Annotated in this window: 51 protein-coding genes, 1 tRNA gene and 1 other RNA gene (2 of these 53 cut by a window edge); 31 read left to right on the top strand and 22 right to left on the bottom strand. The window is 58.0% G+C overall.

The features are described 5' to 3' along the window. A protein-coding gene (locus BMZ67_RS00495; RefSeq protein WP_092019971.1) for a sterol desaturase family protein crosses the window boundary here: on the top strand, positions 1-381 show its 3' end. Its footprint begins 648 nt before the window's first position; 381 of the gene's 1,029 nt are visible here — the last part of the coding sequence; its start codon lies beyond the left edge, outside the window; it ends in the stop codon at positions 379-381. 89 nt (positions 382-470) lie between these two features. Here the strand turns inward: BMZ67_RS00495 and BMZ67_RS00490 are convergent, their stop codons facing one another. After that, the gene (locus BMZ67_RS00490) at positions 471-818 is read right to left on the bottom strand and encodes a DUF805 domain-containing protein (RefSeq protein ID WP_092019970.1); all 348 of its coding nucleotides are present in this window, start codon (positions 816-818) and stop codon (positions 471-473) included. 353 nt (positions 819-1,171) lie between these two features. Between BMZ67_RS00490 and BMZ67_RS00485 the strand changes: the two genes are divergently transcribed. Further along, the gene (locus tag BMZ67_RS00485) at positions 1,172-1,480 is read left to right on the top strand and encodes a hypothetical protein (RefSeq protein WP_092019969.1); all 309 of its coding nucleotides are present in this window, start codon (positions 1,172-1,174) and stop codon (positions 1,478-1,480) included. A 15-nt stretch (positions 1,481-1,495) separates the two neighbouring features. On the opposite strand, the gene BMZ67_RS00480 is transcribed toward BMZ67_RS00485, so the two are convergent. The 5 genes from BMZ67_RS00480 to BMZ67_RS00460 all read right to left on the bottom strand — a co-directional run bounded on the left by BMZ67_RS00480 (position 1,496) and on the right by BMZ67_RS00460 (position 8,311). Then, on the bottom strand, positions 1,496-2,440 hold the full coding sequence (locus BMZ67_RS00480) for an endonuclease (protein ID WP_092019968.1): 945 nt from the start codon (positions 2,438-2,440) through the stop codon (positions 1,496-1,498). A gap of 136 nt (positions 2,441-2,576) precedes the next feature. Continuing rightward, positions 2,577-3,698 (bottom strand): ABC transporter permease, encoded by a 1,122-nt coding sequence (locus BMZ67_RS00475; protein ID WP_092019967.1) that lies wholly within the window; start codon positions 3,696-3,698, stop codon positions 2,577-2,579. 2 nt (positions 3,699-3,700) lie between these two features. After that, a complete protein-coding gene (gene rbbA, locus BMZ67_RS00470; RefSeq protein WP_092019966.1) occupies positions 3,701-6,436 on the bottom strand; it encodes a ribosome-associated ATPase/putative transporter RbbA in 2,736 nt (911 codons plus the stop codon). Beyond that, complete coding sequence (locus tag BMZ67_RS00465; protein WP_092019965.1) at positions 6,429-7,424, bottom strand: HlyD family secretion protein; 996 nt, start codon at positions 7,422-7,424, stop codon at positions 6,429-6,431. The genes rbbA and BMZ67_RS00465 overlap by 8 nt, the downstream gene beginning before the upstream one ends. Before the next feature lie 116 nt (positions 7,425-7,540). After that, positions 7,541-8,311 (bottom strand): DUF3750 domain-containing protein, encoded by a 771-nt coding sequence (locus BMZ67_RS00460; protein WP_092019964.1) that lies wholly within the window; start codon positions 8,309-8,311, stop codon positions 7,541-7,543. A 231-nt stretch (positions 8,312-8,542) separates the two neighbouring features. Here BMZ67_RS00460 and BMZ67_RS00455 point away from each other — a divergent pair, with 231 nt between their 5' ends. Next, entirely contained in the window at positions 8,543-9,196 is a 654-nt protein-coding gene (locus BMZ67_RS00455) for an alpha/beta hydrolase (protein WP_092019963.1), read from the top strand. Positions 9,197-9,290: 94 nt separating this feature from the next. On the opposite strand, the gene ssrA is transcribed toward BMZ67_RS00455, so the two are convergent. The 3 genes from ssrA to smpB form a co-directional block, all read right to left on the bottom strand. Next, positions 9,291-9,658, bottom strand: a transfer-messenger RNA (tmRNA) gene (gene ssrA / locus BMZ67_RS00450). An 82-nt stretch (positions 9,659-9,740) separates the two neighbouring features. Further along, positions 9,741-11,150: a WS/DGAT/MGAT family O-acyltransferase gene (locus BMZ67_RS00445; RefSeq protein WP_092019962.1), complete on the bottom strand. Its 1,410-nt coding sequence runs from the start codon at positions 11,148-11,150 to the stop codon at positions 9,741-9,743. Between the two features lie 156 nt (positions 11,151-11,306). Next, a complete protein-coding gene (gene smpB, locus BMZ67_RS00440; protein WP_092019961.1) occupies positions 11,307-11,792 on the bottom strand; it encodes an SsrA-binding protein SmpB in 486 nt (161 codons plus the stop codon). A 188-nt stretch (positions 11,793-11,980) separates the two neighbouring features. On the opposite strand from smpB, the gene BMZ67_RS00435 reads away from it, so the two are divergent. From BMZ67_RS00435 to BMZ67_RS00425, 3 genes are read left to right on the top strand one after another with little or no spacing between them, the layout of a single operon-like run. Next, positions 11,981-13,624, top strand: a complete 1,644-nt coding sequence (locus BMZ67_RS00435; protein ID WP_092020865.1) for a sodium-dependent transporter — start codon at positions 11,981-11,983, stop codon at positions 13,622-13,624. Positions 13,625-13,662: 38 nt separating this feature from the next. Further along, on the top strand, positions 13,663-14,109 hold the full coding sequence (locus tag BMZ67_RS00430; protein WP_092019960.1) for a type II toxin-antitoxin system RatA family toxin: 447 nt from the start codon (positions 13,663-13,665) through the stop codon (positions 14,107-14,109). Further along, positions 14,106-14,384 (top strand): RnfH family protein, encoded by a 279-nt coding sequence (locus BMZ67_RS00425; RefSeq protein ID WP_175481802.1) that lies wholly within the window; start codon positions 14,106-14,108, stop codon positions 14,382-14,384. The genes BMZ67_RS00430 and BMZ67_RS00425 overlap by 4 nt, the downstream gene beginning before the upstream one ends. A gap of 15 nt (positions 14,385-14,399) precedes the next feature. Here the strand turns inward: BMZ67_RS00425 and BMZ67_RS00420 are convergent, their stop codons facing one another. Next, positions 14,400-14,726, bottom strand: a complete 327-nt coding sequence (locus BMZ67_RS00420) for an outer membrane protein assembly factor BamE (RefSeq protein ID WP_092019959.1) — start codon at positions 14,724-14,726, stop codon at positions 14,400-14,402. Positions 14,727-14,843: 117 nt separating this feature from the next. On the opposite strand from BMZ67_RS00420, the gene fur reads away from it, so the two are divergent. Next, the gene (gene fur, locus BMZ67_RS00415; protein WP_092019958.1) at positions 14,844-15,254 is read left to right on the top strand and encodes a ferric iron uptake transcriptional regulator; all 411 of its coding nucleotides are present in this window, start codon (positions 14,844-14,846) and stop codon (positions 15,252-15,254) included. 158 nt (positions 15,255-15,412) lie between these two features. On the opposite strand, the gene recN is transcribed toward fur, so the two are convergent. Continuing rightward, positions 15,413-17,092: a DNA repair protein RecN gene (recN, locus tag BMZ67_RS00410; RefSeq protein ID WP_092019957.1), complete on the bottom strand. Its 1,680-nt coding sequence runs from the start codon at positions 17,090-17,092 to the stop codon at positions 15,413-15,415. A 240-nt stretch (positions 17,093-17,332) separates the two neighbouring features. Here recN and grpE point away from each other — a divergent pair, with 240 nt between their 5' ends. From grpE to greA, 7 genes are all read left to right on the top strand, one after another. Further along, positions 17,333-17,944 (top strand): nucleotide exchange factor GrpE, encoded by a 612-nt coding sequence (gene grpE, locus BMZ67_RS00405; protein WP_092019956.1) that lies wholly within the window; start codon positions 17,333-17,335, stop codon positions 17,942-17,944. A gap of 116 nt (positions 17,945-18,060) precedes the next feature. Next, entirely contained in the window at positions 18,061-19,992 is a 1,932-nt protein-coding gene (gene dnaK, locus BMZ67_RS00400) for a molecular chaperone DnaK (protein WP_092019955.1), read from the top strand. 165 nt (positions 19,993-20,157) lie between these two features. After that, a complete protein-coding gene (dnaJ, locus tag BMZ67_RS00395; protein WP_092019954.1) occupies positions 20,158-21,282 on the top strand; it encodes a molecular chaperone DnaJ in 1,125 nt (374 codons plus the stop codon). An 11-nt stretch (positions 21,283-21,293) separates the two neighbouring features. Beyond that, positions 21,294-22,094, top strand: coding sequence for a 4-hydroxy-tetrahydrodipicolinate reductase (dapB, locus tag BMZ67_RS00390; RefSeq protein ID WP_092019953.1), 801 nt, complete (start codon positions 21,294-21,296; stop codon positions 22,092-22,094). Between the two features lie 332 nt (positions 22,095-22,426). Next, a complete protein-coding gene (carA, locus tag BMZ67_RS00385; protein ID WP_092020863.1) occupies positions 22,427-23,557 on the top strand; it encodes a glutamine-hydrolyzing carbamoyl-phosphate synthase small subunit in 1,131 nt (376 codons plus the stop codon). A gap of 79 nt (positions 23,558-23,636) precedes the next feature. After that, positions 23,637-26,852 carry a carbamoyl-phosphate synthase large subunit gene (gene carB / locus BMZ67_RS00380; protein ID WP_092019952.1) on the top strand — a complete coding sequence of 1,072 codons (3,216 nt, stop codon included), beginning with the start codon at positions 23,637-23,639 and terminating at the stop codon, positions 26,850-26,852. A gap of 4 nt (positions 26,853-26,856) precedes the next feature. Then, the gene (greA, locus tag BMZ67_RS00375) at positions 26,857-27,336 is read left to right on the top strand and encodes a transcription elongation factor GreA (RefSeq protein WP_092019951.1); all 480 of its coding nucleotides are present in this window, start codon (positions 26,857-26,859) and stop codon (positions 27,334-27,336) included. Between the two features lie 90 nt (positions 27,337-27,426). Here the strand turns inward: greA and yhbY are convergent, their stop codons facing one another. Further along, positions 27,427-27,738 (bottom strand): ribosome assembly RNA-binding protein YhbY, encoded by a 312-nt coding sequence (gene yhbY / locus BMZ67_RS00370; RefSeq protein WP_092019950.1) that lies wholly within the window; start codon positions 27,736-27,738, stop codon positions 27,427-27,429. Between the two features lie 141 nt (positions 27,739-27,879). Between yhbY and rlmE the strand changes: the two genes are divergently transcribed. The 14 genes from rlmE to pnp all read left to right on the top strand — a co-directional run bounded on the left by rlmE (position 27,880) and on the right by pnp (position 43,398). Further along, positions 27,880-28,500 carry a 23S rRNA (uridine(2552)-2'-O)-methyltransferase RlmE gene (rlmE, locus tag BMZ67_RS00365; protein ID WP_092020862.1) on the top strand — a complete coding sequence of 207 codons (621 nt, stop codon included), beginning with the start codon at positions 27,880-27,882 and terminating at the stop codon, positions 28,498-28,500. 152 nt (positions 28,501-28,652) lie between these two features. Next, on the top strand, positions 28,653-30,587 hold the full coding sequence (ftsH, locus tag BMZ67_RS00360) for an ATP-dependent zinc metalloprotease FtsH (protein ID WP_217642436.1): 1,935 nt from the start codon (positions 28,653-28,655) through the stop codon (positions 30,585-30,587). A 90-nt stretch (positions 30,588-30,677) separates the two neighbouring features. Continuing rightward, positions 30,678-31,511 (top strand): dihydropteroate synthase, encoded by an 834-nt coding sequence (folP, locus tag BMZ67_RS00355; RefSeq protein ID WP_092019949.1) that lies wholly within the window; start codon positions 30,678-30,680, stop codon positions 31,509-31,511. After that, positions 31,508-32,851: a phosphoglucosamine mutase gene (gene glmM, locus BMZ67_RS00350; RefSeq protein ID WP_092019948.1), complete on the top strand. Its 1,344-nt coding sequence runs from the start codon at positions 31,508-31,510 to the stop codon at positions 32,849-32,851. The genes folP and glmM overlap by 4 nt, the downstream gene beginning before the upstream one ends. Before the next feature lie 91 nt (positions 32,852-32,942). After that, a complete protein-coding gene (tpiA, locus tag BMZ67_RS00345; protein WP_092019947.1) occupies positions 32,943-33,692 on the top strand; it encodes a triose-phosphate isomerase in 750 nt (249 codons plus the stop codon). Between the two features lie 48 nt (positions 33,693-33,740). Continuing rightward, on the top strand, positions 33,741-34,115 hold the full coding sequence (gene secG / locus BMZ67_RS00340; protein ID WP_092019946.1) for a preprotein translocase subunit SecG: 375 nt from the start codon (positions 33,741-33,743) through the stop codon (positions 34,113-34,115). A 7-nt stretch (positions 34,116-34,122) separates the two neighbouring features. Continuing rightward, positions 34,123-34,207: transfer RNA gene (locus BMZ67_RS00335), tRNA-Leu, on the top strand. Positions 34,208-34,569: 362 nt separating this feature from the next. Beyond that, positions 34,570-35,031: a ribosome maturation factor RimP gene (gene rimP / locus BMZ67_RS00330; protein WP_092019945.1), complete on the top strand. Its 462-nt coding sequence runs from the start codon at positions 34,570-34,572 to the stop codon at positions 35,029-35,031. Positions 35,032-35,075: 44 nt separating this feature from the next. Next, positions 35,076-36,569: a transcription termination factor NusA gene (gene nusA / locus BMZ67_RS00325; RefSeq protein WP_092019944.1), complete on the top strand. Its 1,494-nt coding sequence runs from the start codon at positions 35,076-35,078 to the stop codon at positions 36,567-36,569. 17 nt (positions 36,570-36,586) lie between these two features. After that, positions 36,587-39,136, top strand: a complete 2,550-nt coding sequence (gene infB, locus BMZ67_RS00320; RefSeq protein WP_092019943.1) for a translation initiation factor IF-2 — start codon at positions 36,587-36,589, stop codon at positions 39,134-39,136. A 75-nt stretch (positions 39,137-39,211) separates the two neighbouring features. Then, complete coding sequence (rbfA, locus tag BMZ67_RS00315) at positions 39,212-39,625, top strand: 30S ribosome-binding factor RbfA (protein WP_092019942.1); 414 nt, start codon at positions 39,212-39,214, stop codon at positions 39,623-39,625. After that, positions 39,622-40,542: a tRNA pseudouridine(55) synthase TruB gene (gene truB / locus BMZ67_RS00310; protein WP_092019941.1), complete on the top strand. Its 921-nt coding sequence runs from the start codon at positions 39,622-39,624 to the stop codon at positions 40,540-40,542. Before rbfA ends, truB begins: the two co-directional genes overlap by 4 nt. A 92-nt stretch (positions 40,543-40,634) precedes the next feature. Next, complete coding sequence (gene rpsO, locus BMZ67_RS00305) at positions 40,635-40,904, top strand: 30S ribosomal protein S15 (RefSeq protein ID WP_092019940.1); 270 nt, start codon at positions 40,635-40,637, stop codon at positions 40,902-40,904. A gap of 385 nt (positions 40,905-41,289) precedes the next feature. Next, positions 41,290-43,398 carry a polyribonucleotide nucleotidyltransferase gene (gene pnp, locus BMZ67_RS00300; protein ID WP_092019939.1) on the top strand — a complete coding sequence of 703 codons (2,109 nt, stop codon included), beginning with the start codon at positions 41,290-41,292 and terminating at the stop codon, positions 43,396-43,398. Between the two features lie 68 nt (positions 43,399-43,466). Here pnp and BMZ67_RS00295 read toward each other — a convergent pair whose 3' ends face one another. The 9 genes from BMZ67_RS00295 to BMZ67_RS00255 all read right to left on the bottom strand — a co-directional run bounded on the left by BMZ67_RS00295 (position 43,467) and on the right by BMZ67_RS00255 (position 52,989). Further along, positions 43,467-44,327: an alpha/beta hydrolase gene (locus tag BMZ67_RS00295; protein ID WP_092019938.1), complete on the bottom strand. Its 861-nt coding sequence runs from the start codon at positions 44,325-44,327 to the stop codon at positions 43,467-43,469. Beyond that, entirely contained in the window at positions 44,297-46,162 is a 1,866-nt protein-coding gene (locus BMZ67_RS00290; protein WP_092019937.1) for an Lnb N-terminal periplasmic domain-containing protein, read from the bottom strand. The genes BMZ67_RS00295 and BMZ67_RS00290 overlap by 31 nt, the downstream gene beginning before the upstream one ends. 81 nt (positions 46,163-46,243) lie before the next feature. Then, a complete protein-coding gene (locus tag BMZ67_RS00285; protein ID WP_092019936.1) occupies positions 46,244-46,708 on the bottom strand; it encodes a DUF3015 domain-containing protein in 465 nt (154 codons plus the stop codon). A 312-nt stretch (positions 46,709-47,020) separates the two neighbouring features. After that, positions 47,021-47,722, bottom strand: a complete 702-nt coding sequence (locus BMZ67_RS00280) for an ABC transporter ATP-binding protein (RefSeq protein WP_092019935.1) — start codon at positions 47,720-47,722, stop codon at positions 47,021-47,023. Between the two features lie 9 nt (positions 47,723-47,731). Then, on the bottom strand, positions 47,732-48,487 hold the full coding sequence (gene livG, locus BMZ67_RS00275; protein ID WP_092019934.1) for a high-affinity branched-chain amino acid ABC transporter ATP-binding protein LivG: 756 nt from the start codon (positions 48,485-48,487) through the stop codon (positions 47,732-47,734). Between the two features lie 6 nt (positions 48,488-48,493). Then, entirely contained in the window at positions 48,494-49,765 is a 1,272-nt protein-coding gene (locus BMZ67_RS00270; protein WP_092019933.1) for a high-affinity branched-chain amino acid ABC transporter permease LivM, read from the bottom strand. Then, a complete protein-coding gene (gene livH / locus BMZ67_RS00265; RefSeq protein WP_092019932.1) occupies positions 49,765-50,688 on the bottom strand; it encodes a high-affinity branched-chain amino acid ABC transporter permease LivH in 924 nt (307 codons plus the stop codon). Before livH ends, BMZ67_RS00270 begins: the two co-directional genes overlap by 1 nt. 165 nt (positions 50,689-50,853) lie before the next feature. Beyond that, the gene (locus BMZ67_RS00260; RefSeq protein WP_092019931.1) at positions 50,854-51,966 is read right to left on the bottom strand and encodes a branched-chain amino acid ABC transporter substrate-binding protein; all 1,113 of its coding nucleotides are present in this window, start codon (positions 51,964-51,966) and stop codon (positions 50,854-50,856) included. Positions 51,967-52,032: 66 nt separating this feature from the next. Next, the gene (locus BMZ67_RS00255) at positions 52,033-52,989 is read right to left on the bottom strand and encodes a tetratricopeptide repeat protein (protein ID WP_139214304.1); all 957 of its coding nucleotides are present in this window, start codon (positions 52,987-52,989) and stop codon (positions 52,033-52,035) included. 188 nt (positions 52,990-53,177) lie between these two features. Here BMZ67_RS00255 and BMZ67_RS00250 point away from each other — a divergent pair, with 188 nt between their 5' ends. Further along, on the top strand, positions 53,178-53,678 hold the full coding sequence (locus tag BMZ67_RS00250) for a MarR family winged helix-turn-helix transcriptional regulator (RefSeq protein ID WP_092019930.1): 501 nt from the start codon (positions 53,178-53,180) through the stop codon (positions 53,676-53,678). Between the two features lie 256 nt (positions 53,679-53,934). Here BMZ67_RS00250 and lon read toward each other — a convergent pair whose 3' ends face one another. Then, positions 53,935-56,373 carry an endopeptidase La gene (lon, locus tag BMZ67_RS00245; protein ID WP_092019929.1) on the bottom strand — a complete coding sequence of 813 codons (2,439 nt, stop codon included), beginning with the start codon at positions 56,371-56,373 and terminating at the stop codon, positions 53,935-53,937. 216 nt (positions 56,374-56,589) lie between these two features. Here lon and trxA point away from each other — a divergent pair, with 216 nt between their 5' ends. Together trxA and BMZ67_RS00235 are read left to right on the top strand one after the other, a co-directional pair. Then, entirely contained in the window at positions 56,590-57,453 is an 864-nt protein-coding gene (gene trxA, locus BMZ67_RS00240; protein ID WP_092019928.1) for a thioredoxin, read from the top strand. Between the two features lie 67 nt (positions 57,454-57,520). After that, positions 57,521-57,671 carry the 5' portion of a hypothetical protein gene (locus BMZ67_RS00235; protein ID WP_092019927.1) on the top strand. The gene runs 1,271 nt beyond the window's last position, so only the first 151 of its 1,422 coding nucleotides appear in the window; the start codon lies at positions 57,521-57,523; the stop codon falls past the right edge of the window.

Raw genomic sequence — 57,671 nt, 5'->3', positions numbered from 1 at the left:
ACGCTCTTTGGGGTGACCTATCTGGTCTTTATCTTCAACGCCCTGGCGGCCAACCTACGGCACAGTCACGTCTGGCTGTCCTTTGGCCCGGTGATTGAGCGTGTTATCAACAGCCCCGCCCAGCATCAGATTCACCATAGCGATGCGGCCAGGCACTTCAACAAGAACTTCGGCACCAACCTGTCGATCTGGGACTGGATGTTTGGCTCCCTGTACGTCACCACGCGTCAGCCAGAGCCGATTACGTTTGGTGTGGGGGATCGGGAGAATCGCAAGTACCAGAGTCTGGGAAGCCTGGTATTCAGGCCGTTTGTGGTGATTGGTCAGCGGGTCTGGCGCCGTACGGGTGACTGGTTGGCTGCCGTCCGCTCACCGGGGTGACCGTGTCGGGAAAGGATTAGAACGCCAGAACCCAGGCAGGTAACGCTGGTTCTGGCGTTTCATTGCGTACGCTAGCGATCTATGCGGTCTTAGGCCGCTTTCGGGTCTGCGCCGAAGTCATTGCTGCCACTGTTGCCTTCCATGCAGAAGAACACCAGCAGAACGATCGGGCCAACCAGCGGAATCAGAGCCAGCAGCAACCACCAGCCGGTGCGGCCTGTGTCGTGCAGACGACGGACACCAACGGCCAGACTCGGAACAAGCAATGCCAGACCGTAGATGGCGCTGATAATACCCGGGATCCCCAAGATACCTTCAATCACGCTCAGCGCAATGACAATGGCTATGTTGATGAGCGCGAACATCCAGTATTCTTTGCGACGTGCGCGGCCAGAAAAACCTGCGTAGTTTTTAATAACGGCCAGATACCAATCCATTTACTTTCTCCTTGATCTCCCTAGCTTGAAGCTGACGAATCAGGGAGAGGATTCGTCAACATCGCGGCAGTCATTGCCGCAAATGGTTTTTAGCAAGAAATTCATAACGATACAAAGCATATGTCCACTTTATGGGGAGATTGGTGTAGGTAGTTCTCCCTATCCCGGCGCAGATTTGAAAAGCGCGGCGCGGATTTGCTGTTTTTTTGGTCTATATCAAGGCGCGCTTCCCGCCTTGTGGTGTCATAGACAGGGGCTTGGTCAGCCATGTCCCTTTGGCAGTTCACAACGTTGTAACGTGAAACGTGTCCCATGACATCTGGAGTACATCTGCTCTGACAGGAGGGCGTTCCATGATCGAATCCTTGTTACAAGGTGCGTTGAAACTGAGCACCGACGTTCACCTCGAACCCTACCAGCGAGGCAGCAACCTGACCGATGGCTTTACCGTCGGAAGCACCAAAAGTTTCCGGCTGGTCAACGACGCCGGTGAAACCACGGCGGTGATCGACGGCTGGTGTTTTGACGGCGCCTGCTACGGTTATGTGCAATTCGACGCAGCTGGCGAAGTTGTGGTTTCCCGCGAGGTGTTCAGCCTCACGCCTGGGCGCGAGCACCAACCGGTTCATCCCAATGAACGTATTCCCCATATGGGCGTCTGACCGTCAGACCGGCAGTCAGCTACGGCAGTTGCCAGCGCGACGGTAGCCTGCCGCTTCCGCCTCGCTGACACTGTTAAATTCAACCCGGTTTTCAGGGGCGACCCGGTCGTAACTGGGACAGAGTCCCTGCAGGTGGTAAACACGGCTGTTGCGGTTGCCTCGCAGTTGAATCGTGACCGGATCAGCGCTTGCGAGAACGGTCGGCTCGTTGGCGGCGATACCCGCAGCGACATTGCGATGGCCCAGACTCCAGGCCCGCTCTCCGGTAACAAACGGGTTGTTGTGGCCCATGACGGCAGCAATACGGCGATCCCGTTCCCGTTCCCAGTCCGTGACCGGGTACAGGCGGTGCCATGCCATAAACAGTTGTTGCTGCTGGCGGCTCATGGTCAGGTTGTAACGGTCGTGAATGTAGAAGTAGGTGCGGGCAATCTGGCCTTTGACCTGGTCGCGGGGTTCCACCGTTCGCTCACCAAAGGCCACCTGGGTGTCACACTGGCCATACTGGGATGGCTGTGCCGGGAGTTCGCCAAAGCTGTAGTTGCTGCGGTCGCCGTTGACCTCCCCGATGGTTGGGGTGAGGTTGTGCATGTCGGCTTCCATAATTTCAAACAGCGGGTCGTTTGCGGCACAGTTGCGGCGCCCGCCTTCTTGCCAGCACTGGCGCTGATGCCCCATCACCCAGGCCGGGACAACGTGTTCCCACTCGATACGGGCAGCCCGGGTTTCCTGCTTGCGAACCTGATAGCCGCAGGAAGCGGCATCGACACGGCCGCCGGAGTCGCCGACCCAGCTCCAGTGACAACCGCAATAGAAGGACCCCTCCGCCGATTCGTTCTGGTCGTAATAGACTTGCTCTCGCAGCAACTCCTTGGCCTGGCCGAAGGATGAGGGTTGCCCCAGGGCGGGCAGGGTAAAGGCAAGGCACAGTAAGGTGATCAGGGATCGGGTGAACAGCACGTTGGGTCCTTAGCGACGTTCCAGTATCTGGGCAAAATTTTGCCTGAATTGGTCGCCTTGGACTGTAAGGTGTTGTAACCGTAAGTGTTTGTTGTTGTGAGTGGGCTAGGGAGGAGGCGGTCGCACTCCTCCTCGGTTATACGGACAAGTGACGTCGGAACAGCACCAGTGCCGCCGAGAAAAACACCGCGCCAATGCCTGCCAGCGCCAGCATCTGTGGCCAAACCACGTCGATACCGGCACCCCGGTAGAGAATGGCCTGGGCCATGCTGACAAAATGGGTGGTGGGTGCGGCCAGCATGATGTTTTGTACCAGCTCGGGCATGCTTTCCCGCGGGGTGATACCGCCTGACAGCAGTTGCAGGGGCAAAATGGTCAGGATCAGCAGCAGGCCAAACTGAGGCATGGTCCGGGCCACGGTGCCAATCAGGATCCCGATGGCGGTGGTCGAGAACAGGTGGATCAAGGTGCCGAGCAGGAACAGCGCAACCGAGCCAGCAATCGGCACGTTCAGCCAGTGCTGGACCACCAGCGTGACCGACACCGAGGCCGCGAGCAGCACCACCAGGGCGTTGGCCCAGACCTTGGCCGCCATGATCTCGAAGGGCCGCAGCGGCATCACCATCAGGTGTTCCACGGTGCCGTGTTCCCGTTCCCGGATCAGTGCCGCGCCGGTGAGAATAATGCTGATCAGCGTGACCTGGGTGATGATCTCCATCACCCCGCCAAACCAGGTGCCATCCAGGTTGGGGTTGAAGCGGACCCGGGTCACCAGCTGAATGGGTAATTGGCTGGTGGCGGCGCTGCCCGGCTGCAGGAACTCGGCCACTTCGGTCAGGGTGAAGCGTTGAATGTAGGTGGTTCCGATAAACGCCTGGCTCATGCGGGTGGCGTCAATGTTCAGCTGCAGGCTCACCGGCTGTCCCTGCCTCACCTTGCGCTCAAAGCCTTCCGGGATCACCAGGGCAAAGGTGTGGCTGCCTTTGTCCAGCAGCTCGTCCACCTGGTCGTAGCGCACCAGGTCGGGCTCTAGGAACCAGGGCTGCTGCAGCGAGTTGATCACCCGCCCTGACAGGGTGGTCTGGTCCTGGTCGACAACGGCGATGGGGGCGTTGTTCAGCTCCATGGAGCCGGCGGAACCGGCGGTGTAGATCATCACGGTGAAGGCCACCGCGACGAACACCAGCAGGATTTTATCCTGCCAGAGGCTGCGCAGCTCCTTGATGCCGAGGTTCCAGATGTTGTAAAGGCTCGTCATGGTCAGCGTCCCTGTTTCCTGAGCAGTACCACCGCCAGAGCGGTCAGTACCGGAATAAACGCGGCCAGGGTCAGGAAGGCCGACTGCATGTCCGCCAGTGACAGCCCCTTGGTAAACACACCACGGCTGATCTGGAGGAACCAGGTGGCCGGCCAGAAGGGGCCGATGAGTGCCCCGGGTCCTTCCAGCGAGGACGCCGGCTCGGTCAAACCGGAGAACTGCACCGTGGGCAGGATGGTGAGGATTGCCGTGGCCGCGAGGGCGGCAATCTGGGTCGAGGCGAAGGACGACATGACCTGCCCCAGGGCGGTGGTGGCGGTAACGAACAGCAGCGCGCCGAGGGTTAGGGTCAGCAGCCCGCCCTTGACCGGCACATCAAACACCGCCACGGCCAGAACCACCAGGCTGGCGTAACTGATCATGCTGAAGGCCACGTAGGGCAACTGCTTGCCCAGCAGGAATTCCAGACGGGTGACCGGCGTCACATAGAGGTTGGTGATCGAGCCCAGCTCTTTTTCCCGGACAATGCCCAGGGCCATCAGGATGGCGGGAATAAAGATCAGCAGGATCGGGATGACGGCGGGGACCATGGCGTCCAGACTCCGGAAGTCCTGGTTGTAGCGGTAGCGGTCTTCCAGGCTGACCAGGCTTAACGCAGGTGTTTCCCCGTAGGTTCTGAGCGCAAGCTCACTCAGGTAGCTCAGATGCATGCCCTGAACGTAACCCAGGATGTTTTCGCCGCGGAACGGCATGGCGCCATCCACCCACACGCCGATTTCTGTGGTGCGCCCACTTTTAAGGTCCCGGCCAAAGCCCGACGGAATTTCCAGGGCCAGGCTCAACTCACCGGTTTGCATCCGGTAATCCAGTTCCTCGAGGGAGTGCAGGGGCGGTTGTTCCAGAAAATAACGGGAACCGGACAGCGCCGTCACGTAATCCCGGCTCTGTGGGGTCTGGTCGCGGTCCAGCACCGCGAACGACAGGTCTTCCACATCCATGGTAATGCCATACCCCAGGATCAGCATCAGCAGGGCGGAACCGACGAAAGCAAACGCCATTCGTATTGGGTCCCGTAACAGCTCCCGCGCCTCTCGTCGCCCGTATGCCCACAACCGTTGCAGGCTGAAGGACCGGTGCTTGGGTTGCTCGTTGGGGGTGTCGGTGATCACCGCGGCGCTGGTGTCTGTGTCAGGCTCTTTGGCCACCGCTTCCAGCGTTTGCATGAACGCGCCTTCGAGGTCGTCGGCCCCCGCGGCCTGGATCAGCGCCTCCGGGGTATCGCACGCCAGTACCTCGCCGGCGTGCATCAGCGAGATCCGGTCGCAGCGCTCGCCTTCGTTCATGAAGTGGGTTGAGATGAAAATGGTCACGCCCTCTTCCCGGGACAGCCGCAGCAAGAGCGACCAAAACTGGTTACGGGCTGCGGGGTCCACCCCGGAGGTGGGTTCATCCAGAATCAGCAGTTCCGGCTCATGCACCACCGCCACGGCCAGTGACAGCCGTTGCCGGACCCCCAGCGGCAGGGCACTGGCGAGCTGGTCCATAACCTCGTCCAGGCTGAATTCCCGGGCCAGCTTTTCGATCCTTGGCGCCACACTGTCTTTCGGCAGGTGAAACAGGCGGGCGTGCAGCTCGAGGTTCTGGCGAACGGTCAGCTCTCCGTAGAGGGAAAACGACTGGGACATGTAGCCCACTTTACGCCGGGTCGCCAGGTCCTGGGCGTCCAGTGGTGCGCCAAACAGGAACACCTCGCCTTCGGTGGCGGGCAGCAGGCCGGTGAGCATCTTCATGGTGGTGGTCTTGCCACAGCCATTGGAGCCAAGAAACCCGAAAATCTCACCTTTGGCGATGGAAAAGCTGACATCCTTGACGGCGGTGAAGCTGCCGAAGCGAAGCGTCAGGTGCTGGGCTTCAATGGCGGGTGTGGCTCCCTGCTCACTCTGCGGCTGATCTTGCGTCGATGCCAGCAGCTCAGCCGGAATGGTTTCCTGGCGCTGGTCCGGCAGCAGGGCAATGAAGGCATCGTCCAGCGTCGTGGTGCCCGTGCGCTCTTTCAGCTCCCTGGGAGAGCCGGTATCGAGGATCTTGCCGTCATCCATGGCCACCAGCCAGTCGTAACGATCCGCCTCTTCCATATAAGCGGTCGCCACCAGCACACTCATGCCGGACTGTTGTCCGCGTATGGTGTCGATCAGGTCCCAGAACCGTTTCCGGGACAGCGGGTCCACCCCGGTGGTGGGCTCATCAAGAATCAGCAGGTCCGGGTTATGGATCAGCGCGCAGCACAGCCCCAGCTTCTGCTTCATGCCGCCGGACAGCTTGCCGGCGGGACGGTCGCGGAACGATTTCAGGCCGGTGGCGTCCAGCAGGCGATCGATCTGTTGCTGGCGGGCGCTACCGGCCAGCCCGAACAGGTCGGCAAAGAAGTCGATGTTCTCGTCCACCGTCAGGGTGTGGTAGAGGTTGCCCCCCAATCCCTGTGGCATGTAGGCGATGCGCGGTGAGACCCGGTTGCGGAAGCGTTGGCTGGCCATATCGCCACCGAGCACCGTGAGGCTTCCCTGCTGCAGCTTGCGGGCGCCGGCAATCAGCCCCAGCAGTGTGGATTTTCCGACACCGTCAGGGCCAATCAGCCCGACCATGCAGCCGGCTGGAATGGTCAGCTGGATGTTGTCCAGGGCCAGGGTGTCGCCATAACGGTGGGACAGGCCGTCAAGCCGGGCGATGTCCTCAGCCATTGGGCAGGGACACCTGCAGGTGCTCCGGCCAGGACTGGCTTTCGTCCAGTCTTACAAAGGCTTCTCCGGGAACCCCGGTTTTCACCCGGTCTCGGTAGGCTTTCAGCAGGTCTGGGTTGATGCGAATCCGGACCCGGAACATCAGTTTTTCCCGCTCTGTTCTGGTCTCCACTGACTTGGGGGTGAACTGGGCTTCGGCAGCCACGAAACTGACTTCGGCGGGCACGACGTAATCCGGCAGGGCATCCAGAATAATACGGGCTTCGGAACCGACCCGAACCCGGCCGGCCTGGGCGGTTGGCAGGAAAATTGTCATATACACATCGGTCACGTCGATGACCGTGGCAACCTTGCCGCCAGCGGGAAGTACTTCGCCCGGCTCGGCCAGGCGGTAGAGAACCCGGCCACCCACGGGCGTGTTGAGGTGGCTGTCATCGATAATGGTCTGGACTCTCAGGATGCTGGCCCGAGCGGCTTCAATGCCCGCCTGGGCAGAGGCCACCTGTACCTTGGCGGCTTGCAATGCCGCCATGGCGGTGTCTGCTGCCGTCATGGCCTGATCAAGCTGCTCCTGGGACAGGTGCCCCCTGTCTGCAAGTGACTGGAAACGGCTCAGTTCAGCCTGGGTCAGCCGCAGCTCGCTTTCGCGCTGAATCACCACCGCCTCGGCCAGGCGCTTGCTTTCTTCCGCCTGGAGTGTGGTGGCTTCCGCCGCCGCCAGCGTGGCTTCCAGCTCTGCGGTGTCCATTTCGGCAACCGCGGCCCCCGGCTCAATCAGGTCGCCTTCTTCCACAAAAAACGTTTCCAGCCGGCCGGCTATGCGGGTGGCAATGTCCACTTCGGTGGCTTCTATGCGGCCGTTACCCGACGCGATGTAATCCGGCAGTTTGCTGCCTGTGGGAAAACGCTGCCATAGATAGACCGCGACAATGGCAACAACGAGAACACCCAGTACTTTCAGGTTCGACCTGGCACTTTGAGTAGGCATGACTTTCCTTGATTTTGCAGAGAAATCCCAATGAAGAGCATAGGACAAATTCTTGATTGTTTGATGACGGCGGTCAACTCACCTGCGATAAGTACTGATATTTACAAGAATTCTGGTCAGGAATCGTTGGGTGGCATTGGGTTGGTATCGCGCAGGGCCAGCTCGCCAATACCCGGTAACTTGATGCCGAGCGCCAGCGGGTTCACCCCCAGTGACAGCCCCAGGACGTTTACCTCCAATCCTTCCCGAACCCCCGCCAGCAGCCCGAAATACCCCCACAACGACAGCTGATAACCGGCGCCGCCAGGCACTTCGGCCACCACGCCATTACCGAGGTAATCCTTGCCGATGGCGTGATTGGGCAGGGCTACGTCCAGCTCCGGCACTTCTCGAATCACCCAGGCGACAAAGGTGTTGCTGTTCGGCCCAGGCCAGGCTTCGTATTCGGTGGGGTAGGGGTAGGCGGCAATGGCCTTGTGGATATTGGTGATGGCCGCCTGGGCTTCGTCTCCGCGGATGTCGGCAATCAGTTGTGGCGGCTGCCCGTACCAGGCCCGGTCTGGCAGGCTACGGTGGGAGTGCACCACGTTCTGGCGCCAGCCGATAACCTCGTGAACGTAGTAGTGATCGGCCCCGGCCTCCTTGGTGGCAATCCAGGTGTGCAGCGAGAAATACCCCCGCCAACTCCACGCCCGTGCACCATAGACCTGTACCACCGCCTCGGGGGTATCCTCCGGTGCCGGTGCAATGCCCGCACTGGAGCGGTCTGCCGTCCGCCAGCTTTCAGCCGACTGCAAAGAGCCGCAGGCCGCCATGAACAGCGGGCCCGACAGTAAAATTGCCAGCGACATAAGAAATCCGGCTACCCATCGCTTGATCTGTTTCATCGGTTGGCCCTTTTCTGTGGGAGGCTCGTCTAGTTAAACCGATTTGGGTGGTTTTTGACCAGTGACGGATTGGAGAGGTGGGCGGTTATGACTGCGCGGCCCCCGCTTGCCTGACTCATGCCTGCCATAGAGGGCGCCCTGTTGCCGAGTATGTTATGAAAAATAAGCCTGCCCCGGTATTCTGGCCAAAGGGGGAGCCCCTTGTGTTTGGAGCCATCATCAGGAGTGTCTGTGACAGAACTGAATTACCTGCAAATCGATACGGGTGAAAACCCGGAAACAACCATTATCTGGCTACACGGCCTTGGCGCGAACGGCCATGACTTCGAGCCCGTTGTCCCCGAGTTTGAGTTCGCCAAGCAGCGGCCGGTTCGCTTCCTGTTCCCTCATGCCCCAGACCTGCCAGTGACCATCAATGGCGGCATGGTCATGCCCGCTTGGTACGACATTCTTGCCATGGACATCGACCGCAAGGTAGACGTTGAACAGCTACGGCGATCCGCCAAACAGGTGGCGGCATTGATCCAGGCCGAAAGAGAGCGGGGCGTCGCCAGTGAAAACATCATCCTGGGTGGCTTCTCCCAGGGCGGCGCGGTGGCCTATGAACTGGCATTAAGCTACCCCGAACCCCTCGGCGGGCTGTTTGCGCTTTCAACCTACTTCGCCACCGCGGATTCCATCAAACTGAGCGACGCCAACCGCAACATCCCCATTTTCATCGGCCACGGCAGTTTTGATCCGGTGGTTTCGGAGGTGTTGGGACAGGCGGCTTTGAAGCAGTTGCAGGGGCTGGGGTATGAGCCGGAGTACCAAAGTTATGGTATGGAGCATAGTCTGTGCTTGGAGGAAATCAGGGACTTGGATGGCTTTTTGGGGGGAGTGTAATGGGCTGGCTACATGAAATTCAGGTCTATTTTTAGTCATGCTTTTCATGAAGGTATAAAAAAAGCCCCTGAAATCAGGGGCTTTTGCAGTTGTTTGGTGGAGACGGCGGGGATCGAACCCGCGTCCGCCAGTACTCTGCCTTGAGGTCTACATGTTTAGCATCCTTCTATTCGTTTAACCTCAAACGACCCGAAGGTCAGGGTGTAAGAGGCGATCTCTTTAAATCTTAGCCGTTAAACAGTGAGATCTGAGTAACGGAGCATCCTATTAGCGATGACGTCCTGGGATGTTGCTACTGAGTTATAGGCATCTCAGCCAGGACGACTGGCAGGCCCTTAGGCCGCCAGTGCGTAGTTTTCGTCGTTTGCGACTATTAAATTGCAGCTTTTGATTTACGAGATTGGCTGCCATCTCGACATGCACCCAAGGGTTCGCCACCAGCGTCGAAGCCATGTCGTCCCCTTATGTTGAAAGTATATGGGGGGCGCTCCCAAGACTTCAAGGGAAAAGTGACGATTTTTTGTCACTTCTTGTCTCAGCCCGTTTAGCCGACCCCTAAATTCGCTTGTTGATCCGTGGTTTGTGCCACCAGTTCGTCAAAGGCTTCGTGGAAATGATCCATGATGGCGCTGGGGTCTGCCGGAATGCTCTTGTCTACGGTAATGCCAAATTGTACGGTCCCGGCGTAGCTGAAGATGCTCATGCCAATGCCGATATCACCGCTCTGGGGAACCCAGAACATAGGCTGGGTCATTTTGGCGCCTGCCAGGTATACCGGCTGTTTGGGGCCGGGCACGTTGGTCAGCACGGCGGAGGCTTTGTGGCTGAGCATGTTGAGGGCGCGACGTTCAAGGATATCCGGGCCGCGGCCGAACAGATCCAGCAGGCTGTAGGTCACCTGGGCCTGGTAGGAGCGTTTGAGCCGGTTCATGTTTTCCCGGGTTTGGCGGAAGCGCATGATCGGGCAGGGCACGTCCACCGGCAGCGGCACCAACACCAGGCCAAACTGGTTGCCCAGGTCTGTGATCGGGCGGTTGAGCGGGCGAAGGTTGAACGGCACCGCAACCCGGATGCCGCAGTCGGGAATGGCCTCGCCGGTATCGTTGAAGTGCTTGTGAAGAGCGCCGCTGGCCACACTGAGCAAGACATCGTTAACCGTGCCTTTGAGGGTTCGGGCGCAGCGTTTGACGTCGGCCAGGTCCAGGGGGCGGGCCCAGGCAACCTGCTTGCGGCCACTGAGGGGGCGTTTGAGCGAGGTGTGTGGTTCCTCTCTGGCGAAGCCCAGCTTGATGCAGTCAACCGCGATGTCACTCGCGGTACCCATCAGTTTCAGCGGGTAGCCGGGGTCCTTTTCCAGCGACTGCAGGAACAGCCGGCCCTGTTCGAGGGCGACGTGGCCACTGGCCCTGAGCCGGTCGACAGACTGGCGCCAGAGGCTGGCACGAGGACCGGGGGCAGGTCGTAGCGGGGTCAGGGTGTGGACCTTGTACTCCGGACTGCTGTCGGTCAGTGATAGCAGCACCCGGACCAGGGAAATGCCGTCGGCGATGCAATGATGGATGCGGATCAGTAGCGCACAGCCACCGTTGTATTGGTCGATGTAATGCAGGTGCCACAGGGGGCGATTAAAGTTCAGGGCGGTACTGTTCAGGTCGCTGACCAGTTGCTGCAGCTCTTCCTGGGAGCCGTTGCCGGGAAGAGCAATGCGGTGGATGTGGTTGTCGATATCGAAATGGGGGTCGTCTTCCCAGTAGGCCCGGTCGCCCCGGTTGACCACGCGCTGGCGGAATCGCCGGAAGGTCAGGAAGCGCTCATTGAGCACGCGCTTGAGGCGGCTTATGGCTATTGGCTGGTCGAAGCTGAGCACCGCCGAGATCATCATTGGGTTTTCAACGGATTCCATGCGCAGCCAGGATCGGTCCACGGCTGTCATGGCAGTTCTGTGAGGTTGCATTATTCCCTCCCTCGTGTCCGTGAGTGAGAGCTGTGGCGTTCTGGAACGACTACAGGTAATGCTCAAAAAACGCGCTACCGCCCGGAGAATCTTCGAGTATAGGACGGATAAGCGCGCTTCGAAAGAGGATGCAAGTGCTAACTAAATTACCGATCGTTAAGACGCTCCGGCGTCCCTCATAATCCGTTGTTTTTGGCGGTTCCAGTCCCGTTCTTTCTCGGTCGCCCGCTTGTCGAACAGCTTTTTCCCTTTGACCAGGGCGATTTCGCATTTCACCCGGTTGTTTTTCCAGTAAAGGGCCAGCGGGATGCAGGTGTGCCCGGTCTGGTTAACCTGGCCGAGGATGCGGGCGATTTCCTTGGCATGCAGCAACAGCTTGCGGGTACGGGTGGGGTCGGCGATGACGTGGGTCGAGGCCGTGTTCAGCGGGGTGATATGAGCACCCAGCAGCCAGGCTTCGCCGTCTTTCAGCAGCACATAGGCGTCCGTGAGCTGCCCCTTACCGGCGCGCAGGGATTTGACCTCCCAGCCCAACAACGCAAGGCCCGCCTCAAAGCGTTCCTCAATGTGGTACTCGTGCTTGGCCTTTTTGTTCAGTGCAATGGTGTTGCTGGCGTTGCCCGGCTTTTTTTTCTTGCTCATCGATGGCGAACCCGGTGTTACAGACAGTTTCGCGGACCCGGAATAAAGTTGGGTCGCTGCGGACGAATCGCGCATTGTAGCCCAGGAGTGGCGGGTGGGTCACGAAATCACCTTTCGCTGGTGGGACAGGAGGTGAGTTTGCCGGGAGATTGGTTACAATGGCCATCCATTATCAAGCAGGGTACGGAATGCGAGCCCCATACGAAACGTCCATCGGTTCGTGGACACGCCGTTCCACATTTTTCTGGGCCGCGACGGGTGCTACTGTCGGGTTCAGCAATCTGTGGCAGTTTCCGTATCTTGCCCATAAACATGGCGGTGGGCTGTTTGTTCTTCTCTACATCGCTTGTCTGCTTCTTGTCACCTTGCCCTTAATGCTTACCGAGGCCGCTGTTGGCCGCCACTCCCGCCATGGCATTGTACTGACCATGGATGGATTCATTCGCCAGGGGCGTCTGTCCCGTGGTTGGATGTGGGTTGGCCGTTTCAGTGTTCTTGCGGCTTTTGTGGTGCTTTCTTTCACCGCCGTTATCGGCGCAATCTGCCTGGCTTACGTATTTTTTGGTGCTTTGGGTACGTTCACTGGCCAAGGTGAAGCCGAGGTGGTGGAGGTTCTTGCCAACCTGGTGTCGGACCGTAACAGCTATCGGCAGTTTATGGGCTGGCACGGTTTCTTCCTGCTGTTGGTGCTGTGGGTGTCCATGCAAGGGGTGGCCCTGGGGCTGGAACGCACGCTACGGGTGGTGGTTCCGGGACTGTACCTCACGCTGTTGGTGTTTCTTGGCTACAGTGTGAGCCAGGGCGACTTGCAGGCATCGGCGGGGTATCTGTTGTCGTTCCGCCCGGAAGACCTTGGCTGGCGGAGCCTTCAGTTGGCACTGTTCCACGCCTTCTTCACCCTGGGATTGGGAATGGGGGTGTGGGCGGTGTTTGGTGCGTACATGGCCAAAACAACGCCGTTGAAACGGGCGGTGTTTGGGGTGGTTTTGATGGACACCCTGTTCGCGATTGTTGCGGGTCTGGCCATCTATGCCCTGGTGTTGCCGGTATCGGCGGGTGCGGGTGAGCAGGGCTTCGGTTTGCTGTTCGTTGCCTTGCCCCTGAGTCTGGCGGAGGTGCCGGGTAGTCAGTTCGTAATCGCCGCGGTGTACCTGATGATCGTTCTGGTTGCCTGGACCACCGCCCTGGCACTGCTGGAGCCGCTGGTCGGGTGGTTCAGGGAGTGGACCGGGGCGCCGAGGGGTTGGTCAGTGACGGTGATAGGCGTGCTGGTGTGGCTCGCCGGGCTGGCCACGCTGTTCTCCTTCAACATCTGGTCCGATGTGCTGCTGTTGGGCGGGTCGATTTTCCGATGGCTGGAATTGATTGCCAGTGGCTTGCTGATCCCTCTGGTCAGCATTCTGCTTGCGGTGTTTGTCGGTTGGAAGTTGAGCCATCCGGTCGCTTTCGGGCTGATCGGCCAGGCGCCCTGGTTGATCAGCCGGATCTGGTTCTGGGTCATGCGACTGGTGCTGCCGGTGGTCGTGGCCTACATTGGCGTTCAGTACAGCATTCATTCGCTGAATGAGCTTTGCGGTGATGGTGAGGTGCGGGGCGTGTGCCAGCCGATCAATGCGATTCGCTCACAGCCGCCGGTGGACGAACTCCCGGCTCTGCCAGATACACCTGAAGTTCCTGAGGCTCCCGGCGCCCCTGCCGAGGACAGTGGCCCGGGGGTATGGCCTCCAGAAGCGCCTGCCGCGGGGCAGAGCCCGGCTCCGGAGGGTGCGGAGCCGCCGGCCGGTGACAAAGGGCAGCAAAGGGAGCGGGAAATCCTTTATCATAGTGCCTGAAAGACGAATTTCAGTAACGTTCAGGATACCTCGTTCCCATGGCGCACCAGATCGAAAAGACCGCGTTGGTCATGCATTCCGCCCAGCGGATGTTCCATCTCGTCAATGACATAGCTTCTTATCCGGATTTCCTGCCGTGGTGCGCGGGTGCAGAGATTCACCAGCAATCCGATTCCGAGATCATGGCTTCCCTGGACGTGTCCAAGGGCGGCGTACGTCAGCGCTTCACCACCCGCAATACGTTGCTGGCTCCGGAAATGATTGATATGAGCCTGGTGGATGGTCCGTTCCGTAACTTGTGTGGCCACTGGAAGTTCCTCGCGCTGGATACGAACGCCTGCAAGGTGGTGCTGAGTCTGGAGTTTGAGTTCTCAGGGTCCCTGGCCAAGATGGCCTTTGGCGCAGTGTTCAGTCAGGCGGCGACCACAATGGTGGATGCGTTTTGTCGGCGGGCAGACGATGTGTACCGGGGGCAGCTGGCATGATCGACGTTGAGGTGGCCTACGCCACGCCGGAGAAACAGAAAATTATGGCGCTGTCGGTGCATGATGGCACCACGGTTTACGACGCGGTACTGAAATCCGGCATCCTGGCGGAGTTTCCGGAAATTGATCTGGACGCCACGGACATGGGGGTATTTGGCAAAGTGGTCAAAAAGCCCCGGGAAGAAGCGTTACGGGCCGGTGACCGGGTGGAACTCTACCGCCCGTTGAAAATCGATCCGAAGCAGGCCCGGCTTAACCGGGCGCGCAAGAACTAGAGGCTGAGCGGCAACTCAGTAAGCCGGGGTTAGCGGGAGCAACTCGGCGTCATAGTGGCTGAAGGTGTCGCCGTCATAATAGATGGTGATCTGCTGCTGCTTGATTTCCTGGCCAGCCCGCTGGAACGTATACATATAGTGATCCTGGCTTTCGTCCACCGGGTTGATCACCGAGGGAGATCCGAGGATTGAGTGAACCTGGCGACGGGTCATGCCTGCGCTGAGTTGGTCCAGGTCTTCCTGTTTGATAATGCTGCCTTGCTGGACGTTGATTTTGTAGACGCCAGGAAAGGCACAGCCTGCGATCAGCAGGGTCAGGAGCAATGCCGCGAGCTTTTGCATCGGTGGGGGAATTCCTCTATCTTGGGGCGCCTGTCGGCCGGTTAACGGTGCCAGGCAAACTGTTTAAGCGGCTTCATGATACCGGAAGCCGGAAGTACACCAAAGAGTGATTAACACATGCCTTCTGAAAACACTGAACTGCGCAAGGTTGGCCTGAAAGTAACCCTGCCGCGCGTAAAGATTCTCAACATACTGGAAAGCTCGAGCGAGCACCACTTGAGTGCGGAGGATGTGTATAAAAAATTGTTGGAACAAGGGGACGATGTTGGCCTTGCCACCGTCTATCGGGTTCTGACCCAGTTTGAGGCGGCCGGGTTGGTGCTGCGGCACAACTTTGAAGGTGGCCATGCGGTGTTCGAGATTGCGACCGAAGAGCATCACGACCACATGGTGTGCACTCAGACCGGTGAAGTGATCGAGTTTTGCGATCCGGTCATTGAGGAGCGTCAGCAGAAGATTGCTGAGGAGCATGGCTATGAGATTGTCGATCACAGCCTCACTCTCTACGTAAAACCGATCAAGTCCTGATCCCCCTGATTTACCCTGCCTGATGACGTCGCCGGGCCTGCCGGCGACAGATCCTTCATCCTCGATATTTTCGACGCCGTGGACATAAAAAAGGCGGGTAAAAACCCGCCAAAAGCTCTCGAAGGTCGAGAGGGGAATGTGTCTGTTTGAAACCCTGATCAGTGATGAACCGCCTGGCCCTTGGTGAACATCTCCCGGGCGTGGGCGATGGTCTGTTCGGTCAGGTCCACTCCGCCCAGCATTCTGGCGACTTCCTGAATACGCTCCTGGTCCCCCAGGGTTTCGATGCGCGAGAAGGTGGCATCCTGTTGGGTGAACTTGCTGACAAACAGGTGCTGGTGCGCCTGGGCTGCTACCTGCGGCAGGTGCGTGACGCACAGGATCTGGCCGTTGTTGCCCAGTGTTCGGAGCAAGCGCCCCACCACCTCGGCAGTACCGCCTCCAATACCGACATCAACTTCATCGAATACCAGCGTTGGTGTCGTGGAGGTTTGCGCAACCACAACCTGGATGGCCAGACTGATCCGTGACAGTTCGCCGCCGGACGCAACCTTGGCCAGCGGGCGAGCTGGCTGGCCGGGGTTGGCGCTGACCAGGAATTCTACCTCTTCGTTGCCATGGGGGGACGGCTCGCCATCGTTGGCTGGGGAGAGCATGGTCACGAACTGCATGCTGGGCATGCTGAGGTGGGCAAGCTCTTCAGCCACCCGCTGGTCCAGTTCTGCCCCAGCGGACTGTCGCGCTTCGGTAAGCTGGCCGGCAAGGGTGTCGTAGTGCTGACGGCATTGCTCAAGCTCGGCTTCCAGCTGTTCCAGGCTGCCTGCGCCGCCATCCAGGGCCTCCAGTTCCTCCTGCAGACGCTGATGCAGTTCCAGCAGTTCCTCGGGCTGGATGCGGTGTTTGCGCGCCAGCTGATAAATCACGCTCAGACGTTCTTCCACTTCGCTCAGGCGGGCTGGGTCGGCTTCATAGTCTTCGGCAAAGCGGCGCAGGGTGTCGCCGGCCTCTGCGGCTTGAATCTGGGCTTCGCTGAGCATCTGCAGGGTGTCGGTAAGTGCCGGCAGGTTGGTTGGCAGCTGCTCAAGCTGGTTCAGGGTCTGTCGCAGAAGGCTGGCCGCGCTGTTGTCGTCTTCGCTGCAAAGCAGTGACGCCTGATGGCAGCTGTGCCGCACGCTGTCCGCATGGCTGAGCTGAACCTGCTCTTCTTCCAGTTGTGTTTGCTCGCCTTCGCTCAGTCCCAGGCGGTCGAGTTCTTCAACCTGATAGCGCAACAGTTGCAGGCGAGCCTCGTTTTCGTCAGCGTTCTGCTGGCGGTCCCGTAGCCGGGCATCGGCCTGATGCCAGGCTTTCCAGGCGTCGCGTGTTGCCTGAGCCAGTTCCAGGGTGTCGCCAAACTCATCCACCAGCTTGCGATGGGTGTCCTTGCGCAGCAGGGATTGATGCTGGTGCTGGCTGTGGATGTCCATCAGCAGTGCGCCGAGCGCCTTGAGATCGCCAAGCGGGCAGGGTTGTCCATTGATGTAGGCACGGGAGCGGCCGTCTTTACTGATGGTGCGACGAAGGATGCAATCGTTGTCTTCATCCAGCTCGTGTTCGCGGAGCCATTGCTGGGCATCCTCGATGGTAGAGATGTCAAAGCAGGCGGTAATGTCGGCCCGTTGGGCGCCATGCCTGACCGCGCCGGCATCGGCTCGTCCACCCATGGCCAGCCCCAACGCATCAAGGACAATGGACTTGCCAGCACCGGTTTCTCCGGTGAGGGCGGTCATGCCGTTCTTGAATTGCAATTCAACGCGTTCAGCAATGGCGTAGTTGGTGACAGTCAGTTGGGTCAGCATGGGGTTCCTCCGGCTTCGCAGGGTCGGCGCTGGCAAAATGCTGTTTAGGTATACAGTAGCTGTGAATATATACAGGGTTTTTCCTGTTTGCAAATGATGAATTCCTTCACGCCGGTGGTTGAAACCGTGAATTCGGGCCCCATATCCGTTCGCAAAGTCCATAAACCCGGTGTGGATTTGCCCGGGTCACGTAATAGAAGCCCGCGAGCCGGGCGCTTCAAGTTTGAGCAGGAGTAGCCAATGAGTGCTGACGACACCCGCAATGATCAGGTCGAAGAGGAATTGAAAGAGGCTGCCGCTAACGCGGAGCAGGCATCGGCAGAGGCGGCCGACGCGGCTCAGGGTGAAGGGGCTGAAGAATCCGAAGTCGAGGCGCTGCGCGCAGAACTTCAGGACTCGAAAGAGCAGATGCTGAGGCTTCAGGCCGAGATGCAAAACATTCGCCGCCGTGCGGAGCAGGACGTCGAGAAGGCCCACAAATTCGCCCTGGAAAAGTTTGTAAAAGAGCTTCTGCCGGTTGCGGACAGCCTTGAGAAAGCGGTGGAAAGTACCGAGGCCCAGGATGTTGATGGCCAGGTGGTTGCGTCTATCCGTGAAGGTGTCGAAATGACCCTTGGTCTGTTGATGGGCAGTCTTGGCAAGTTCAAGGTAGCGCAGGTCAATCCGGTGGGTGAACCGTTTGATCCGCAGTTGCACGAAGCCATGTCCATGGTGCCGGCGCCCGATGCCGAGCCCAACAGCGTGGTGGCGGTGATCCAGAAGGGGTACACCCTGAATGAGCGTCTGGTGCGCCCCGCCATGGTTGTTGTTGCCAAGGCCGACGAAGCACCAAAAATCGACGAGCAGGCTTGAAAAGTTCAAGACGGCGCCAATATAGGCAGTAACGAGTAACGTCACGGGCCCGCTACCCTGAACCAGAAGTGCGCTAAGTGCCCGAACAGAATTGAAAAACGAATTGGAGTGAATCAATGAGCAAAATTATTGGTATCGACCTGGGAACCACCAACTCCTGTGTGGCCATCATGGATGGTGACAAGGTTAAGGTGATCGAGAACGCCGAAGGCGATCGTACTACCCCGTCCATCATCGCCTACACCGATGACGGCGAAACCCTGGTAGGTCAGTCTGCCAAGCGTCAGGCGGTCACCAACCCGGCCAACACCCTGTACGCCATCAAGCGACTGATTGGTCGTCGTTTCGAAGACAACGTTGTCCAGAAAGACATCAAGATGGTGCCGTACACCATTGCCAAGGCTGACAACGGCGATGCCTGGGTTGAGGTAAAAGGCCAGAAGATGGCTCCGCCGCAGATCTCTGCGGAAGTCCTCAAGAAGATGAAGAAAACCGCTGAAGATTACCTGGGTGAGAAAGTGACCGAGGCGGTTATCACCGTTCCGGCTTACTTCAACGACAGCCAGCGTCAGGCAACCAAAGATGCGGGCAAGATCGCCGGTCTGGAAGTTAAGCGTATCATCAACGAGCCGACTGCAGCGGCCCTGGCCTACGGTCTGGACAAGAAAACCGGTGATCGTACCGTTGCGGTTTACGACCTCGGTGGCGGTACCTTCGACTTGTCCATCATCGAGATTGCCGACGTTGACGGTGAGCACCAGTTTGAAGTGCTGGCCACCAACGGTGACACCTTCCTCGGTGGTGAAGACTTTGACCTGAAGGTCATCGAATACCTGGCGGACCAGTTCAAGAAAGACAGTGGCATCGACCTGCGCGGTGATTCCCTGGCAATGCAGCGCCTGAAAGAAGCGGGCGAGAAGGCCAAGATTGAACTGTCCAGCAGCCAGCAGACCGACGTCAACCTGCCGTACATCACGGCGGATGCCAGCGGTCCCAAGCACATGAACGTGAAGCTGACCCGTGCCAAGCTGGAATCCCTCGTTGAGGATCTGGTTGAGCGTTCCCTGGAGCCGTGCCGGATTGCGCTGGAAGATGCCGGCCTGAGCGGTAACGAGATCGACGAAGTGATCCTGGTTGGTGGTCAGACCCGTATGCCGCTGGTGCAGGAAAAGGTAAAAGCGTTCTTCGGTAAGGAAGCACGCAAGGACGTGAACCCGGATGAGGCGGTTGCCATGGGCGCGGCCATCCAGGCGGCGGTTCTGTCCGGTGATGTCAAAGACGTTCTGCTGCTGGACGTCACTCCGCTGACCCTGGGTATCGAAACCATGGGTGGCGTGGCGACTCCTCTGATCGAGAAGAACACCACCATCCCGACCAAGAAGTCCCAGACCTTCTCAACGGCGGATGACAGCCAGACAGCGGTAACCATTCACGTGGTTCAGGGTGAGCGTAAGCAAGCGTCCCAGAACAAGTCCCTGGGTCGGTTTGACCTGGCGGATATTCCGCCCGCGCCCCGTGGCGTACCTCAGATCGAAGTGACCTTCGATATCGATGCCAACGGTATCCTGAACGTGTCCGCAAAGGACAAGGCCACTGGCAAAGAACAGTCCATCGTGATCAAGGCCTCTTCTGGTCTGAGCGACGATGAAATCGAGAAGATGGTGACCGATGCCGAGGCGAATGCCGAGGAAGATCGCAAGTTTGAGGAGCTGGTTCAGGCTCGTAACCAGGGCGACGCCATGGTTCATGCGGTTCGCAAGACCCTGACCGACGCCGCTGACAAGGTGACTGACAGCGAGAAGGAAAGCATCGAAGCGGCCATCAAGGACCTGGAAGAAGCGTTGCCCGGTTCTGATAAGGACGACATCGAAGCCAAAACCCAGAAGCTGACAGAAGTGTCTTCCGAGCTGGCTCAGAAGATGTACGCTGAGCAGGCTGACCAGGCCGGTCCGGCGGGTGCTGCCGAGCAGGCAGGTGCTCAGTCTGGTGCTGCCGATGACGCAGTCGACGCAGAGTTTGAAGAGGTGAAAGACGACGACAAGCGCTAAGTTCTGCGCAGTCGTCACCAAGGAAAACGCGGGGATAATTGGGTTCCCGCGTTTTTCCTCGTTTAAGGGGTTGCGTTAGAATGCCGCGCAGCTCCATTTGCACAAGCGAATTCAAGTAGTCAAAGGCCCGGCGCGAAGGCGGCGGGCGTTAACAGGGTTTTTAGCATGGCCAAGCGCGATTATTACGAAATTCTCGGTGTGTCCCGGGAGGCGGATGAGAAGGAAATCAAGCGGGCGTACCGTAAGCTCGCGATGAAATACCATCCCGACCGGAATCCGGATGACAAGGAAGCTGAGGGTAAATTCAAAGAGGCCAGCGAAGCCTACGAGGTGCTCTCGGATGGCCAGAAGCGCGGTGCCTACGATCAGTTTGGTCATGCCGGTGTCGACGGTCAGACCGGCGGCTTTGGCGGCGGCGGTGGAAGCTTCTCCGACATCTTTGGCGATGTGTTCGGTGATATCTTCGGTGGCGGCGGTCGTGGTGGTCGTAATACCCGCGGTGCTGACCTTCGCTATACCCTGGAGTTGGATCTGGAAGAGGCGGTTAAAGGCAAGGCGGTCAAAATCCGCGTTCCGGGTCATGTTGAGTGTGAATCCTGTGATGGCTCCGGTGCGGAGAAAGGTACCCGTCCGGAAACCTGTGGCACCTGTAATGGTGCTGGTCAGGTGCGGATGCAGCAGGGTTTCTTCACGGTTCAGCAGGCTTGTCCGAGCTGCCGTGGCTCCGGCAAAGTCATCAAGAACCCCTGTAAGTCCTGTCATGGTGTAGGTCGGGTACAGGAAGAGAAGACGCTGTCGGTGAAGGTGCCGCCCGGTGTCGATACGGGTGACCGTATCCGTCTGGCCGGTGAGGGTGAGATGGGCATGGATGGTGGTCCTGCCGGTGACTTGTACGTCCAGATCGCGGTGCGTGAGCATGCCATCTTTACCCGTGATGGCCGCAACCTTTATTGCGAAGTGCCCATCAGTATTGTGGATGCTGCCCTTGGTGGCGAGCTGGAAGTGCCGACCCTGGATGGTCGCGTCAAGCTGAAGATTCCTGCTGAGACCCAGACCGGAAAGCTGTTTCGGTTGCGTAACAAGGGCGTAAGCCCGGTACGTGGTGGCCCTGCCGGTGACCTGCTGTGCCGGGTTATCGTTGAAACTCCGGTCAATCTGACCAAGCGCCAGAAAGAGTTGCTGGATGAATTCCAGAAAACCCTGGATGGCAGCAATGGCACCCATCATGCGCCGAAGAAGACCTCCTGGTTTGAGGGCGTGAAAAGTTTCTTTGATGAAATGAAATTCTGAGGGCGGTGAACATGAGGGTAGCAATCATCGGCGCTGCTGGGCGCATGGGTAAGGTGTTGATTGAGGCGGTGGACGAAGCTGAAGGGTTGGAGCTGGGGGCGGCTGTCGTGGAACCCGATAGCACCCTGATTGGCGCAGACGCAGGTGAAATGGCCGGTATTGGCAAGGTTGGCGTGGCTCTGGCCGGCAGCCTGGCCGATGTGAAGGATGATTTTGATGTGCTGGTCGACTTTACCTTTCCGGACCTGACCCTGGAGAACGCTGAGTTCTGTAAGGCCAACGGCAAGCGGATGGTGATTGGCACAACCGGTATGACTGACGCTGAAAAGGAACAGCTGGCGTTGGCTGCGGAGTCTGCGCCTATCGTGTTCGCGCCAAATATGAGTGTTGGTGTCAATGTGGCGCTCAACCTGCTGCGTACTGCGGCCCAGGTTCTCGGTGACGATTACGACGTGGAGATCATCGAAGCGCACCACCGTCACAAAAAGGATGCGCCGTCCGGTACCGCCCTGCGTATGGGTGAAGTGGTGGCCGAAGCATTGGGTCGTGACCTGCGGGAATGTGCGGTATACGGTCGTGAAGGTTTTACCGGAGAGCGGTCGCAGAAGGAAATCGGCTTTGAAACCATCCGCGCTGGTGATGTGGTGGGTGACCACACGGTGCTGTTTGCCGGCATCGGCGAACGTATTGAAATTACCCACAAAGCCAGCAGTCGCATGACTTTCGCCAAAGGCGCGATGAGGGCGGCGAAATGGTTGGAAGGCAAACCAGCTGGGCTTTACGACATGCAGGATGTGTTGGCGTTGAAGTGATTGAGGGCCGATACCGACGCTGAGCATTTTTTGTCGTGGACAGTGAACCCCTGATTTTTTTATAATGAGGAAGTTTAACTGCACCAAGCGTAGCTTAAAAATGCCGGGGCGCTGTTGTAGGCGGCGCCCTAACAACAAAAAAGCGGGACGGAGCAACTTGCTCCCTCTCGCTTTTTTGCGACCTGAATTTGCGCTTGCGCTCCTGTTCGTGACGTTGAGGATTTGGCATTCACTCCGGTTTAGGGGGTGAGCGAGATCCCGATTCGGAACTGACGATACGCCACTCGATGAGGATACAAGCCTTGAGTACTCAAATCTTGAGCACCGACACCTTGAGAACCCCGGCAATCCTGGCTCTCGAAGACGGAAGCCTGTTCCACGGATTCGCCATTGGCGCCGAAGGTGAAACCAGCGGCGAGGTGGTGTTCAACACCGCCATGACCGGCTATCAGGAAATTCTGACTGATCCGTCCTATGCCCGCCAGATCGTAACCCTGACCTATCCTCATATTGGCAACACCGGTGTCAATGAAGAAGACGTGGAGTCTGATTGTATCCAGGCTGCTGGCCTGATTATCCGTGATTTGCCGCTGCTGGCCAGCAACTGGCGCAGCACCGGTTCACTGGAAGACTACCTCCGTGACAACAACATTGTTGGCATCGCCGACATTGATACCCGCCGTCTGACCCGCATCCTGCGTGACAAAGGTTCCCAGAACGGTGCCGTTATCGCTGGTGCCAACGCAACTCCGGAGCGTGCGCTGGAGCTGGCCAAGGCCTTCCCCGGCCTGAAGGGCATGGACCTGGCCAAGGAAGTGACCTGCGAAAAGACCTGGCAGTGGAATCAGACCGAGTGGGACCTGGCCAATGGCTACGGTGAGCAGACCGACGCTCGCTTTAAAGTGGTGGCCTGGGATTATGGGGTCAAGCTCAATATCCTGCGCATGCTGGCTTCCCGCGGTTGCGACATCACGGTTGTACCCGCCCAGACACCGGCTTCTGAGGTGCTGGCGATGAATCCGGACGGGGTGTTCCTGTCTAATGGCCCTGGCGACCCAGAACCCTGTGACTACGCCATCCAGGCTATTCGGGATGTGCTGGAAACCAATATTCCGGTGTTTGGTATCTGTCTGGGGCATCAGTTACTGGCCCTGGCCAGTGGTGCCAAGACCGTCAAGATGGGTCACGGTCACCATGGTGCCAACCACCCGGTGCAGGACCTGAAAACCGGCGAAGTCATGATTACCAGCCAGAACCACGGATTCGCCGTGGACGAGACGACGCTCCCGGATAACATCGAGGCGACTCACAAGTCCCTGTTCGACGGCACCCTCCAGGGTATTCGCCGTACCGACAAGCCGGCTTACAGTTTCCAGGGGCACCCGGAAGCCAGCCCGGGACCGCACGACGTGGCGCCGCTGTTTGATGAGTTTATCCAGTTGATGAAAGCGTCTAAGGCCTGAGGGCCTTCCGGACAAATAACAGGCTGCGCCGTGTTTTGCGCTGCAAGAATTTAAACGTTGCTGACAGGTTTACCAAGACATGCCAAAACGTACCGACATTCAAAGCATCCTGATCCTGGGCGCGGGCCCCATCGTGATCGGACAGGCGTGCGAATTCGACTACTCCGGAGCCCAGGCCTGTAAGGCGCTTCGTGAAGAGGGTTACCGGGTCATCCTGGTGAACTCCAACCCGGCGACGATCATGACCGATCCGACCATGGCCGATGCGACCTACATCGAGCCGATTACCTGGAAAACCGTCGCCAAGATCATCGAGAAAGAAAAGCCGGATGCGCTGCTGCCGACCATGGGTGGTCAGACCGCGCTGAACTGCGCCCTGGACCTGGAAAAGCACGGCGTGCTGGCTGAGCATGGCGTTGAGATGATCGGGGCCAATGCCGACACCATCGACAAGGCCGAAGACCGGAACCGGTTCGACAAGGCGATGAAGGCGATTGGCCTGGAGTGTCCCCGGGCGGAAATCGCTCACACCATGGAAGAAGCCTGGCAGGTTGCCGAAAACATCGGCTTCCCCTGCATCATCCGTCCGTCTTTCACCATGGGTGGTTCCGGCGGTGGTATTGCCTATAACCGTGACGAGTTCGAGGAAATCTGTCAGCGTGGCCTCGACCTGTCCCCGACCAATGAGCTGCTCATCGATGAGTCGCTGATTGGCTGGAAAGAGTATGAGATGGAAGTTGTCCGCGACAAAAACGACAACTGCATCATTGTCTGTGCCATCGAAAACTTCGATGCCATGGGTGTGCACACCGGTGACTCCATTACCGTAGCGCCGGCCCAGACCCTGACGGACAAGGAATATCAGATCATGCGGAACGCCTCCCTGGCGGTCCTGCGTGAGATTGGCGTTGAAACCGGTGGTTCCAACGTCCAGTTCGGTATTCACCCTGACACTGGCCGGATGGTGGTGATCGAGATGAACCCGCGGGTTTCCCGGTCTTCTGCCCTGGCATCCAAGGCGACCGGATTCCCGATTGCCAAGGTGGCTGCCAAGCTGGCCATCGGCTACACCCTGGACGAGCTGCGTAACGAAATCACCGGCGGCGTAACCCCGGCCTCGTTCGAGCCCAGCATCGACTATGTGGTTACCAAGATTCCTCGCTTCACCTTTGAGAAGTTCCCCCAGGCGGATGCCCGACTGACCACCCAGATGAAGTCCGTGGGTGAGGTTATGGCCATTGGCCGGACCTTCCAGGAGTCCATGCAGAAAGCACTGCGTGGTCTGGAAGTCGGTTCCGAAGGGTTTGAGCCCAAGGTGGATCTGGAGACCGAAGAAGGTCTGGAGACCCTGACCCGTGAGCTGAACGAGCCGGGCGCGGAGCGTATCTGGTACATCGGCGACGCATTCCGTAAGGGCATGAGCGTCGAAGAGGTGTTCCAGCATACCAAGGTTGACCCCTGGTACCTGGTTCAGATCGAAGACATCATTCGCGAAGAAGAAGCGCTGAAGCAGGCGGGCAAGGCGGACATCGACCGCAACACCCTGTTCCGCCTCAAGCGTAAGGGCTTCTCCGATGCGCGGCTCGCCAAACTGCTGAGCATTTCCGAGGACAGCGTTCGCAAGCTGCGTGACGAGTTCAAGGTACGTCCGGTCTACAAGCGTGTGGACACCTGTGCCGCTGAGTTTGCCTCCAACACCGCGTACATGTACTCCACCTATGAGGAAGAGTGCGAAGCGCAGCCGTCGGATCGTGAAAAGATTGTTGTCATCGGTGGTGGCCCCAACCGGATTGGTCAGGGTATCGAATTTGATTACTGCTGTGTTCACGCCGCCCTCGCCATGCGCGAAGACGGTTACGAGACCATCATGATCAACTGCAACCCGGAGACTGTGTCCACCGACTACGACACCTCCGACCGTCTCTATTTTGAGCCGATCACCCTGGAAGATGTACTGGAAATCATCCGGGTTGAGAAGCCGAAGGGTGTGATTGTTCACTACGGTGGCCAGACCCCGCTGAAACTGGCTCGTGGCCTGGAAGCGGCTGGGGTTCCGATCATCGGTACCAGCCCGGATGCGATCGACCGCGCCGAAGACCGTGAGCGCTTCCAGCAGATGATCAGTCGCCTGGGGCTGTTGCAGCCGAACAACGCCACCGTGCGCAGCCACGAAGAAGGTGTGTTGGCGGCTCGCGAAATCGGCTATCCGCTGGTGGTGCGCCCGTCCTACGTACTGGGCGGTCGTGCGATGGAGATTGTTTACAACGAGGAAGAGCTGGTTCGCTACATGCGTAATGCGGTGCTGGTCTCCAACGACAGCCCGGTGCTGCTGGACCACTTCCTCAATGCCGCGATCGAGGTGGATATCGATGCCATCTGTGACGGCAAGGATGTGGTGATTGGTGGCATCATGCAGCACATTGAGCAGGCCGGCGTTCACTCCGGCGACTCGGCGTGCTCGTTGCCGCCGTACACCCTGCCGAAGGATGTTCAGGACGACATGCGCGAAGCGGTTCGCAAGATGGCGATCGAGCTGGAAGTGGTTGGCCTGATGAACGTTCAGCTGGCGTGGCAGGACGGCGAGATCTACGTGATCGAGGTTAACCCGCGTGCATCCCGTACCGTGCCGTTTGTATCCAAGGCCATTGGAGTGTCCCTGGCCAAGGTTGCGGCCCGCTGCATGGCCGGCACCTCGCTGGTGGAGCAGGGCTTCACCCAGGAAATCGTGCCTTCCTATTACGCGGTCAAGGAATCGGTGTTCCCGTTCAATAAGTTCCCGTCGGTTGACCCGATTCTGGGGCCTGAAATGAAGTCCACGGGTGAGGTCATGGGCCTGGGTGATAGCTTCGACGAAGCCTTCGCCAAGGCGGTGTTGGCCTGTGGCGGCAAATTGCCGGAAAAGGGCACGGCGTTCATCTCCGTGCGTGATGTCGATAAGGAAGGTGTGGTTGCGGTTGCGCGGGATCTGGTTGACGCCGGGTTCAAGCTGATTGCGACAACTGGGACGGCGAAGATCCTGAGCGATGCGGGTGTTGAGGTTGAGAAGGTCAACAAGGTTCGCGAAGGTCGTCCTCATATCGTCGATGCGATCAAGAATGGTCAGGTTCAGCTGATCATCAACACCACTGAAGGCCGCAAGGCGATTTCCGATTCGGCTCAGATTCGCCAGTCTGCCCTTCAGTCCAAGGTGACCTACACAACGACACTGGCAGGCGGTGAAGCGCTCTGCCGGGCAATCAATTTTGGTCCTGAGCGTACTGTACGTCGCCTTCAGGATCTGCACGCAGGAAAGTAAGACTATGACAACTCGTGTTCCTATGACCAAGGCTGGTGAAGAGGCGCTTCGGGCCGAACTTCAGCAGCTCAAGAGCGTAGAGCGTCCCCGGGTTATTGCGGCGATCGCCGAGGCTCGTGAGCACGGCGACCTCAAGGAAAACGCCGAGTATCATGCTGCCCGTGAGCAGCAGAGCTTTGTCGAAGGCCGTATCCAGGAAATCGAGGGCAAACTGTCCTCGGCCCAGGTGATTGATGTTACAACCATGGAGAACACCGGTAAGGTGGTTTTTGGGGTGACTGTTCACCTGCTCAACCTGGACACCGACGAGCAGGTCAAATATCAGATCTGCGGTGAAGATGAGGCTGATATCAAGGCGGGTAAGATTTCGGTGTCCTCGCCGATTGCTCGTGCCTTGATTGGCAAGAATGAAGGCGATGTGGTCGCCATCCGGGTACCGTCAGGGACCGTGGAGTACGAAATCGAGGAAGTCGAGCACCTTTAATGGGCTCGTGCGCCTCACCAAGTCTGGGTGGGGCGCAAAAAAAAAACCGGCACCAGGGTTCGCCCGATGCCGGTTTTTTTATGCCTGCGTTCAGCCGCGATGGCGTAGCAGGTTGGAGAGCTTGGGGTTGGGCTTCTTGGCCCGGCGCAGGATGACGGCGATTTTGCCGATCACCTGAATCAGCTGGGCGCCAGACTCCTTGCACAAAAATTCGATGGCTTCACGACGGGCGTCGCGGTCCGGGTTGGCCACCTTGATCTTGATCAGTTCATGGTCGTTCAGGGCGCGGTCGAGTTCCTGCTGGAGGCCTTCGGTCAGCCCCTTGTCGCCGATAATGATAATGGGTTTCAGTGTGTGGGCAATGCCCCGATATTCGCGACGCTGCTCAGGCGACAGGCTCATGATGGAATCCTTCAATGGGTGCCATAAAAAAATCGTCAGCGGCACTCAGGCCGTCAAACCTTTATAATCGGGCGATTGTAACAGATCCGGATGGTGGTGAAATGGCCAAAACCACGTATCAATCCGTTGTGGGAGGTGAAAGTGGCGCGTTCGAAATCCAGCGGTCGCTGGCTGAAGGAACATTTTGATGATACCTGGGTCAAAAAGTCCCAGGCGGAAGGCTACCGTTCCCGGGCCAGCTATAAGCTGATCGAGCTGGACCAGAAAGACCGGCTGTTCCGTCATGGCCAGCTGGTGGTGGATCTTGGAGCCGCTCCGGGAGGCTGGTCCCAGGTCGCTGTCGAGCGGGTTGGCGACAGTGGGTTGGTGCTCGCCAGCGATATCCTTCCAATGGACCCGATCGCCGGGGTTACGTTTGTCCAGGGCGATTTCACCGAGCAATCGGTGTTTGATGAATTGCTGGATAAATTGGGAGATCGCCAGGCAGACGTTGTAATTTCCGATATGGCACCCAATATGAGTGGTATGGCTGCGGTGGATATCCCCAGCGCCATGGGATTGGTGGAGCTGGCGCTTGATATGGCTCGCCAGGTGCTCAGGCCGGGTGGGGTGTTTGTGGCGAAGGTTTTTCAGGGTGAAGGCTTCGATGCCCTGTTAAAGGACATGCGGGGCTCGTTTAACAGCGTGGTTAGCCGCAAACCGGATTCCTCACGGGCGCGCTCCCGGGAGATTTATCTGGTGGGCAAAGGCTTTAAGGGCTGAAACGAGGTTCAGATAACAAAAATCCACGGCGCTCGGTCGATACGGATAGCCGGGTTGTGGTGGTGGTGCCTACAATTGGTGTAAGGTGTCGATAGAGGCTGTTCTTCCGGTGTGTCTGGCGGTGTGGTCTTTCAATTCACAGGTGACGATCCTTGAACGATATGGCAAAAAATCTGGTTCTCTGGCTGATCATAGCCGCCGTGCTGCTAATGGTGTTCCAAAACTTCTCACCATCAACCAGCGGTCAACAGGTAAATTACTCCCAGTTCGTACAGTTGGTACAGCAGGGACAAGTGCGTCAGGTAACGATTGACGGCCTGGATATTCAGGGTGTCCGCGGTGACGGCTCCCGTTTCCAGACCATTCGCCCGCAAGTGGCGGACAACAAGCTGATGGACGACCTCCTGGCGAACAACGTTGAAGTCGTTGGTAAGGAGCCTGAGCGTCAGAGCTTGTGGACCCAGTTACTGGTCGCGGCTTTCCCAATTCTGATTATTATCGCCCTGTTCGTGTTCTTCATGCGGCAGATGCAAGGCGGCGGTGGTGGCAAAGGGCCCATGTCTTTTGGCAAGAGCAAAGCGCGCCTGATGAGTGAGGATCAGATCAAGACCACCTTTGCCGATGTGGCAGGGGTCGATGAGGCGAAGGAAGACGTCAAGGAGATCGTGGATTTCCTGCGTGATCCGAGCAAATTCCAGCGTCTGGGTGGCCGTATCCCGAAAGGGGTGCTGATGGTCGGCCCTCCAGGCACCGGTAAGACTCTGCTGGCGAAAGCCATTGCCGGTGAGGCAAAAGTACCCTTCTTCTCCATTTCCGGTTCCGACTTCGTTGAAATGTTTGTCGGTGTTGGTGCTTCCCGGGTCCGCGATATGTTCGAGCAGGCCAAGAAGCAGAGCCCCTGCATCATCTTTATCGACGAGATTGATGCGGTCGGTCGTCACCGGGGCGCTGGCATGGGTGGTGGTCACGATGAGCGTGAACAAACCCTGAACCAGTTGCTGGTTGAAATGGATGGTTTTGAAGGTAATGAGGGCGTGATCGTGATTGCCGCCACAAACCGTCCGGACGTTCTTGACCCGGCGTTGTTGCGGCCTGGACGTTTTGACCGCCAGGTGGTGGTCAACCTGCCCGACATTATTGGTCGTGAGCAGATTCTCAAGGTTCACATGAAAAAAGTGCCGCTGGCGGATGGGATTGATCCTGGCGTGCTGGCTCGGGGTACCCCTGGTTTCTCCGGTGCCGATCTTGCAAACCTGATTAACGAAGCGGCGCTGTTTGCAGCGCGGCGCAACCAGCGCCTGGTTTCCATGGAGGAGCTGGAGCTGGCGAAAGACAAGATCATGATGGGCGCTGAACGCAAGTCCATGGTGATGAACGAGAAAGAGAAGCGGAACACCGCCTATCATGAAGCCGGTCACGCGATTGTCGGTCGCCTGATGCCGGAGCACGACCCGGTTTACAAGGTCAGCATCATTCCCCGTGGGCGGGCCTTGGGTGTCACCATGTTCCTGCCGGAGGAAGATCGTTACAGTCATAGCAAGCGCTATCTGATCAGCTCGATTTGCAGCCTGTTTGGTGGCCGTATCGCGGAAGAGTTGACCCTGGGCTTTGAAGGCGTGACTACGGGAGCCTCCAATGATATCGAGCGGGCCACGAGCCTTGCCCGTAACATGGTGACCCGTTGGGGGTTGTCTGAGAAGCTGGGGCCACTGCAGTACGATACTGACAGTGAAGAGCCGTTCCTCGGTCGTTCGGCCGGTCAGGCTCATACGGTTTACTCCCCGGAAACGGCTCAGCGCATTGACGAGGAAGTCCGTAATATCATTGATGAGTGTTACGAAAAGGCTCGACAGCTGTTGTTGGACAACCGCGACAAGCTGGATGTGATGGCCGACGCGCTGATGAAGTATGAGACGATCGATCGTCATCAGATTGATGACATCATGGAAGGTCGTACTCCACGTCCGCCTCAGGGCTGGGGTGATAGCGGTCCTCAGGGTGGTGTCACTACTGATGAATCTGGTGCTGACAAGGCGGGAGAAGATCGCCCGGCTGGCAGCGTCGGACGTCCCGCCGGCGAGCACTGATCTGGCGCGGTTCCTTTCGTAACTGGTAGTGCTGACGCCGCCCTTCTGGGCGGCGTTTCTGTTTGGTTCGAGTCCCCTGGAGATAATACGATGATCATGGACTTTGGTGGGCGCGCATTGGATATGGGGCGCTGCCACGTAATGGGAATCCTGAATGTGACGCCGGACTCCTTTTCCGACGGTGGTCGTTTCAACCGCCCGGATATAGCGCTGATGCATGCCCGGGAAATGGTGGCCCAGGGGGCGGCGTTTGTGGATGTTGGCGGAGAGTCGACGCGTCCGGGTGCTGCACCGGTATCCTTGCAGGTGGAGCTTGACCGGGTGTGCCCGGTGGTGGAGCTGATCGCTCGAGAGCTGGATGTGGTGGTGTCGGTGGATACCAGTACGCCAGAGGTGATGATCGAGACCGCAAAGCTGGGCGCCGGGCTGATCAATGATGTGCGGGCGCTGGGGCGGGATGGCGCTGTGGAGGCTGCGGTGGCCAGTGGGTTGCCTGTGTGCCTGATGCATATGCAGGGGCAGCCGACGGATATGCAGGATCGCCCCCAGTACCAGAGTGTGATGCGTGAAGTGAGCGCATTTTTGATGGACCGGGTCCGTGTGGTTGAAGCGGCAGGCCTGCCTGCTGAAAAAATTCTGCTGGACCCGGGGTTTGGGTTTGGAAAAACGCTGGAGCATAACCTCCAGCTGCTGGCGGTCCTGGATCGCCTGAAAGTATTGGGGTACCCGCTGTTTGTGGGGGCTTCCAGAAAAAGCATGTTGGGTCAGATCACCGGTCGTGATGTCAATGAACGGTTGCCTGCGGGTTTGGCTGTGGCGACAATAGCCGCATTAAAAGGGGCGTCGATCCTGCGGGTGCACGATGTCTGGGAAACCGTCGATGCCGTGAAAGTGGTGTCGGCAATGGAGGGAGTGGGTCAATGACTGGCAGAAAATATTTCGGCACTGATGGTATTCGTGGGCGAGTGGGTCAGGGCCCGATTACGCCGGAGTTTATGTTGCGTCTCGGTTGGGCTGTTGGTCAGGTATTCAAGCGCGAAGGTCAGCGCAACAGTGTCCTGATTGGGAAAGATACCCGGCTATCTGGCTATATGTTTGAGTCTGCCCTTGAAGCGGGGCTGTCTGCTGCCGGTGTGGATGTGAAACTGCTCGGGCCGATGCCGACCCCGGCCATTGCCTATCTGACCCGTACCTTCAGGGCGTCGGCAGGTATCGTCATCAGTGCTTCCCATAACCCTCATCACGATAATGGCATCAAGTTTTTCTCGGCGGCAGGAACCAAGCTTGATGACGCAGTTGAGCAGGAAATTGAACGCTGGCTGGAACGGCCGATTGAGGTGGTGGAATCCAGCGAGCTGGGTAAGGCCAGCCGCGTCGATGATGCGCCGGGCCGTTATGTAGAGTTCTGCAAGAGCACCGTGCCAAACGAGTTTACCCTTGAGGGCAAGCACGTGGTGCTCGATTGTGCCCACGGCGCCACCTATCATGTCGCGCCGAAGGTGTTTCGTGAGCTGGGGGCGAAAGTTTCGTTGATCGGTGTTGAGCCGGACGGTCTCAATATCAACCTGGATGTCGGTTCGACCCATCTGGCTGCGTTGAGTGAGGCGGTAGTCGCAAAAGGGGCTGACTTCGGGATTGCCTTTGATGGTGACGGCGATCGTGTGATGTTTGTGGATCGCGACGGTACCGAGGTGGACGGTGATGAGCTGCTCTATATCATTGCTGTCGAGCGTCAGAGTTCCGGGAAGCTCAAGGGTGGCGTGGTTGGCACGTTGATGACCAATCTCGGTGTCGAGTTGGCCTTGCGGGAGCGAGGGATTCCGTTTGAGCGGGCCAAGGTGGGTGATCGCTACGTGATGGAACGCCTGGTTCGGGAGAACTGGGTGCTTGGTGGTGAAGGCTCCGGGCATATGGTGATTCGCGACCGGACCTCAACCGGCGATGGCATTGTGTCTGCGCTCCAGGTGCTGGTGGCCGGGTGGCGTACCGGTCAGTCCCTGGCTGAGCTCCGGCACGGCATGAGCAAGCTCCCCCAGGTCATGATCAATGTGAAGGTCGCGGAGCGGTTTGACCCGCTTGGGCGTGAGGATATCGCCACGGCGGTTCGGCATGCCGAGGAAATGCTCGGTGATTCCGGGCGCGTACTGCTGCGGGCATCCGGAACCGAGCCTTTGATTCGGGTAATGGCTGAAGGGCGTGATGGCGATGTTATCCGCCGGGTCGCTGAAGAGCTTGCCGAGGTGGTGCGTCAGTCGCGGAACTGACCATTGTGCGAATTTGCGTGGTTGTACACCGGCTTGGAGTGCTGTATAGTTCGGCCTCCCTCGTATCTGGGGACAGTATCAGGGGATGGAAATGCGCCGAAATATTGTTGCTGCGAACTGGAAAATGAACGGGTCTCGTGAACTCGTGGAATCTCTGGTTGGCGGGGTGAAAGCCGGTGTCGCAAAGCTTGATAAAGATGTAGAGGTTGTTATTATTCCTCCCTCGCTTTATCTGGCCGACGTAGAGAAGGCTGTGTCCGGAAGTGCTCTTCAGTTAGGTGTCCAGAATGTGGCGCGCTGGGAGTCCGGGGCCTATACCGGTGAAGTGTCGGCGCAGATGGCGAGTGATGTCGGGTGTGCCTATGCGTTGGTTGGGCACTCCGAACGCCGGCAGTTGTTCGCTGAAGATGATGTTCAGGTGGCCGAGAAGGTCCGGCTGATTCTAGCGAGCGGTCTCGTTGCCATCATCTGTGTTGGCGAGACGCTGGAAGAGCGTGAAGCTGGCCAGGCAGAGCAAGTTGTGGCGCGCCAGATTCGCGCAGCGCTGGCCGACGTTTCTGGCGAAGGCTGGAAAAAGATTGTTATTGCCTATGAGCCTGTATGGGCCATTGGTACAGGCAAAACCGCGACAGCGGTGGATGCCCAGAATATGCACGCGAACATGCGTGGGCTGTTGTCAGAGCTGGGTGCTCCGGCGCAGGAAATCTCTCTCCTTTACGGGGGGAGCGTGAAGCCGGATAATGCGGCCGAGCTGTTTGCTCAGGCAGACATTGATGGCGGGCTGATTGGCGGTGCATCACTGGTTTCGGACGATTTTGTTCGTATTTGTGGTGCGGTTTAACGCTTCGGCTGTTGCTGGTTGAACAGTTAAGGTTTGTAGAGAGTCGTTATGGATTGGATGGAAGCACTGGTTGTCGTTGTGCACGTCGTGATTGCGGTGGCGCTGGTGGGTCTTGTTCTGATCCAGCAGGGCAAAGGGGCTGACGCCGGAGCCGCATTCGGTGGTGGTGCCTCTCAGACAGTTTTTGGAAGTCAGGGAAGTGGTAGTTTCCTGACGCGAGTGACAACGTTCCTGGCGATAGTGTTCTTTGTCACTAGTTTTTCGCTGGCGATCTTCGCCAAGCAGCGTGCCGATGTTGGGGGCGAAGCTGGTATTCCCATGGTTGAGGAATCCGCGCCGTCCGAAGCACAGGTTCCTGCTCTGGATGAGGGTGCTGGTGAAGCTGGGGTTCCAGCGGGCGAAGGCCTTCCGGAACTCGAGTAAAAGAATTGCCGAAGTGGTGGAATTGGTAGACACGCTATCTTGAGGGGGTAGTGGCGTAAGCCGTGCCGGTTCAAGTCCGGCCTTCGGCACCATCTTTGAAAAACGGCTTGGAATACCAAGCCGTTTTTTTTGGTCAGTCCTTGACCAGTGGGCTCGGTGTACTTATACTTCCGGCCACTAATTAAGCGGGTTTCCGGCGTTTTGGGTTGCGGAAACTTTGCGAAATGGCAGGCCAGGTGTCTGTCTACGGGGGAGTTGATGTGCTGGCCCTCCCGTAAGTTCTTGCAACAAAAGGCCCCGGGCGAGGCGGTGAGATAGACAGATCCACCGGTCTCCTAGATAGGGGCTTTTTGATTAGGGGCCTGGCGCAAGGGCCCTGGTGCAAAAAAAGGGCTGATTAACAGCCCTTTTTTTGTTTCCGGTTTCGGAAAACTGTTATGGAGACGGCATAGCCTTGTCAGCCAAGCTAAACAAACTTGAAGAAATGCTTCGCCCGGTAGTTGAAGGTCTGGGGTATGACTTCTGGGGCCTGGAATTTCGTTCCAGAGGTCCCCAATCCATGCTGCGTCTTTTTATCGACGATGCCGAAAATGGCATTGGTGTCGAAGATTGCGAGAAGGTCAGCCGCCAGGTCAGTGGTGTGCTGGATGTAGAAGATCCGATTCAGAGTGAATACACGCTGGAAGTGTCTTCTCCTGGTATGGATCGTCCGCTGTTCCGCTTGGAACAATACGAAGCGTTTGTCGGGCACCGGGTTCAGGTGCGTCTGCGTATGGCCTTTGAGGGACGCCGGAAATTTCAGGGTTTGCTCAAGGGTGTCGAAGGTGGTGATGTGGTTGTCGTGGTTGATGATCACGAGTATCTGCTGCCTTTTGACAGCATTGAACGCGCTAACATCGTACCGGTATTCGAATAATTCGTCAGACTGCGAGTCTATTTAGATAAAGGCAGGGTAATCCAATGAGTAAAGAAATCTTGCTGGTTGTTGAAACCGTCTCAAACGAGAAAGGGGTTGAAAAGGACGTCATCTTCGAGGCGATTGAACTGGCACTCGCTACAGCTGCGAAAAAGCGCTACGAAGACGAAGAAGCGGATATCCGGGTCGTTATTGATCGTCGCACTGGTGAGTATGAGACCTTCCGCCGCTGGCTGGTCGTCGATAACGATGCTGTGCCTGCTCTGGGTACTGAGCTGACCATGCAGGAAGCTGAAGAGATCGATACCAGCCTCCAGCCCGGCGATATCCACGAAGAGAAAGTGGAATCCGTGGCGTTTGGTCGTATTGGCGCTCAAGCCGCCAAGCAGATCATTTTCCAGAAAGTGCGTGAGGCCGAGCGTAGCAAGATCGTCGACAGCTACCGTGATCGCGTTGGCGAGCTGGTTTCCGGTACGGTCAAGAAAGTTACCCGGGATAACGTGATTGTGGACCTGGGTGGCAACGCCGAAGCCCTGCTGCCGCGCGACCAGTTGATTCCCCGTGAAACATTCCGCATGGGCGACCGGGTGCGCTCACTGCTGCTGGAAATTCGCACCGATCACCGTGGCCCTCAGTTGATCCTGAGTCGCACCGCGCCAGCCATGCTGATTGAGCTGTTCCGCATTGAAGTTCCCGAGATCGCTGAGGAACTGATCGAGATTCGTGGCGCTGCCCGTGATCCCGGCTCCCGGGCAAAAATTGCGGTCAAGACCAACGATCGCCGTATCGACCCGGTGGGTGCTTGCGTCGGTATGCGTGGCTCCCGCGTGCAGGCGGTTTCAAATGAGTTGGGTGGCGAGCGTGTTGATATCGTGCTGTGGGACGACAACCCCGCACAGCTGGTTATCAATGCCATGGCGCCTGCAGAGGTAGCGTCCATCGTTATGGATGAAGACCGCAACACCATGGATGTTGCCGTCGCCGAAGACAACCTGGCCCAGGCCATTGGGCGCAACGGTCAGAACGTTCGTTTGGCCAGTGAGCTGACCGGCTGGACCCTCAATGTAATGACTGAGGAAGAGGCCGGGGAACGCCAGGAGCAGGAGTACAACCGTCTGCTTGAGCATTTCACGGCCAACCTGGATGTGGATGACGAGTTTGCTGGCGTGCTGATCGAGGAAGGCTTCACCTCCATTGAAGAGGTGGCCTATGTCCCGATGGAAGAAATGCTGGCGATTGAAGGTTTCGATGAAGACACCGTCAACGAATTGCGTCGTCGCGCCAAGGATGTATTGCTGAATAAAGCGCTCGCCGATGAGGAAGCGCTGGAAGGCAGGGAGCCCGCTGAGGACCTGCTGACGATGGAAGGTATGGACCGTGCTCTGGCTTTCAAACTGGCCGGCATGGGTGTTTGCACGATGGAAGATCTCGCTGAGCAGTCGGTTGACGACCTGCTTGAAATCGAAGGTATGGATGAAGAGCGTGCCGGTCAGCTGATTATGACCGCGCGTGCCCCCTGGTTCCAGGACCAGGCATAATCGGGAGGAGGACCAGTATGTCAGAAGTAACGGTAAAACAACTGGCCGAAGATGTAGGCGCTCCCGTGGATCGTTTGCTGCGCCAGATCGTTGAGGCAGGCCTTCAGGCCCGCTCGGAAAACGATTCGGTTTCCAGCGATGAGAAGCAGCAGCTGTTGGCCTTTTTGCGCAAAACCCACGGTGAATCTGAGGCTGAGCCCCAGAAAATCACGCTCAAGCGCAAGACCACAACCACCCTCAAGACGGGGGGTGGCGGTGCAGGCCGTGCCAAGACGGTAAACGTCGAGGTCCGCAAGCGCCGGACGTACGTCAAGCGGGCTGAAGTGCAGCCCGAGCCGGAGCTCGAAGCACCCAAGGCGGAAGAGCTGCCAGAGGTTCAGGAGCCAGTGGTTGAAGATACGGCAGCACCGGTAGAAGCGGTGACTCCAGCGGCTGATGCCGCCGAAGTGGAGGCGACGGTTGAAGCGGTTGCGCTGACCGAAGGCGAAGCGGTGGATGCCGAAGCTGAGTCTGATGACGCCGAGGTTGAAGCGGTGGTGGATGTTGTACCGCCTGGTGATGCCGATGCCAAAGACCGCAAGGCCAAGAAGAAGAAGGAAAAAGTTCGCGAACGCAGCGACGAGAGCGAAGACGGCAAGCCGAAGAAGAAATCTGCTGGCCATCGGGGTCCTCGTAACCGTCCCGTAGACGAGCCGGTTGTCATTGCCGAGGACGACGAAGATAACACTCTGCGCAAGCCGATGCGTGCGAAGAAAAAGCCGAAAGAAAAACGTCACGGCTTCGAAAAGCCGACTAAGCCTATGGTACGAGAAGTAGAAGTTCCGGAAACGATCACAGTAGGTGATCTCGCTCAGCGCATGGCCGTTAAGGCAGCTGATGTCGTGAAGACCTTGATGGGCATGGGCGTCATGGCCACCATTAACCAGGCGCTGGATCAGGAAACCGCGATGCTGGTGACTGAAGAGCTGGGGCATAAGCCGAAGGCTGTCAGTGCCGACGCCTATGAGGAAGAGGTTCTCAGCGAGTTCCAATCCGAAACCGGCGAGTTGCAGAAGCGGGCACCGGTGGTGAGCGTCATGGGTCACGTTGACCATGGTAAGACCTCCCTGCTTGATTACATCCGTCGCGCCAAGGTAGCCGCAGGGGAGTCAGGTGGTATTACCCAGCATATCGGTGCTTACCATGTTGATACCGATCACGGCATGATCTCTTTCCTGGATACCCCGGGACACGCGGCCTTTACCGCTATGCGGGCGCGTGGAGCTCAGTGCACCGACATCGTTATCCTGGTGGTTGCCGCTGATGACGGTGTTATGCCGCAAACCAAAGAAGCGGTTCAACACGCCCGTTCAGCCGGTGTTCCCCTTGTTGTTGCAATCAACAAGATGGATAAGGAAGAAGCTGACCCTGACCGCATCAAGAACGAATTGGCGGCGCTGGAAGTCATTCCGGAAGACTGGGGCGGGGACGTACAGTTTGTGCCGGTTTCTGCACATTCTGGTCAAGGCATTGACGAGCTGCTGGAAGCCGTACTGCTCCAGGCCGAAATGCTGGAACTGAAGGCTGCGCCGGCGGTACCGGCCAAAGGTGTGGTGGTCGAATCCAGCCTGGAGCGCGGTCGTGGTTCCGTAGCAACCGTACTGGTCCAGAACGGTACCCTGCGTCGTGGAGACATGGTCGTTGCCGGCGGCTTCTTCGGTAAGGTCCGTGCGATGATGGACGAGACCGGTAGCCAGATTGATCAAGCGGGCCCCTCCATTCCGGTGGAAATCCTTGGCCTTAATGGCACCCCGGATGCGGGTGATGAGTTCTTCGCGGTGGCCGACGAGCGTAAGGCGAAAGAGCTGGCTGAGTTCCGTCAGATTCGTGAGCGTGAACAGCGGTTGCAGCGTCAGCAGGCTGCCAAGCTCGAGAACCTGTTCGAGAACATGGGCAAAGACGAGGTCAAGACCCTCAATGTGGTTCTGAAGACCGACGTGCGTGGCTCCCTGGAAGCGATCAGCAAAGCGCTGCAGGATCTTGGTAACGACGAAGTTCAGGTCAAGATCGTGTCATCCGGTGTTGGCGGGATCGCGGAAACAGACGTCAGTCTCGCTATGGCGACGGGCTCTGTCATCTTCGGTTTCAACGTTCGTGCCGACAACGCCTCCAAGCGCCTCGTCGAGCAGGAAGGCCTGGATCTGCGTTATTACAGCATCATCTATAACCTGATTGATGACGTAAAAGCCGCTCTGACCGGCATGCTGGCACCGGAATTCCGCGAGGAAATCGTGGGTATTGCCGATGTACGCGACACCTTCCGTTCGCCGAAGTTTGGCCAGGTTGCTGGTTGTATGGTGGTCGAGGGGACCGTGTTCCGTAGCAAGCCAATCCGGGTACTGCGCGACAACGTGGTGATCTTCGAGGGTGAGCTGGAGTCCCTGCGCCGCTTCAAGGACGATGTCCAGGAAGTTCGCAACGGTATGGAATGTGGTATCGGTGTTAAGGGCTACGACGTGAAGGTCGGTGACCAGATCGAGGTGTTCGACCGGATCAAGGTAGAGCGCAAGCTGGAATCGGCGGGCTGACCGCCCAGCGGTTCCTTACCCTAAGTAAATGGAGGCGTCCCGGTTTCGGGACGTTTCCCGTTAGTAGGCGATAACATGCCAAGAGAATTTAGCCGTCTTGATCGCATCGGTGATCAGATACAGCGTGAGCTGGCCCAGATGATCCAGCGGGAAATCAAAGACCCGCGCCTGGGCATGGTGACGGTCAACGCGGTCAAGGTCAGTCGTGATCTCGGCTACGCTGACATTTTTGTGTCGCTGTTGACTACCGAAGAACTGACGGAAGAGTCCGAACAGGTCAAGGTGTCGCTGGCGATACTGACCAAATCTGCGGGTTATCTGCGTGGCCAGTTAGGGCGGGCAATGAAGCTGCGGATGGTTCCCCACCTGCGTTTCCACTTTGATACCCTGCTTGGACAGAGCCGCCACATGGATGCCCTGATCCGAAAGGCCGTGGATGAAAAGCCTGCGGTTAGCCAGGATGATGACAGCTCGGAGCCTGACGCTTGAGTCGACGACGTAAAGGCCGTGATGTAAACGGCATCCTGGTGATCGATAAGCCCCAGGGTGTGACCTCCAATGGCATCTTGCAGCAGGTGAAGCGCCTCTACGGTGCTGCCAAAGCGGGGCACACCGGTGCGCTGGACCCCCTGGCAACAGGTGTCCTGCCATTGTGTTTTGGCGAGGCGACCAAGTTCTCCCAGCTTATGCTGGACAGCGACAAGGCGTACATCACCACGGCTCGTTTGGGGGTTCGTACCGAAACCGGCGATAGCGAAGGTGCGGTGGTTGACGAGCAGCCGGTACCTGCAGGGCTGAATGCCGAAATCCTGGAGCCGATCCTTGATACGTTCCGTGGCAACATCGAGCAGGTTCCGTCGATGTACTCAGCGCTAAAGCATAACGGACGGCCGCTGTATGAATATGCCCGCCAGGGGATCGAGATTGAGCGCCCGGCGCGGCCGGTCACGATCTATGAACTGACCCTGCTGGATGTGCGTGAGAACGAGATGGACCTCGCGGTGAAATGCACCAAGGGGACTTACATCCGTTCTTTGGTCGAGGATATTGGTGATGCGCTCGGCTGTGGTGCTCACGTCACCGTATTGCGGCGTACCCTGGCCGCCGGGTTTACCCTTGAGGATTGCCACTCGATTGAACAGCTGGAGTCCATGAGGGAAGAAGGCCTGAGCCTGGATGGGCTGCTGAGGGAGCCGGACTCGGCCTTGTCGATGTTTCCAGAGAGGGAACTGGAAGGCGAGGTGTTGGTATCGCTATTGAACGGGCAACCGGTTAGAATACCGGGTCAATTCCCAGCCGGTCCGGTGCGCCTGTACGGTGATGGCCAATTTGTAGGGCTGGGAGAAGGTTTTGCTGAAGGTGAGGGCATGCAGATTGTTCCTCGCCGATTGGTGAAAAACGGCTGACCCGACCCGAGTGGGACGGGGCCGTCTTAGCCGGGCTGTAGAGATGCACGGTTCGGCCGAATATCTATGCATCGCAAACAATGAGGTGAAATATGGCACTTACTGCCCAAGAGAAAGCACAGATCGTTAATGACTTCCAGCAAGGTGAAGGCGATACCGGTTCTCCTGAAGTTCAGGTTGCACTGCTGAGCGCCAACATCGACAAGCTGCAGAGCCACTTCAAGGCCAACAAGCAGGATCACCATTCCCGCCGTGGTCTGATTCGGATGGTTAACCAGCGTCGTAAGCTGCTGGACTACCTGAAGAACAAGAACGCTGATCGTTATCTTGATCTGATCAAGCGTCTGGGTCTGCGTCGCTAATCTGTCTGGATTAGACGAAGCTGTTGGTCGGGGCTTTCGGGCCCTGGCCTGCCTACGGTGGGGGTTTCCCCACCGTATGTGTTTCTCTCCCGTGGAACTGCTCCGGCTGATGCCTCAGCATGGACTGTCCACATAAGTGCTGCACCCGGGGTAACCGGAGTATTCGAAGGACTCCCTGTCGTATCCGAAAGCCGAAATTGATAGCAGGTTGTTGAAAGTCCCTGTGTTCAGCGTGCTTGCCCAAGCTGGGATTTTCAACAGCCTGTTAGCTTTCAGACGGGTTCCCTTTCGTTCATTCCGTTGTCGTTCCCGACGCACTCAACCCACCACCCGGTGATGGCATCGGTTGGTGTAGGAATCATGAATTGACGATTAAGGAGTTACCGTGAACCCGGTAAAGAAGACATTTGAACTCGGCGGTCAGACCGTCACTCTGGAAACTGGCCGTATTGCCCGTCAGGCAACCGGCGCAGTCCTGGTCACCATCGACGACGTGGCTGTTCTGGGCACCGTTGTTGGCGCCAAAGAACCCAAACCCGGTCAGGGCTTTTTCCCGCTGACCGTCAACTATCAGGAAAAAACCTACGCGGTTGGTAAAATTCCTGGTGGCTTCTTCAAGCGTGAAGGCCGTCCTTCCGAAAAGGAAACGCTGACCTCCCGTTTGATCGATCGCCCGATCCGCCCGCTGTTCCCCAACGGCTACATGAACGAAGTTCAGGTAGTACTGACCGTCATGTCCGCCAACAAGACCCAGGACCCAGACATCGCCGCCATGCTGGCTGCTTCTGCGGCCCTGGCCATCTCCGGTATTCCGTTTGACGGCCCGATCGGTGCGTCCCGCGTTGGTTTCACCAACGAGCGTGGTTACTTCCTCAACCCGACCTTCCAGGAGCTGGAGACCTCTCTGCTGGACATGGTTGTTGCCGGTACTGAAGACGCGGTGCTGATGGTTGAGTCTGAGGCCAAGGGCCTGACCGAAGACCAGATGCTGGGCGGTGTTCTCTTCGCCCACGAAGAAATGCAGTCTGCCATCCAGGCGATCAAGGAATTTGCCGCTGAAATTGGTAAGCCGCGCTGGGAGTGGCAGCCTGAGGCTGAAAACAGCCAACTTCTTGAAGCGATCCGCAGCGAGTTTGCTGGCGCCATCGAGGAGGCTTACAGCATCCGCGAGAAGATGGACCGTTACGCCCGTCTGGGTGAGCTGAAAGCCCAGGCCGTTGAAAAGCTGGCCGGTGAAGACGAAGGTCAGCCTTCCGAAGAGGAAGTGAAAAAGTACTTCGGTAAAGTCGAGAAGGCCACTGTTCGTCAGTCCGTTATCGATGGTAAACCGCGTATCGATGGCCGTGACACCAAGACTGTCCGTCCGATCAAGATCGAAGTGGGCGTGCTGCCCAGCACTCATGGTTCTGCCCTGTTCACCCGTGGTGAAACCCAGGCGATCGTGACCACCACTCTGGGTACCGCTCGTGATACCCAGATCATCGACGCCCTGGAAGGTGAGCGTAAGGATCCGTTCCTGTTCCACTACAACTTCCCTCCCTACTCTGTAGGTGAAGCTGGCCGTATGGGTAGCCCTGGCCGTCGCGAAATCGGTCACGGTCGTCTGGCCAAGCGTGGTGTGGCAGCGGTAATGCCGACTCTGGAAGACTTCCCGTACACCATCCGTGCAGTTTCCGAGATCACTGAATCCAACGGCTCCAGCTCTATGGCGTCCGTCTGTGGTTCCAGCCTGGCTCTGATGGACGCGGGTGTGCCCATCAAGGCACCGGTCGCGGGTATCGCGATGGGTCTGGTTAAGGAAGGCGACAAGTTCGCGGTTCTGACCGATATCCTGGGCGATGAGGATCACCTGGGTGACATGGACTTCAAAGTGGCGGGTACGGCCGAAGGTGTTACTGCGCTGCAGATGGACATCAAGATCAACGGTATCACCGATGAAATCATGGAGATCGCGCTGCAGCAGGCGTACGACGCTCGTCAGCACATCCTCGGCGAAATGGCCAAGGTGATCTCCCAGCCGCGTTCTGAGCTGTCTGCCCGTGCACCAAGCATCAGCACCATGAAGATCCATCCGGACAAGATCCGTGACGTGATCGGTAAGGGCGGTGCCACCATCCGTGGAATCTGCGACGAAACTGGCGCCTCCATTGACCTGGACGACGACGGCAACGTGAAGATCTACGCTGAAGACCAAGCTGCCGCTCAGGCTGCGATGAAGCGCATTCAGGAAATCACTGCCGAGATCGAAGTGGGCGCCATCTACAACGGTCGCGTCGAGCGTATTGTGGATTTCGGAGCCTTCGTTAATATCTTGCCTGGCAAGGACGGTCTGGTTCACATTTCCCAGATCTCTGATCGTCGCATTGAGAACGTCACCGATGAACTGAGCGAAGGCCAGGAAGTATTGGTCAAGGTTCTGGATGTGGACAACCGTGGCCGCGTTAAGCTGTCCATGAAAGAAGTGAAGGAAGGTGAGCAGCCGACTGAGTTCTAAGTCGAGACTGTCGACGCTTTCTGAGCTTCGAGTAAAAGCCCGCCACCGGTAACGGTGAGCGGGTTTTTTTATGGCCGGGCAGTCTGGGCTAGAAATTCCAGTACGGCGTTCCGGTAGGCCGGGATGATAAAGGTGGCCGTGTGAGGGGTATCGGTGCGGAGAAAGGCCTTGGGGTCGCTGGCAGCGGTATAGAGCTCTGGCCCATGGTGAAACGGGATGACGGCATCGTTAATGCTATGGATAACCATGACCGGTGTTGGGGCGATGTCACTGATCCGGTCAATTCCTTCGTAGTTATCGGGAATGGTCCAGCTCAGCGGAATCTGAAATGGCCAGGTCAGCCAGAAACTGTCGAGCTTTTCCTTGGCGATTGCACGAAACCCGGAAAAGCTGGCATCCAGAACGACTGCGTCCAGTTTCGGCTCCATGTCCTGCTGACTCCACTCACTGGCCAGTGCGATGGCCAGGGCGCCGCCAAGGCTCTGCCCGAGCAGGATGAGAGGTTGATCCTCGTGGTAGTGGCTGCTCACAAGCCAGCGTAACCCGCTCTCAATATCGTGCAGGGCGCCCTCGAGGTCAGGATCACCGCTGGACTGGCCGTAACCCCGGTAATCGATCAGGAAGACGTTGTAACCCTGCTCCGGCAGCCACGCCACATTCAGCAGGTGGCTGCTGATGTTTTGGGCGTTACCGTGAAGGTAGTAGACGGTGCCGCGTGACGGAGTGCCTTGGGCAGGGAGCCACCACCCGTGCAGGGTTTCGCCGTCGCTGGTCTCAAGATAGACGTCTTCGTAACCGAGGTTCAGCCTGTCCGGTGTCAGGTAGACATACCGGTCAGGATAAAAGAACATGCCGCTGCACCCGGTCAGGGACAGGGCAGCAGCGGTTGCGCAGAGCGTTAGAAGTAAGCGTGCAGCCCGACTTGCCATAGGTTGCGATACCGGTCGTAGTGATGCTCACGGGTGAATTCGGCAAACAGGCTGACGGAGCGGCCGAAGTGCAGGTTGCCGTTAAGGTAGGCCTGATCCTGGCGGTGCTGGCTGCTGACAATCCAGGCCTTGGTCTTAATGCCCGCCAGCACGCTGGCATAACGGGACTGGTGCAGCAGGCCAAGATCCGCGCCGGGGGCGGCATCGTAGCCGCGGCGGAAGTCATCATCGACTTCGAGATCGGCGGTGGCCATCGCAAATGCCTGGAGTGATGAGGTGAGATTCCAGCTGCCACCGGCCCCGCCTTCAAGATAGGGGGCCAGTACCCGCTCGGTACCGGTATCGGTCCGGCGTCCACCAAAACCTACCTGCCAGGACAGTGGCGAGAAAAACGGGTTGCGTGGCGAGAGCGAGCGAATGGACACACCGGTGATGTGCTCCAGTTGGAGCTCATCGTTGTCGGTGTAATAGCGCAGGTCGAGGCGGAGGAACTCCAGCTCGGCTCCCTGGCGATAACCCTCTGGTGGATCAAGCAGGTCGTGGTAGGCCGGACGCAGTGTTAGCTGGGCGAAGTTGCGGTCGTCCCAGCGCCCGCCGGACAGGCTCATGCGGAAGGTGTCGTGGCCCTGATCGTCACGAATCTCCGGTGCCGGTGGTGTTGGTGGTACGTCCGTTTGTTCGATCTGGCTACGGGCGACCAGAATCTGGTGGGACAGGGGAGCGGCAAACTCCCGTGGCCAGGAATCCGCTTCACTTTGGTATCGAATATAGTCGTAGGTGGCGTCAAGCACCGACGATCGCTGCTGGGGTTCGAGTTGCGCCAGTTCCGGTCCATCCACTTTGACGTAGCCATAGGCGATGGCCGCTGCCAGGGTGCGCTGTTGCTCGCTTAGCTGGTCCAGGCTATAACTGATCGATGTGGCGGCGGAGGGGCGGTAATGGATATTTGCGACCAGGTCTTTGTCCACCACCCAGCGAACGGTGTCTGAGGGAATGGCGTGGGTATTCACCTCGTCAATGAGATTGGTGCCAGGGCGGGCAATGTCGATCATTGCCAGCAGGCGATAAGCGCAGTTTTCGTCAAAAAAGTAGTAATCGAAGTTCCGGCCCTGGATTTCCCAGGCATGGGCCAGCATGGTGTCGACTTCGTCCGGGGTCAGGTTGAGCTGGTACTCCCACAGGTCCCGGTGTTCGATGTCGGAATACAGACGAATTTTCTCGTAGTAGGGCTGGACCGTGGTGATTCCCGGGTAGCCGCCAAAGATGCCTTTGTAGGCGAACAGGAATTCACTGTCATGGGCCGCGGCATCTGCTGCGTAGGAGATGGTGTTGGCCAGCAGCAGGTCGGTGGTGTGGTCGTCACTGGGTGGGTCCAGTCGAATGAATGTGTGGCCGAACATGGACGACGGGCTGTTCAGGTACGATGCCGCAAAGACCAGTGTGACCGATTCGGTGTTCAGTGTATCGGTCCATTCCTGGTAGGCCGGGCAGGTCGCTTGTGAATCCGGAAGATCCAGCCTCTGTCGCAGCCACTGATCCCGGGCCGGGAAGCGGCAACTGGCGTGGCTATCACCGGTGCCTGGTTGCTGGATAGCGTCCAGGGTTGCGACCAGTTCTGCATAGGGGGAGTGCTTGCCATCGGGGCTGAGGAAAAACTCGTTGTCGTCAGCCTGGCTGGTAAAGCCTGAACCCAGGGTATCGGCGTGATAGTGGCCGAGGTTGAGCCAGTCCCGCTCTAGCGCAATGGATTCCAGGGGGAGTTCGGAGGTGGCCAGCGTTGGCGTTGTGGCTGCCAGCCCTGACAGAACCAAAGCAAAACAAAGTGGTGCGCGCATGAAAGGGCTTTCAGTGACTAAGTGAGCAAGGGGGAATGCGCCATCCCTGGCGCATGAGAGTCCTTGTAGTCGTCGCTGGAATTAGGCAGCGACGTACTTGGCCAGAGCTTCGTTTTGCTCCATCAGGGAAACGATCGCTTCTACCGCTTCACCAGATGTTGTCTCGGAAGACGGGAAGATGGACGCGAAGTTGTCCTGCAGCAGGCCGCGGAAAGTGTCACGGTCAGCCGGCTCGATGTTCAGGAGAACCGCCAGAGTGTCGAGGTTTTCGCCTTCACCGCGAGACATGTCGCGAGCGATTTTGTCGACGTTGCTGTCCATATACATGGCCATGGACTGAACAGACTGGTTGGTGTTACAGCCCAAGGTACCGGAGGTCATACCGAAAGTCTGGTTACCGAAGGTGCCGTTGGTGGTCGCTGCCAGTACGTGCGGAGCAACACCGGATTGTCCTTTGAAGATCATGGCGCCTACACCACAGCCTGGCTGGGCGAAGGTTACGGTGGAAGCTCCGAGGAGGATTGCGCCTGCGATCAGTTTTTTCATTGTCCACTCCTTGATTAAGTTTGACTGTCGTCGCATTCGTACTGAATTCATTTATCCAATCAGTACGTTAACGGCCCTGACATAGATCCCATGAAGGGCGAAACGACCGTTCCACTGAGTATAGACCAGGAAATCTGGACGCCAATAGTAAATATGCCAAAAAGGACTAAAAAAACGGGGGCAGACATTACAAAATGATCATTTGTATCTGTTTGTAAATAAAGATTTTTCTCAGCACGGGGCAGAATATGCTGGGTTTGGGCAATAAAAAACCGGGCGCAGGGCCCGGTTCTGGTTAGCCTGTGGTGGGGGTCAGCCCCCCAGGTAGGCGGCGCGAACGTCCGGGTTGGCCAGGAGGTTAGCGCCGGTGTCGTGAAGGCGGATACGTCCGGTTTCCAGCACATAGCCGCGATCAGCCAGGCTGAGGGCCTGGTTGGCGTTCTGCTCCACCAGAAACACGGTAATGCCTTCGTCCCGCAGATGGCCGATGATCTCAAAGATTTGCTTGATCACCAGCGGGGCAAGGCCCAGGGATGGCTCATCGAGAATGATCATCTTTGGCTTGCTCATCAGGGCGCGGCCAATGGCGAGCATTTGTTGCTCGCCCCCAGACATGGTGCCTGCACGCTGAAACTCCCGTTCCTTCAGGCGGGGGAACAGGGAATATACGTGGTCCTGGCTTTTGCGGTTCTCAGCGTTGGATTTGAAGAAGCCTCCCATTTGAAGGTTTTCTTCCACCGTCAGGCTTGAGAATATCCGCCGCCCTTCCGGGACAATGGCGATGCCGGAGCGCATGATGTTGGCCGTCGGGTCACGGGTGATGTCGCGCCCTTCCAGGATGATGCGCCCTGAGGAGGCTTGCGGTGAGCCGCACACTGTCATCAGAAGGGTGGTTTTGCCCGCACCATTGGCCCCGATCAGTGAGACGATTTCCCCTTTATTGACCTCGACAGAGACCCCGTGCAGGGCCTCAATCTTGCCGTAGTGGGTATGGACGTCTTCCAGTACTAGCATGGACATGGCTCAGGCCTCCCCCAGATACGCTTTGATGACATCGTCGTTCTGACGGACCTCTTCCGGTGTGCCGCTGGCCAGGGGGCGTCCCTGGTTGATCACGTTGATGCGGTCAGAAATCTCCATGACCAGGCTCATGTCGTGTTCAATCAGCAGTACCGAAACGTTGTAGTCTTCTTTCAAGCCGACAATCAGGTGGTTCAAGTCGCGGGTTTCTGCCGGGTTCAGGCCAGCCGCAGGTTCGTCGAGCATCAGCATGGTCGGTTCGGTCACCATGCAGCGGGCGATTTCCAGGCGGCGTTGCTGGCCATAGGCCAGGTTACCGGCTTCCCGGTTGGCCAGCTCCAGCAGTCCGACACGGTCGAGCCAGTAGGCCGCCCGGTCTAACGCTTTCTGCTCCCGTTGCCGATAGTTGGGCGTTTTCAGCAAGCCGGAAAAGAGGTTGGTGTTGAGGTGCCGGTGCTGGGCGACCAGCAGGTTCTCGACCACCGTCATCTTGTTGAATAGGCGTACGTGCTGGAACGTCCGGACCATGCCCAGGCGGGAGATCTTGTAGTCAGGTTTACCCTGAACCTCTTCGCCTTGAAAGCGAATGGTGCCCCCGGTGGGGCTGTAGAAACCGCTGATGCAGTTGAACACGGTGGTTTTACCGGCCCCGTTGGGGCCGATGATGGACACAATTTCGTGTTCGTTGACGTCCAGGGACACTTGGTCAACGGCCAGGAGCCCGCCAAAGCGCATGGACAGATTGCGTACTTCAAGCATTCTGCATCACTCCTGTTTTTTCAGTTCAATGTGCATCCGACGCATGGGCATCAGGCCCTGCGGACGCCAGATCATCATCAGTACCATGGCCAGTCCGAACAGCAGCATGCGGTATTCGGAGAACTCACGGGCCAGTTCCGGCAGGATAATGACCGCCACGGCCGCCAGGATGACGCCGATCTGGGAGCCCATGCCACCGAGAACCACGATGGCCAGGATGATGGCGGACTCTAGGAATACGAATGACTCCGGGCTGATGAAGCCTTGCTTGGATGCGAATACCGTACCGGCAAAGCCTGCAAAGAAGGCACCGATGGTGAAGGCGGACAGCTTGACCGAGGTTCGGCTGAGGCCCAGGGAACGGGCGGCGATTTCATCTTCTCGCAGGGCTTCCCAGGAGCGGCCGACCGGCATCTTGGTAAAGCGGCGAATCACCACGGCAGTGAACAGGGCCAGCACCAGAGCAATCAGGTAGAGGACAATGATCTTGTGGTTACCGCTGTAGCTGATGTTGAACACCTCGTGGAACAGGGTATTCCCCTCTTCCTTGACCCGTCGCCCAAACTCCATGCCGAACAGCGTTGGGTCGGGGATGCCGCCAATGCCGTTGGGGCCACCGGTCAGCCAGGTCATGTTGTTCAGCAGGATGCGGATGATCTCACCAAAGCCGAGGGTCACAATGGCAAGGTAGTCTCCCCGTAATCGCAGCACCGGAAAACCCAACATAAGCCCGAAGAGGGCGGCCAGGCAGGCACCGAGGGGAAGGGCCACCCAGAACGAGATGTTGAAGTACTGGTAGAGCAGGGCAAAGGTATAGGCGCCCACCGCATAGAAGGCGACGTACCCCAGGTCGAGCAGCCCGGCCAGACCAACCACCACGTTCAGCCCCAGGGCCAGCATGATGTAGATCAGCACAAGCGTCGCCAGATCGACCGAACCACGGGAAACAAAGAACGGCCAGATCAGTGCGCCGACCACCAGCAGTACCAGAACGATGGTATCCAGACGCTGGCGCTTGCTTTGCTCCATCGGCTCGCGGTTGGCAAATGGGTTCAGGTTGGGCATTTTGCCCATGGAACCCATGATGTTGTCGCGGAACAGCTGGAACAGGAAGACGGCCACGGCCGCCAGTAGGATCGAGATGACGGTGGCCGTATCAGCCCCCTCAAGGACCACCTTGGTGCCTTCGGCGACCAGGTTCAGGCCCAGGATAGGGTACGAAATCACCAGGGTGACAATCGCGCAGAACAGCGCATGTTTGAGGTTTTGAGCAGCCATCAGATCTTCTCCACCTCGGGTTTACCCAGCAGCCCGGTCGGCTTGAACAGCAGGATCAGAATCAGCAGCCCAAAGGACACCACGTCTTTGTACTCTCCGCTCAGGTAACCGGAAGTCATGCTTTCCGACACCCCCAGAATCAAGCCTCCAAGCATTGCGCCCGGAATGCTGCCAATGCCTCCCAGTACTGCGGCGGTAAAGGCTTTGAGACCGGCAATAAAGCCGAACAGCGGATCAATGGAACCGTAATACATACCCAGCAGCAGGCCGGCGACGGCGGCCAGCGATGCGCCAATGATAAAGGTCGCGGATATGATGCGGTTGGTATCAATGCCCAACAGGTTAGCCATCCCCAAGTCCTGGGATACCGCCCGGCAGGCGCGGCCGGTGCGGGAGCGGGAAATGAACAGGGACAGGGCCGTCATGCAGATCAGGGTGGTGATGAAGATGGTGATCTGCATGTAGGAAATGGACGTCTGGAAGGAATCGGGGGAGCCGAACTGGAAACCGCCTTGAATCAGGGCGGGGAAACCGATATTGCGGGAACCTTGTGCGAGGTGGACGTAGTTCTGGAGGAAGATTGACATACCGATGGCTGAAATCAGCGGAATCAATCGGTGTCGCCCTCGAACGGGGCGGTAGGCCACTCGTTCAACGGCCCAGCCCATGGAGCTGGAGACCAGTACCGCGCATATCAGCGCAACAATCAGGATCAGGGGTAGCCAGGCGATGCCGAGGGCAGCCAACCCGGTAATGGTAATCAGGGCAGTGTAGGCGCCGATCATATAGATTTCGCCATGGGCGAAGTTGATCATGCCGATAATGCCGTAAACCATCGTGTATCCGATGGCGATCAGTGCGTAAGCACTGCCAATGGTCAGCCCGTTAATGAGCTGCTGTAAAAAATACAGAAGGTCTTGCATGTTTGTGGGACTCCGACAACCTGCTCTCTTGTGCCTGCAAGGGGCGCGCCGGGGTGCCAGCGCGCTTGTTGTCAGGATCACCGGGAGAGCCTAGAAAAACACCTTCTCCCGGATCACGGTGAGAAGGTGTTCTCATTTTTATTACCGCTTTTTAATAATCGCGGCTTAGTTTACCGGAGTTTTGCTGCCATCAGAATGCCATTCGTAGACAACGAACTCGAACGACTGCATGTCGCCTTTGTCGTCATATTGAACGGTGCCGATCGGTGTCTGGAAGCTGTTGGCGCGCAGGGTCGCAGCGACGTCTGCAGGATCTGTTGAAGCGGCCTGCTCAATGCCGTCAGCGATCAGTTGAACCGCTGTGTAGGAGGTCAGCACGAAGGGGCCGGATGGATCTTCGCCCTTGTCGGCAAAGGCCTGAACCAGTGCCTGGTTCTCTGCTTTCTGGTCGAAGCTGGGTGGCAGGGTTACCAGCAGGCCTTCGGCGGCTTCGCCAGCGATGGTGTTGATGTCCTTGTTACCGACACCTTCGGGCCCCATGAAGATGGCATCCAGGTCAGCCTGACGTGCCTGGCGCAGGATCAGGCCCAGTTCTGGGTGGTAGCCGCCGTAGTAGACGTAGTCGACATCGGCTTGCTTCAGCTTGGTGATCAGGGAGGAGAAGTCTTTGTCACCGGCCGTGATACCTTCAAACATGGCCACTTCGACGCCGGATGCGTTAAGGGTGTCACGAACCGCGGTGGCGATACCTTCACCGTACTGCTGCTTGTCGTGGACAACGGCGACCCGCTCCGGGTTCAGGCTGGCGATGTAGCGACCAGCAACAGGGCCCTGCATGCTGTCGAGACCGATGGTCCGGAATACCAGTTCATAGCCGCGCTCGGTGATGTCCGGGCTGGTGGAGGCCGGAGTGATCATCAGCACGCCTTCGTCTTCATAGATGTCGGACGCCGGTTGGGTGGAGCTGGAACACAGGTGACCAACGACGTACTGAACACCTTCGTTCACCAATCGGTTGGCAACGGTGACGGCCTGCTTGGGGTCGCACACATCGTCGACTTCAACGGCTTCCAGCATTTCGCCATCGACCCCGCCATTGGCGTTGATCTGCTCAATGGCCATGCGGGCGCCGGAGAATTGCATGTCGCCGTACTGGGCAACAGGGCCGGTCATTGGGCCAGCGATGCCGATCTTGATTTCCGCGGTTGCCTGTCCAGCAGCCATCAGTGCTACGGAGGCGCTTACGGCAGTGGCAAGTTTTTTCACAGATGTTCTCATGGGTTCTGTCCTACGTTGGGTCAGGGTTATTCTTATGTTCTCAACGGCTTAAAAAAACACTAGAGTTCAGTCCTTGTCAAGCTGGGGGGTGTCCGCAACGTCATCGTCCGGGAATACCACCGCCCGGAAGTGCTCGTGGTCCTGCAGGCGGGTAAAGCTGGGGTCGGCCGCAGCGTCTTCCCGGTAGGCCTCGGATATCTCGACGGCTTTTTGCAACGTGTTCACGGCATCTTCCCAGCGCCCGATTTCAGCATAGGCGCAGGCCAGTTGATAGTGGGCGTGGCCATTGTCCGGTGCCAGTTTCAGCGCGCGCAGACACAGGCTGATGGCCCAGAGCGGTTCCTGCAACTCGAGGACAGCGTCCGCCTTATAGCTCAGTGCCTCAACGTCGTCAGGGCGGAGATCCAGAATCTGGTCATAGACCGAAATCTTGTTCTGTTGTGAGGTCTCCTGACTGGCCTTCAGCCAGAGCGAGTGCACTTCGTTGGTGCGTTCAATCTCCGCCTGGTTCTGCTGAATAATGTCGGACTTTTGCTGCAGCTGTACCTCGATAGCCTGCAAGCGGGTTTCATATTCCACCACCAGTTCGTTAACGCGTTTTTCAGCCAGGCTGGTGAGCTGAGAGCGCATGTCGCGAATCGAGTTCCAGCCGATGACCACTAGAATGGAGGTGGCGCCGGCAATCAGATAGAAGAAATAGGTCACCGTATCGGTGGCGTAGGACATTGTCTTGTCGGCGACAGACAGTTCTTTGTCCACGACCTTTTCGATCAGTTCAGCCCGGGTGCGAAGAAGCTCGGTTCGCAGGTTCTTGACCTCATCCAGCAGATACCTTTCGACAAACGGGTTGTACAGCGGCTCTTCCAACGTTTCGATGCGCTGTTCCAGGTCACTGGCATCCGCTTCCTCCGGTATGTCCTGGGCGCTGGACAGCGCAGGCAGAGCCAGCAGGCAGCTCAGCAATGCATGGCGAATCCAGGGTGGGCAGGACAGGGCTTGGGCGAACAGCGTTGTTAAAGGCATCGGCACTTCCGTTATTGGTCTATAGATTGAGCGTACTGACCATATCATAGTGGCTAGCGGAAAAAATGCCGGGGCGGCTGAGATGGGGCGCTGGCGAACCCCCGTAAGTCTGCCAAAATGCTTTGTACTCGTAAAAATACATTGCCTATAATCCGCCCCTTTTGGGCGTCTCGGATTGGGGGTGTGCCGTGCAAAATTATGAACAGGTTTTGGTGGCTCTGCGGCGGGTCATTCGTGCCACGGATCTGCATTCCAAGCGGCTCAGTAAACACGCGGGGCTGACCGGACCTCAGTTGCTGATCATGCGCACGATTCGCGAGCTTGGAGAGGTGACCATCGGGACCATTGCCGACAAGGTCAGCCTGAGTCAGGCCACTGTAACCACCATTCTGGACCGGTTGGAACACCGGAATCTTGTTTACCGGGTTCGTAGCACCCAGGACAAACGCAAGGTGCATGCCCACCTGACCGATGAGGGCGCTGAGATTCTGTCCCGGGCTCCACTGCCGCTGCAGGAAGAGTTCATCGAGAAGTTCCAGAATCTGCAGGAGTGGGAACAGACCATGATCCTGTCGTCACTGCAGCGTGTGGCCAACATGATGGACGCCGACAAGATTGATGCGTCGCCGGTTTTGGATGTGGGGCCGGTACTGCGCGAGGATGGCTGGAAGGATACCGGCAAGAAGTAGCTTTGCATCGAAGTCAGGAGTCTGCAGGCTCCTTCCTGTGTCTCTGGGGCCGATCACTAGGTGGAGGTCTTTGAGGGGGAGGGGCAGTGAGTTGCCTGAGGTGCTAGACGGCCTGCACTGATGTCTGGGTGTTCGGGAGAGGTGGCCTTGCGGAGCAGAGGCATGGACGCCTCGGTAGCTGTGCCGGTACATGGATGTACCGTCACAGCGGTGGAGCAAGGCCACCTCTCCCGAACGCTTTCACCCAGGTCGAGCGTCAGTGAACGCTCGCTTTCTTTCCAGGCTTGTCCTCAAAGCACACTTGGAATACATCGCCGTAATGTTTGGCAAAGTGTACCTCCAACCCCTCTTTCAGGTACTCCGGCAATTCATCGTAATCCGCCTGGTTGGCTTCCGGCAGAATCAGGGTGGGGATTTTCTGGCGCCGGGCCGCAATCACTTTCTCACGGATGCCTCCAACCGGGAGGACCTGACCGGTCAGCGTCAGTTCCCCGGTCATGGCGATGTTTTGCCGTGGCGGCTCGTTGCGGGCGATGGACAGCAGGGCGGTGGCCATGGTGACACCAGCGCTGGGGCCGTCCTTGGGGGTGGCGCCTGCGGGCACGTGCAGGTGCACCAGTGACTTGTCAAAGAATGTCGCGTCGCCTTTGTATCGCTTGAGATTGGACGACACATAGCTATAGGCGATTTCAGCGGATTCTTTCATCACATTGCCAAGCTGGCCGGTCAGCTTGAAACCCCGGTGGTTGGTGTGTATCCGTGACGCTTCAATGCTGAGGGTGGCACCGCCCATAGCGGTCCAGGCCAACCCGGTCACCACACCAGTCCCCTTGAGTGAGCGCTCCTTTTTGAACGGTGGCTGGCCCAAGTAGTCGGTCAGGTCGGAGACGCCGACCTTCACGGGGGTATCCGGTGCCTCCAGCAGCTTGACGATGCCTTTGCGAATAATCTTGTGGATCAGTTTTTCGAGATTCCGAACCCCGGCTTCACGGGCGTAGCCGTCGATCACCTGCTTCAGTGCGGCATCGGTGATGTTGAGCTGCTTCTTGAGTAGTCCCGCCTTCTTCAGCAGGCGCGGCAACAAGTGGTGCTTGGCGATGACCAGCTTTTCCTCGGCGATGTAGCCGGAGAGCCGGATGATGTCCATTCGGTCCAGCAGGGGGCGCGGGATGGTGTCCAGCTGGTTGGCAGTGCAGATGAACAGGACCTTGGACAGGTCCATGCGAACATCCAGGTAATGGTCCAGGAAATCCCGGTTCTGCTCCGGGTCCAGGGTTTCCAGGAGTGCCGACGCGGGGTCGCCCTGGAACGAGCTGCCGATCTTGTCGATTTCATCCAGCATGATGACCGGGTTTGCAACCTTGACGTCCTTGAGTGCCTGGACGAATTTTCCTGGCATAGCGCCAATGTAGGTGCGTCGATGCCCCTTTATTTCGGCCTCGTCCCGCATGCCGCCGACACTGAACCGGTAGAACTTCCGCCCCAGGGCCTCGGCGATGGAGTGGCCAATTGACGTTTTGCCTACGCCGGGCGGGCCGACCAACAGCAGGATCGAGCCGGATACTTCGCCCTTGAAGGTGCCTTCGGCGAGGAACTCCACAATGCGGTCCTTCACATCGTCGAGGCCATCGTGCTCCTGGTTCAGGATCTTGCGTGCAGCAACCAGGTCGAAGTGATCCTTTGACGTCTTGCCCCAGGGCACCTGGGTCAGCCAGTCGAGGTAGTTTCTGGTCACGCCGTACTCTGGCGAGCCCTGCTCCAGCATCTGCAGCTTTTGAAGTTCGTCCTCGAACCGTTCAATGACGTGGTCGGGCGGATCCAGCTCCGCCATTCTTTGTTCAAAGCGTTCGGCGTCTGCAGTCTTGTCATCCTTGGCGATGCCCAGCTCCCGCTGGATTACCTTCAGTTGTTCCCGCAGGAAGAACTCCCGCTGATGCTTTTGAACTTTATCGTTCACTTCCTCGCTGATTTCCGCTTGCAGGCGGGCAACTTCCAGCTCCTTGCGCATCAGCAGCAGGACTTTTTCCATGCGGCGGACCAGTGGCACGGTATCCAGTACGTCCTGAAGGTCCGCGCCGGGAGCGCTGGTCATGGAGGCGCCGAAATCCGCCAGTGGCGAGCTGTCATCGGGGCCAAAACGGGAGAGGTACTGCTTTACCTCCTCGCCGTAGAGCGGGTTGGTACGCAGCAGCTCCTTGATTGCGGTAATAATCGCGAGGGTATAAGCCTTGAGTTCGTCGGCCTCTTCTTCGGGGGCTTCCGGATACTCAACCTCCACCAGGTAGGGCGGTTTGCGTCGCAGCCATTGCACAATTCGAATGCGTTGTAGGCCCTGGGCAATGAACTGGACCTTGTTGTTCTCCCGCTGAACATGGTGCACCCGAACAGCGCACCCCATGAGCTCCAGGTCTTCGCTCGGCGGTACCCGGGACTCGCTGTCCGGGCTGTCGACATAGCAGATGCCCAGAACCTGGTGTTCGGTTTCACCGACGCGCTTCAGGGTTTCGTCCCAGGGTTCCTGATTAACCACAACCGGTTGTACCTGAGCCGGGAAAAACGGGCGGTTGGCTACGGGCAGGATGTACATGCGCCGGGGCATCAGTTGCTGGGGCAAGGCGAGGCTTTTACTGTGTTCGTCCTTGCCGATGTATTCGGTGACATCCTCAATCACGTCGTGACCGTTGTCTTCATTCATGGGCTTGGGCTCTATTCGCTTTGGTGGTGTCGTTCCCTGGCCGGATTGCCAGCCGGGCTTGCCTGATTGTTGTTATGTGACGTCATCTGTCTGGTTTTCAAGTCGCAGGCGTGGCGGTCGCCGGAGGGGAATCGGCCACAGCAGCCCTTGAAATTTTCCGGTTTGTCATCACTAATGAGGTAACTTTTCGATAGTAATCCGGACCAGGTGTTGACGATGAGCAATTCGCCCTATGTTTTTGAAGCCACGATGGAGAACTTTCAGGAGTCGGTGATGGTGGCTTCGTCCAGCACGCCCATCCTGATCGATGTATGGGCGGACTGGTGTGCACCGTGCAAGCAGCTGATGCCATTGCTGGAAAAGCTGGCGGGTGAATATCAGGGGCAGTTCCTGTTGGCGAAGGTCAACGCCGATGAGCAGCAGCAGTTGACCGCGAGTCTGGGGGTTCGCAGTTTGCCGACAGTGATCCTGGTTAAGGACGGTCAGGCGGTGGATGGCTTTAACGGTGCGCTGCCGGAAAGCGAAATTCGCGCGGTTCTGGACAAGCATGTGGAGGCGCCAGCCGAGGACCCCTATGAAACCGCCAGCCGGCAGTGGCAGGAAGGTGACCTGGAAGGTGCCCTCGAGATCTTGACGGCGATGAATCAGAAAGACCCTGAAAACCTGAAGGTGCTGATTGATATTGCCCAGATCAAGGCGGAGCTGGGGGATGTGGATACGGCCGAGCAGATTCTCGACAGCCTGCCGCCGGAAGAAAAGCTTCAGCCTCAGGCAAAACAGCTGGCGGCGCGCATCAAGTTCATCAAGCAGGCGGGTAAACTGCCGCCGGTGGCCGAACTGGAGCATACCCTGGCAGAAAATCCCAAGGACCCTGAAGCTCTGCACCAATTGGCGCTGCAGCATGTGTTGAAGGATGAAAATGCCCAGGCGATGGAGTTGCTCATCCGGCTGATGCAAGCGGACTCCACCTACAAAGATGGCGTCGCCAAGACCACCCTGATCGAGCTGTTCGACAAGCTTGGCAACAGCAACGACGATGTTCGAGCCTACCGACGCAAGCTTTATACGCTGATGCACTGAATTCGTAGGAACCAGGCCGGGCCCATTCCGTTCTAAGTGGTGTATATCTGAACTTGGAACCCGGGCCATGGCGTGGCGAAGCGGATGCCTGCTTGTTGTTTTCCTGCTGTTGGTTGGTGGCTGTGCCACCAACCGCTTCAGCTCGTTCCACCACCTTGCGGTCACTCCCGAATGCGCTGCTCAACTGCAATCGTGGCGGGATCGTACATCTGATGCCG

The organism is Marinobacter zhejiangensis (assembly GCF_900114775.1).
Taxonomy (GTDB): domain Bacteria; phylum Pseudomonadota; class Gammaproteobacteria; order Pseudomonadales; family Oleiphilaceae; genus Marinobacter; species Marinobacter zhejiangensis.
This window is presented reverse-complemented; position numbering and strand designations above follow the sequence as displayed.

Bases quoted from the DNA above. Each gene is read 5' to 3' on its own strand.
- BMZ67_RS00295 (WP_092019938.1), bottom strand. From the start codon at position 44,327: ATGGCAAGTCGGGCTGCACGCTTACTTCTAACGCTCTGCGCAACCGCT.
- livH (WP_092019932.1), bottom strand. From the start codon at position 50,688: ATGCAAGACCTTCTGTATTTTTTACAGCAGCTCATTAACGGGCTGACC.
- BMZ67_RS00465 (WP_092019965.1), bottom strand. From the start codon at position 7,424: ATGCCTACTCAAAGTGCCAGGTCGAACCTGAAAGTACTGGGTGTTCTC.
- yhbY (WP_092019950.1), bottom strand. From the start codon at position 27,738: ATGAGCCTGTCGCCTGAGCAGCGTCGCGAATATCGGGGCATTGCCCAC.
- BMZ67_RS00420 (WP_092019959.1), bottom strand. From the start codon at position 14,726: ATGCAAAAGCTCGCGGCATTGCTCCTGACCCTGCTGATCGCAGGCTGT.
- livG (WP_092019934.1), bottom strand. From the start codon at position 48,487: ATGCTTGAAGTACGCAATCTGTCCATGCGCTTTGGCGGGCTCCTGGCC.
- trxA (WP_092019928.1), top strand. From the start codon at position 56,590: ATGAGCAATTCGCCCTATGTTTTTGAAGCCACGATGGAGAACTTTCAG.
- BMZ67_RS00430 (WP_092019960.1), top strand. From the start codon at position 13,663: ATGGCGCACCAGATCGAAAAGACCGCGTTGGTCATGCATTCCGCCCAG.
- folP (WP_092019949.1), top strand. From the start codon at position 30,678: ATGATCATGGACTTTGGTGGGCGCGCATTGGATATGGGGCGCTGCCAC.
- infB (WP_092019943.1), top strand. From the start codon at position 36,587: ATGTCAGAAGTAACGGTAAAACAACTGGCCGAAGATGTAGGCGCTCCC.
- carB (WP_092019952.1), top strand. From the start codon at position 23,637: ATGCCAAAACGTACCGACATTCAAAGCATCCTGATCCTGGGCGCGGGC.
- BMZ67_RS00290 (WP_092019937.1), bottom strand. From the start codon at position 46,162: ATGCGCGCACCACTTTGTTTTGCTTTGGTTCTGTCAGGGCTGGCAGCC.
- BMZ67_RS00425 (WP_175481802.1), top strand. From the start codon at position 14,106: ATGATCGACGTTGAGGTGGCCTACGCCACGCCGGAGAAACAGAAAATT.
- BMZ67_RS00485 (WP_092019969.1), top strand. From the start codon at position 1,172: ATGATCGAATCCTTGTTACAAGGTGCGTTGAAACTGAGCACCGACGTT.
- dnaK (WP_092019955.1), top strand. From the start codon at position 18,061: ATGAGCAAAATTATTGGTATCGACCTGGGAACCACCAACTCCTGTGTG.
- glmM (WP_092019948.1), top strand. From the start codon at position 31,508: ATGACTGGCAGAAAATATTTCGGCACTGATGGTATTCGTGGGCGAGTG.
- lon (WP_092019929.1), bottom strand. From the start codon at position 56,373: ATGAATGAAGACAACGGTCACGACGTGATTGAGGATGTCACCGAATAC.
- nusA (WP_092019944.1), top strand. From the start codon at position 35,076: ATGAGTAAAGAAATCTTGCTGGTTGTTGAAACCGTCTCAAACGAGAAA.
- BMZ67_RS00475 (WP_092019967.1), bottom strand. From the start codon at position 3,698: ATGACGAGCCTTTACAACATCTGGAACCTCGGCATCAAGGAGCTGCGC.
- greA (WP_092019951.1), top strand. From the start codon at position 26,857: ATGACAACTCGTGTTCCTATGACCAAGGCTGGTGAAGAGGCGCTTCGG.
- tpiA (WP_092019947.1), top strand. From the start codon at position 32,943: ATGCGCCGAAATATTGTTGCTGCGAACTGGAAAATGAACGGGTCTCGT.
- BMZ67_RS00460 (WP_092019964.1), bottom strand. From the start codon at position 8,311: ATGAAACAGATCAAGCGATGGGTAGCCGGATTTCTTATGTCGCTGGCA.
- BMZ67_RS00270 (WP_092019933.1), bottom strand. From the start codon at position 49,765: ATGGCTGCTCAAAACCTCAAACATGCGCTGTTCTGCGCGATTGTCACC.
- BMZ67_RS00490 (WP_092019970.1), bottom strand. From the start codon at position 818: ATGGATTGGTATCTGGCCGTTATTAAAAACTACGCAGGTTTTTCTGGC.
- BMZ67_RS00285 (WP_092019936.1), bottom strand. From the start codon at position 46,708: ATGAAAAAACTGATCGCAGGCGCAATCCTCCTCGGAGCTTCCACCGTA.
- BMZ67_RS00260 (WP_092019931.1), bottom strand. From the start codon at position 51,966: ATGAGAACATCTGTGAAAAAACTTGCCACTGCCGTAAGCGCCTCCGTA.
- dapB (WP_092019953.1), top strand. From the start codon at position 21,294: ATGAGGGTAGCAATCATCGGCGCTGCTGGGCGCATGGGTAAGGTGTTG.
- recN (WP_092019957.1), bottom strand. From the start codon at position 17,092: ATGCTGACCCAACTGACTGTCACCAACTACGCCATTGCTGAACGCGTT.
- grpE (WP_092019956.1), top strand. From the start codon at position 17,333: ATGAGTGCTGACGACACCCGCAATGATCAGGTCGAAGAGGAATTGAAA.
- rpsO (WP_092019940.1), top strand. From the start codon at position 40,635: ATGGCACTTACTGCCCAAGAGAAAGCACAGATCGTTAATGACTTCCAG.
- dnaJ (WP_092019954.1), top strand. From the start codon at position 20,158: ATGGCCAAGCGCGATTATTACGAAATTCTCGGTGTGTCCCGGGAGGCG.
- BMZ67_RS00445 (WP_092019962.1), bottom strand. From the start codon at position 11,150: ATGCAACCTCACAGAACTGCCATGACAGCCGTGGACCGATCCTGGCTG.
- rbbA (WP_092019966.1), bottom strand. From the start codon at position 6,436: ATGGCTGAGGACATCGCCCGGCTTGACGGCCTGTCCCACCGTTATGGC.
- BMZ67_RS00255 (WP_139214304.1), bottom strand. From the start codon at position 52,989: ATGCCTTTAACAACGCTGTTCGCCCAAGCCCTGTCCTGCCCACCCTGG.
- rbfA (WP_092019942.1), top strand. From the start codon at position 39,212: ATGCCAAGAGAATTTAGCCGTCTTGATCGCATCGGTGATCAGATACAG.
- secG (WP_092019946.1), top strand. From the start codon at position 33,741: ATGGATTGGATGGAAGCACTGGTTGTCGTTGTGCACGTCGTGATTGCG.
- smpB (WP_092019961.1), bottom strand. From the start codon at position 11,792: ATGAGCAAGAAAAAAAAGCCGGGCAACGCCAGCAACACCATTGCACTG.
- BMZ67_RS00280 (WP_092019935.1), bottom strand. From the start codon at position 47,722: ATGCTAGTACTGGAAGACGTCCATACCCACTACGGCAAGATTGAGGCC.
- BMZ67_RS00435 (WP_092020865.1), top strand. From the start codon at position 11,981: ATGCGAGCCCCATACGAAACGTCCATCGGTTCGTGGACACGCCGTTCC.
- fur (WP_092019958.1), top strand. From the start codon at position 14,844: ATGCCTTCTGAAAACACTGAACTGCGCAAGGTTGGCCTGAAAGTAACC.